The following is a 57,671-nucleotide window of genomic DNA, read 5'->3' on the forward strand; positions in this document are numbered from 1 at the left end:
GCGCTACGCCAAGGACAAGGTCATGGAGAGCTTCTACCGTCTCCCCGGCCCGCTGAAACAGGCCGCTCGCGCGGTGGGAAACGTGCTGGGCGGGGGTCATGTGCACGTACTGAATCGCGTGCGAAACTTCACTCGCCGCGCCTCGCTTCCGAACCCGGATCGCTTTTATACCGACGATTCCTTCGCTTCCGATTTCTACGAAGAACTCCTCACGCCCGAATTCCGTGCGCAGGTGCCACAGGATGCGTCTCTGGAATTCATGCGTGGCGTATTCTCCACGGGCCCTCGCACCGAACCGCTCCACCAGATCATGCGCCTGGACCTTCTGATGGCCATCGCCCAGAACGATCTGGTGAAAGTGCATCGCGCCTGCAAGTGGCATGGTGTATCGGTGCGGTTCCCTTACCTCGACCAGGATCTGGTGGATTATTGCGGACGCCTGGCATCCCATTACAAGGTTCGCGGCCTGAAGAAGCGTTACCTGTTCAAGCAGGCGATGGACGGAATACTTCCTGTCGAAATACTACGCAAGCGAAAACAGGGCTTTGGCCTGCCGATTGCGGTATGGATGAAGGAAGACCCCGCTTTGCAGGCTCGCGTGCGCGAAGTATTGCTGGATGCTCGCACTCTGGAGCGCGGCTGGATCAACCAGGAATTCGTCACCCGGTTGATCAACCTGCACATGGCCGGCGGCTGGGATTACTCCAACGCCCTCTGGCAGTTGCTGGTGCTTGAACTGTGGCTACGGAGATACATGGATGCCGCCTGATGCTCCGCCACTGCGAATACTGATGGTCATGGAGGCGGCCTACCCCGCGGATCGCGGTGGCGGCGCCGAGGCGCAGGTTCGGACGCTGACGCGTGGCTTGCGCGCGCGAGGGCACCGGGTGACGATCCTTGCCCCCTGCGTTCGCTGGGGAGCGCAGGAGAAGGTATCCCGCTACGAAGGTGCTGCGGTGTGTCGCCTACGCTTGCCAGGCCTGCCGCTGCTTGGCGGACCGGTACTGTGGCTTCGTACCACCGCCTTCCTGTATTCGCGGCGGAAGCGCTACGACGCTTGGCACGTGCATATCGCCCATCGCATGGCCGCGATCTGCGCGCTGATGGGACGTTGGCTCGACAAGCGTGTACTGACCAAGGTCTCGGGGTGGTGGGAGCTTGAAAAAGGCACGCTGGCGAAGCGTCCTGGACCCGTCAATGCGCTCGCCAGAACCGCATTGCGCAGAACGGAAACCTGGCAGGCCATCAGCCGACGCATCGCACTGACCCTGATAGAACGTGGAATCCCGGCCGAGCATATCGTGGCCTTGCCAAATGCAGTAGATACCTCGCGCTTTTCCTCCATCACCCGTGCGTCGGATGCCCCCCCGAGATTCGTGTTCATTGGCCGGCTTGTGCCTGAAAAAGGGCTGCAGATGCTATTGAGCGCATTCGCCGATATCGCTCCGACGCACCCGCAGGCCAGCCTGCTCGTGGTCGGCAGCGGAACGCTGGAGAACCACCTCAAACAGGAAGCACAACACCTCGGCATCTCGAATCAGGTGGAGTTTGCCGGACACCGCGACGATATCGAGAATGTGCTGGCTGATGGCAACATCGGCGTGCTGTGCTCTCGTATCGAGGGACTCTCCAACACTCTGCTGGAATCCATGGCATCCGGCTTGCCGATGATAGCCAGCCGTATCAGCGGCAATGAGGATTTCGTGCTGCCGGGCGAGAACGGCTGGCTATTCGACTCCGGCGACCGCACCGGGTTGGCCAAGTGTCTGGCCGATGCCGCAGCCACCGATCCAGCCACTCGCGCCGCGATGGGCGAAGCTGCGCGTGCCTCCGTGCAACGCCAAGCCGGCCTGGAGCAGGTACTCAACCGATTGGTGCAGCTGTATCGCGGCAAGCAGCCGCGTGCGATGCCTGCTTCCGTCAGCCAGCGGAGCGCCTGACATGTGCGGCATCGCCGGTCTGGTTGTCGCTCCTGGACAACCTGCGCCTGACCCGGCTCTGGGCTTGCGCATGAACTCCGTGATTCATCATCGCGGCCCCGACGACGGAGGCCTGCACCACGACGATCGCGCATTGCTTGGCATGCGCCGGCTTTCGATCATCGACGTTGGTGGTGGGCATCAGCCGATATACGCCGCAAACGGTCAAGTCTGCATCGTCTTCAATGGCGAAATCTACAATTACCGAGAACTCCGGGAAGGCCTTGAACGCGACGGCCATCAGTTCAGCACCCACAGCGATACCGAAGTGGTTCTGCAGGGGTTTCTTCGGGACGGCGTCGGCATCTTCGAACAACTTGATGGCATGTTCGGCGTTGCGATCTGGGACAAGCGTAGCCGGGAACTTATCCTGACCCGGGACCGCTTCGGCGAGAAACCGTTGTATTACGCCCATGACGAACGTCGCCTGCTGTTCGGATCCGAACTGAAATCGTTACTGCAATCGCCAGACTGTCCTCGCGATCTGGACAACGATGCTCTCCGTGCATACCTGACCTACGGCTACGTTCCCTGCCCGTACAGCGTGTTCTCGGGCGTCCGCAAGCTTCCACCTGCGCACTGGCTGCGCTACCGCGACGGCCGGATCGACCTGCACCGCTATTGGCAACCATCGTTGTCGCCGAAGACCGTGCTCGACGAAACCGAAGCCGCGATGGAGCTCGAACGATTGCTGGATCGGGCCGTCGCCAGCCGCCTCGTATCCGATGTTCCATTCGGCGCCTTTCTAAGCGGCGGACTGGATTCCAGCGCCGTAGTCGCGCTGATGGCGCGACACCTGGATCGCCCGGTCAAGACCTTCACCATCGGTTTTCGCGAAGCCGCCTACAACGAACTTGACGATGCCCGACGTGTAGCGAACCATCTCGGAACCGAACATCACGAACTCGTCGTAGAACCGGATGCAGTGGAGCTGCTGTATAAACTGGTGTGGCATTTCGACGAGCCGTTCGCGGACTCGTCGGCAGTACCGACATTCCTGGTTTCGCAGTTGGCGCGCCAGCACGTGAAAATGGTGCTCACCGGCGATGGCGGCGACGAAATGTTCGGCGGCTACGACCGCTACCTGCGGTTGTTGAAGCTGGAACGCCTTGGCGGTCTGCGCAGACCCGTCGCCACACTGCTCGAACTGGCCGGCCGCGTAGCTCCCAATCCGCATGGCGAACGCCTCCGTCGCGTCGGAGAACGGCTGCAGTTGCCATTCGAAGAGCGCTACCTCAGCGGCGTGGCGGTCATGCGCTCCGATATCGCCGGGCGGCTGCGGCCACAGGCCGGCGGGGGCAGCCATTTCTACCTGCCGGTGCTGGACGACCCTGACAGCATGCTTGGCGCATCCGACGAGCCGCTCGACCGCATGGTCGCCATCGACCTGCAGAGCTATCTGCCGGACGACATCCTGGTGAAGATGGACCGCATGTCGATGGCCGCTTCGCTTGAGGGTCGCTCGCCATTTCTGCAGCCGGACCTGGCGCAATTCGCACTCAGCTTGCCCGTGCAGTACCGTATCCGCGACGGCCGCGGCAAACACCTGCTGCGCGAAGTCGCCGGCAAGTGGCTGCCGCCTCGTACTCTCAGCAAGCCGAAGCAGGGCTTCGCCATACCGCTGGCAGACTGGTTCCGCGGACCTTTGCGCACATTGGCCGCCGACACCTTCGCCAGTAGAGCGTTCCGCGAGCGCGGACTGCTTCACCCGCAGGAAGCACAGACGCTGCTGCATGACCACCTGTACCACGACATCGATCGCGGAGAAGCCCTGTGGCAATCGTTGTGCCTGGAATTATGGGCGCAACGCTTTCTGGATGGCGTGGGGGGCGACTGACCATGTGGATGCGCCTGCTACTGGCAATGCCGCTGCTGTATATGCCCAACATGCTTCATCTTTCGGTGGAAACGGGCATCCCCGGCCTGAATCTGGCCAACATCATCTTCCTTGTCGTGGTGATAGCCCTGCTGGCAGGCGGAAAACGCTGCCAGCCACTGCAACCTACCGGGCCGATCACCTACGCGCTGGTATTGCTGTTCGTGACGCTGATCGTGGGATTCGTCATTGCACAGGCAACCATGCCTCTCGGCTTCATGGAAGATTTCACCTATCTGAAGAATCTCATCTTCTATCCCCTGCTGTACTTCGTGTACCGACGCTGCGGTCAGGACGTGAAGGGTACTCGCCAACTCATCATCTTCCTGATGGTGGTCGCAGCGGTGGCAGGTCTGGAAGCGGTTCGGGAAGGCCTGGATTACGGCTTCGGAAATTACAACGAATCAAGACGAGCATCCGGCCCGTTCGGCGTGGATTACAGCACGGCCAATCGTGCAGGCGTGTTCTACGCGATGTTTCTTCCGATGTTCATCGCCATGGCGTTGTTTTTCCGTAAGCAGAAGTTCTGGCGCATGGCGGCAATCGGCGGCTGCGCCATCATGGCCGTGGCGATCATGGCCACTTATTCCCGTCAGTCGTACCTGATCGCTCTGGTTGGACTGGCCTTGCTGTTGTTGCGTCGAAATCTCGTGCTCGCCGCGCTCATCGGCCTGCTGATGGTGCCCGCGATCAGCCTGTTGCCGGAAAGCGTCACTCAACGCGTGGCCGAGACTGAACAACAGGATGCAGTCGGTGAAGAGCAGCTGGATGTCAGCACCGCCAGCCGATTTGAAATCTGGGGTGGCGCAATCCAGATGTGGAAAGAGCATCCTGCAGGCGTCGGTCTCAATCGATTCAAGCAGTACATTGGAAATTATGTCCCGCGCTATGCCGGCTACGATGCCCACAGCATCTACTTCCTCATGCTTGGCGAATGCGGGCCATTGGGAGTATTCGCATTGTTCTATCTGCTTTGGCGACTATTGCGGATGGGCATGGGATTCGTCAGGTCAGTGCCTGCCAGCGATACCGAAGCCAAAGCGCTGTCACTTGGCTTCGTACTGGTGGTCATATCCACCGCCTTGGGTAATGTGTACGGCAGCCCGTTCTTCGAAGGCTCGGTCATGGCGAACTTCTGGGCCCTGTGCGGACTGATGGAGCACTACACAGGTCTCAAGCGACTTGGTGCCACGGCTACGAATCAGACTGGCACCACCAAGCACCTGTCCACGGCGGAAGCAATCGGCCAGCGCTTTCCACTTGCCGCGAAAATCGCTCCCGGCAGATATGGTCCCAGAGAAACCTGAGCCCCCTCACACCGAATGACGGGTGGAATCAATGTGGAAGATTCATTCCTCCTCATTTCCCGCTTTTCCGCCTGCAAACCTCACCCGGTAATAGAGCAACCCGACAATCTCGTGCAACGCCGATTCTGTCTTCCTGAGTCCCCCACTGCTCGGAATCAGATAGCTCAGTCGCCGGAAGGGAACGTAGTGCCAGTCGGCTCTAAGGGCACAAACTTCAAACCCGGCCTTGCGCATCGAAAACTCGGCACGAGGCATGTGCATCGCCGAGGTCACTAGTACCACGCGACGCGGCAACACAGGGCGCAGCGCTGCGACATTGAATGCGTTCTCCCAAGTGTCGCTGGACTCACCTTCTGTTGAGACCGCATCCGGATCGACGCCGAACCGAAGTGCGTAGTTGGCCAGCAACCGTCCCTCCGATGCCTCGCCCCCCCAACGACTGCCCCCAACGAAAACAAGCTTGCGTCCTGGCCGCTCTTGCCACCAAGCGATTGCCTTATCCGCGCGCCTGCGACTGGCAAGACTCAATACCGATATCTGATCGGAATCGTCCGGATAATGGTCGACACCTCCGGAAAGAACCACCGCAACACTCGGGGTTTCTCGCACGCAGAAGTCCGGTTTCGGAGGATACTCTTCCAGCCAGCCGACCAGCAGGTTCGCGAACATTGGGGTCATTGCCAAAAACGAGAATGTCGCCAAACCCACCGCCACGATTCGTACCCAGCGACACCACGCAGCTTGCGCAAACCAGACACTGGCCAAGCCGGCAAGAGCCGCGACAAGGAGCCAACTGAGCGGAGACAACAGGATCAATTCCGAACCCTCTCAATCACGCGTGTCACTACCCCATAGAGCGCACACATGATGATCATCAATCCTCTGGAGAGAGCATTAACGTGCCGAGCCGAATGGGGTCTGTTCAATCGGCACGAACTCATCTCAACCACGCCCCAATCTTTCAAGCAGCATCCGGCGAAGTCGCGCATCAAAAGCCAGTACAGGCATCACGTAGAGTACCAGCCATAGCCCGCCTGCCGCGAACAAACGCGCCCATGGCGAAACCAGGCCAAACAAGTCACTGCTCTCCGCCACCAATGCAAACAGCGCTGCTGCCGAGAATGACAACGCGAACGCACGCTTGTCGGGGCGATAGCGCAGATCCGCCGGACAAAACGCATAGAGGGAAAGGCCCAATACGGCAAAGCTGATCACGGCAGCCCAGGTGGCGCCCATGTACGAGTGCTGGGGAATCAGCCACAGATTGAGAATCACGTTCAACGTTGTTGCAGCCAGGGTCAGGTACAAGACCGTTGTTGATCGCTTGTGAAGGAGCAGGCCGTATCCGCCGATCTCCAGCAGCGGATACAGCGCATACATCGACCCGATCCAGGCGAATACCGGACCAGAACCAGCCTTGTCTGCGCCGCTGATCGCACGCACCGCCTCACTGCCGATGCATGCGATGGCTACCGCAATCCCGATTGCCGCATAGGTCATTGGAAACAGTACGCGTCGTTTGAGCTCGCGTACCGCGGCTGCGCCACCGTTCTCCCAACTTCGATTGGCGACCGGGATAAATGATTCGGACAGGGCTGTACTCATCAACAGACTGACCTGGAGCGCAAGCGAATAACCGATAGTGAATATGCCTACTGCAGCGAATTCTCCTGTCATACCCTTCAGCATCAGGCGTCCGATGGATATCAGAAGCACGGTGGCAACCTCGTTGACCACGAGCGGCATTCCATAACGCAGGGTAAGCCGCATCTGCGACCAGTCGAAAGTACGCGAGAACTCCAGATTTCGACGCACCCAATACACGTAATACGCGACAACCAATGCTGCAGACAGCATTTTCCCGCCATAAGCCGCCACTGCCGTACGCTCCAGCAGCAACACCGCGCCAACCATCGTCACCAGTTCCAGCCAGCGCCAGACTACCCGGGTAACCATCAATAACGCCGAATGCTCGCCTGCTCGTAACACCATCTGCACCAGGCTGACGAATACCTGCAGAGGCACCATCAACACCGCCATCCACAGCACCGGGGAGAACGAGGCGCCTCCGAACCAGTCAAGGCAGGCGAATACCGTTAGCCCGGCAGCCCATATTCCACAGGACACCAGCAACGGCAATAGAAAGAGATTGGTCGCGAAGCCGGACAACCCGCTGGCTTCGTCGTTATAGGGATAAAACCTCAGGATGGCGTGTTGTGCGCCCAGCTTGGCCACGCCGACCGCCAGCATCAACCAGGTTTCGTAGTAACCGAGGATTCCGTACTGGGTATTGTCCAGCAGGCGAGTGAGCAGAGGAAACGAAATCAGGCCCGCAAGCATCACCAATACGCTTGCAGTGGAGTAACGCAGGTAATGGGTGCCGACGCTGGTCTTTTTTGCGGGCAGCGGCGTAACGCCCGCAGCCGCCGGTTCGTCGGAAGGCGCGGTCATGACAAGAGTGCCGGCTCGCCCGTTCGGACCTGCTGAATTCCGTCCAGGCATCCATTGTAGTTAAGCATCCAGGAAGAACGCCGGTCGCGGGTGAAACCGGACATCAGGGCCTGTCAAGTGCTTTGGCAATGCGCTGTTTCAGGCAGGCCGCGAGTTCGGGCTGGTCAACGAAGTTGTGATGACGGCCGGGCAACTGACTTATCTCGATGTTTCCGCCGACCCAATTCCGCCATCCCAGCGACACATCTTCCTCCTCATTCTCAACTCGCGTACGGAACAACTGCATGTCCCCTGCGTATTTCTCCGGAACATAGGTGCTCAAAGCGTGATAGTTGGCTTTTTCGACACGATAGAGGCGTACGGCGAGCGGCAGCGCCGCGGATGGACGCCTGTTCCGTCGGTACCAGAATAGAGGCAGCTGCAACAACTGCAATACCCGCAAGCCAAGCCTATGCCAGAGCCCCATATACTGCGCTGCATCCATTCGCCAAAGTGACCGCCAGAAGTCACCCGGCGAACGATACGCCATGTAGTCCGGCCCGAACGTATCGAACATGGCCAACAGCACGACTTCACGTCCTTGTGCATGCAGCCGCCTCGCCGCTTCCAGCGCAAGAATGCCGCCCATGGAACCACCGCCAAGCAGGAACGGGCCAGCAGGATGGGCGCGCAAAAGGTATCCCACGTACAGGTCAGCCATCTCGGAAATGCTTTGCAGTGGCTGCTTCGCACCATCCAGTCCGGCTGACTGCAGTCCGTAGACTGGCTGATCGGCATCCAGTTCGTGCAGTAACGAGCAGTAGTTCATGACGTTGCCGCCCACGGCATGAAACAGGAACAGTGGCGGTTTCGCACCACCGGACTGGAGTGGGACCAGAATCTCTCCGTCTTCATTGCTCGCAGATCGCATTGCAGCGGACACTGCTTCGGCCAATGCCGCCACGCTGGGGTTCCCGATCAGTGTTGCCAACGGCAAATCGACGCCGTAACGCTGGTGCAGTTCAGTGAACATGCGTACGGCGAGAAGTGAATACCCTCCCAGCTCGAAAAAATCGTCCTCTACCCCGACTGGACCCGATTGCAATAGTCGCTGCCACAGTTCGCACAACTCTCGTTCCAGAGCATCCCGTGGCGCAATGCAAGTTCGTTGCGCTACCGCAACATTAGTGGAGGGAGCAGGAAGCGACTTTCGGTCGATCTTGCCATTGGGCGTCTTCGGAAGGTGGCTCATCACTTCCACGTACTGAGGGCGCATGTACGCCGGCAATTCTCGCCGCAAGCGCGCATGCAGGGCTTTAGACAGCCCTTCCTGTGGCGCATCACTGCCCACATACAACACCAGCACCTGATCTCCGCCCTGCAGCCGCCTGGCTACCGCAACGCATTCGAGTACGCCCTCTTCAGCTGTTGCTGCAGCTTCTATGTCCCCCGGCTCGATCCGGTAACCACGCAACTTGATCTGCTCATCGACTCGCCCGTGAAAAGAAAGCTGCCCCTCATGCAGGCGGCCAAGGTCTCCGGTGCGATACATCCGGCTGCCATCAGCAATAAACGGATCCGGAATGAAACGCTCTTCACTCAACTCTCTACTATGCAGATAGCCATCCGCCACACCGGCGCCACCTATCCATATCTCACCCAATGCGTGTGGTGGCGTTGGCCGGTGCATCGTATCGAGCACATACATTCGTGTACGCGCAATAGGCTGCCCCAATGGCACTGACGTAGCTTCTAGCTGCATGCGTTGAATGCTCGACCAGACGGTGGTTTCCGTGGGTCCATACATGTTCCAAAGTTCCCGACATTGCGTCAGCAACAGCTTGGCTAGCGGCAGTGGCAGGGCCTCTCCGCCGACCAGCAAACGCAATGGCGCAAGGACCTGGGTGCGTCCAGTTTCCTGCAGAAGCGCGATCAGCGATGGCGTCGTCTGGAACACGCTGCAGCCACTGCGTTCGATCAATCTGCACAAAGCTTCGGGATCACGATGCTCGTTGTCATCGGCAATGACCACGCGCCCCCCGCACAGCAACGGCAGGTAAAGCTCCAATGCGGCGATGTCGAACGACAACGTTGTGGCAGCACAGATTGCGTCGTCACTGGAGAACCCCGGAGCCTCCCGCATTGCACACAAAAAATTCACCAGATTTCGATGAAGTATTCGAACCCCCTTGGGTTCGCCGGTGGATCCCGAGGTATACAGCACATAGGCGAGGTCGTCCGGCCGCACTTCCGGAAGCTCGACACTCCCCGAGCCGGAAGCCTCAAGCATGTCTACACGCCACAGCTTTCGCCCCTTGCAGAGTGATTCCGGCAATTCAGTGCCTTCTGCGACGATAATGCGCGCAAGACCTGAATGCTCCGCCATGCGCTGCAGGCGCTGCTCGGGGAATGCGGGATCCAGTGGCACATAAGCAGCACCCGCACGCATAGCAGCAACCACCGCGACCAGCATGTCGATCGAGCGCGGCAATGCGATACCTATCAGTTCCCCATGCTTGACGCCACTCGCCAGCAAACCAGCAGCAAGCCGTCTGCTGCGCCGTTCCAATGTCGCATAATCGATCGAACCTCTACCACATTCGACGGCACGACGGCCTGCATGTCGATCAAACGCCGATTTCAACAATGCCGGAACCGATGCTGTATCGCCAAACTCCGGAATCGAGTCATTTATCAATGCATAATCATTAGCAGGCAGTCGTGAAGTGATGTCCAGCTTTTCCAGGGACTCGTTGCAGCCATCGACAATAATGCGCAACAACTCCATGTACATACTTGCCCAGTCACGCACGGTAGACTCATCGTACAGTTCACGCTGATACTGCACTTCCAGCAAGAGTGCTCCAGGCGTCTGTCGCCAATAAAAACCGAGCTCCCAAGCAGCAGCAATCCGCGGCATAACATTCAGTCCGCACTCCACCCCATCGAAGTGCAGCCTGTCCATTGCCGGAGCAAGGGTGACGATCGATTCCAGCAAAAGCATGCGGCCGGCTTCGCGCGGCAACTTGAGCGCATCGACGATGCGTCCGAGCGAGATATCCTGGTGTTCAGAGGCTTCCTTGAGTTTTTCATGCACGCGGTCGATTAGTGTCGACAAGGGCATGCCTGGGTCAACCTGCACGCGCAACGGCAAGGTGTTGTCGGTGTCGCCCACCACGCGCGCACCAGCACCTTGCGCTGCTCCCGCGAATGGGATTCCACAGACCAGATCCACTTGCCCGGTCAAGCGATGCAGGAGTGCGAAATATGCGCCTAGCAACACCGAAAAACGCGTCACCGTCAGACGCCGAGCCATATCGCGCAGCCCCTGCCACAAGTTCACATCGGCGTCGATGGAAAAACTGGAAGCAGCAAAGTCGATATGGGCAGTACGCGGTCGATCGGTCGGTAATCGCAATGGCTCTGGCAGCGTCTGGAACTGTTCCCGCCAATAGCGCAGGCAGCGCACGCCTTCCTCCCCACCACGACGCAAGCGTTCGTTCCGTGCGTATTCTTCCCAGGAATCGGCTGCAGGAATCTTCGCCTGCGCCTGTGGCGTTTTTGCGTTGTAGTACGCAGCCATTTCCTTCAAGACGATGCGCAGAGACCATCCATCCATCACCAAGTGGTGTGCTGCCATGAACAAGTAGTGCCGTGTGGCCGACAGTCGGCACAAGCAGGTACGCACCAATGGGGCTTGTCCGAGATCGAATGGCTGCCCCATCTGTTCGCGGCAAAACCCAAGATATTCCGCCATCGGATCGCCGGAGGTGGACAGATCCATGTGCCGAAGGCGAACACGACGCGCAGGCTCATGGACTTGCGCTTGCCCGTCTGCGGTGAATCTCACGGCCAGGGCCTGATGCCTGGCAACCACGGCATCGAAAGCCGCCTGCAACCGTGCAACATCCAGACATCCCTCGAACCTGAGTTCGAAAGCCTCACCAAACGCCAATGCTGCCTGTGCGCTATACCGGCTCCCCAGCCATTTTTCCGCCTGAGCATCCGTCAGCGGAAAGCCTTCTCCTGCCTCTTTCCCTTCGCGCCCCGGCACGTCCCTACCAGTGCCATTCCCCAACGGTCCTTCCCCCTGCTTTAGATGGTCTACGCCGACCCGTGTCGAGTATAGGTGGATCACCCCTCATCCGTCCTCCGAACAGTCCCGAATGGCATTCAATCCACCCCTGCCTGCCGCCTCCCAGACCCAGACCACGTGAAATTCTCTTCACATACCGTTCCCGCGACCATGGGCCACATTCACGCGCGACTGAAAACCGTGAACTCGAACTAAATCGGACCGGACCCAGCTAGCAAATCCGTGAGCCAATAGACAGCACCGCGCATAACGTCGTATAGACTCCGCAGCGGACACCTTCCCTAGTTTGAGTAGCTTGTTTCGTTCACCATACGGCCGACAGGAGCCGTTCTTATGATTTCAGTGCTCCCCCGAACCCTTCATCGCCTGAGCCTCCTGCTGGCCGCGTTGTGCCTGCTGGCACCCGTTGCGAACGCCGAATCCTTGGGCGTGTGCAGCTCTTTCTATAACTCCAGCTTCACCCTGACCGAAGGCAAGGTCAATCCGACCATGACTTCACTGGCAAAGCCCGCCAAGGGCACTGTGCTCAAAGAGCCGAATTTCAACACCTGCCTGGTCCGGGCCACCGATCATTCGTCGGAGGGGCTGGGAAGTTTCGCTCGTAACGATTATTCCCGCCGCCAAGCGTTCAATGCGAACAACACCTACTTCATCAGCTACACCCTCAACGGCTCGTGGCATCTCTACAACGCGGACACTCTGGCTCATATCCGCCAGCTGGGACCGTCTTCGGGACAGCGCCTGGCCGGCGATGCCGAGCCGCACTGGCATCCGACAAACCCCAATATCCTCTACTACCTTCCCACCAATGGCGGCACCAAGCTGTACCAACTGAATGTGCAAACCAATACGCCAAGCCTGGCGGCCGACTTCGCCGGCAAGTTGCCATCATGGGGAGCGAGCGCAGCGCACATCTGGACCAAATCGGAAGGCTCGCCATCGGCCGATGGTCGCTATTGGGGCTTTCAGGTCGAAGACAGCAATTTCAAACTACTGGGATTCATGGTCTGGGATCTCCAGGAGAACAAGCTGATAGGTTCGCGTCAACACACCAGCCGACCGGACCATTCGAGCATGTCCGCAGCAGGGCGTTGGTTCGTCACGTCTTCAGACAGTGAAGGCACGTGGGCATGGTCGCCAAATTTCTCCGTGAAGAAAAAACTTTTGCACAAGAGTGAGCACTCCGACTTGGCGCTGGGACCCAATGGTGAGGACTACTATGTCTCCATCGACTACCAGAGCTCGTCCGGAGATGTGTTCTTCGTCGATATCGACGCCTGTCCATCGGTACCAGCCAGCGCCACCAATGCCGATGTGTGCCCGCGAACCGTGTTATTTCCCACCTACATCAACGGTGCAGCTACCGCCATGCATTTTTCCGGTAAGGGCTTCAACAAGCCCGGCTGGTTGGTGTTAAGCACTTATGCCGCCTCCAATTCGCGCGATGGCAGTCGACCTTGGTACACGGACAAGGTTTATGCGATCGAATTGAAGAAAAATCCGCTTATATACACGCTGGCGTATACCCGTCGCGTTGGTGGCGGAACTTATTGGAGCGAGCCACATGCGACGGTGAGCCGTGACTTCACCCGCATCGCCTTCAACAGCAACTGGGGTGTCAGCGGCGACGATATCGACACCTATATCATTCATATCCCGAAATCAGCTCTGCCCAGCGGAACCACCACGGCCAGCCGAGTCGTGACAGGCGGAAACATGCCTACCCGCCAGTCGTCGTCCAGTGGTTACACGACGGGCGCGTCCTCCGTTTTGCAGCGCAACGCCAGCACCGCAGTCACTACGACAGAAGAGAGCGCGACAACAACCGATACGGAAATCGTCGCTGATACCGAAGCACTGCCTGCTCCTGCCGCCATCCGAGTCGGGAACCCACATGCCCAGCGTCTGGCCCGTGTCGCTGCAGCCGAAGCCCGTCGTCTTTTCTCTACCCTCCTGTCGTTACGCAATTCCTCATGGCTGAATCGTTGGCTGTACCGGGAAGAGGACGAACTGGACGAGCCAACTTACCGATAACTCATACAAGCACAAGAAACGCAACCCGCCTACGAGACACACAATAGGCCTGCCAGAGTCTGATCTAAACTTGATCGGATTCTGTCACGCGTATTCTCATGGCCATTGAAGGCGGCTGGCCATGTGCATCCAGCACCTCCTGATTGCCTGTTGCATTGTATGTGTGACACCCATCCAACTGTTCCGACCAATACGGGGCCAAGCGAGAAACTGCCCGTTCCACATAATGGTCCGGAGACAGCTCCAGCACTTCGTTGAACACTACTGCAGAACCATACTCGGGCGCGCAGCATTGTGCTGGCCGGAACAGGCAACCATCCCGGCGAAACAGCCGACCCGCCGGCCGCGCGTTGCGTACGTCTACCGAGACGGGATTGGCTGGATGCGGCAGGTACGGACCATGCAATGCATCGGCGACGAACAGAAAAAGCTCGTCCGAAGGGTTACCGCCACTCTCCGATACGTTGGCAAAGAGGTACCAGCGCCCATCGTGATACTCAAGCGTTGGATCCACGCAAACACGGCCATGAATCAGATCACTCTCGTGCACCCATCGGAGTGGAAAATCTTCGGCGCGGTACAGGCTCACCCGGTTGGCGTCGCAGGACTCCACCGTCATGTACCAGGCGTCCTGCCAACGGAATATCTGTGGATATGACAGATGAAAAGGCTCATCCAGCGCGACCCCAAGCTTGGTTGCGGTGCCGTCAGCGTCCAGTCGGATACAGACGATCACACCCCGCTTGCACGCATCCACATACTGCTCGACAAACAGCAATAGTTGCCCGGAATGCTCCATCAAAAATGGATCGGCCCAGTAGTCCGGCTGGGGCGCAAGCAGATAACGGCACGCCCCAAGACTTGGCGCCTTCAGGTCCATGGCCTCGCCGGGTTCTGGCAACAATACAAACCAAGGCTGATTCACGGCAATTCGTCTCGATCGCGACTGCAGTGCAAGCTTTGCGGCAATCAGAACTGCACGCATGCCTGCACCGAAACCGCAGTTCGATGCCGAAGGCCCCACTTGAAGGTTTGCCACCCTTCGAGCCGGTGTCTCCGGCAACTGGCGAAAGGCACGCAAAAGAAGAGAAGGAAGCTTGACCATAGCCAAATCGCGGTGCTGGTTGAAGGACACCGCGCGAGTGGCGCCCCAGCTTGTCGCGAGAACCTCCGGTACCGCATTGCCTTCGGATTCTGGCGAATTCAGCTCCAACACCAGTGGTGTGGCGATTTCACGTGCCAGTATCGGCGCCACCAATGCGGCGCCGGCATGGACAGGGTCCGTCAAATCACCATCCAGAACCCAGCAACCGTATTCAGTCGAGTCCGCCAGAATCCCGGCCCAGGCCCGTGGACCGTACAAGAGGACAAGATCGACCTGCATGGCTTCCAGTTGCGATCGGATCGCATGGGGATCCGCTGTCGGTTCCGGAAATGTCGAATCGACTCGACACTGCATCGGCAGTGACACCGGCGAGAGCGGCCCTTCCAGAGATCGACGACACAGACGCAAATATGTTCGTAACAGGGCCCGCTCTACCCACAGAAACAAGCGCAAATCCAGCGGCAAGCGTCTCGGTGAAGGATCCGCCGGAATATCCGCCACCAGCGCCTGCAAATCCACATCACCATGATCGCGGGCAAGCTCGAATAGCGTGGCAATCCAGCTTGGAACCTGCGATGGCCCGACTAACACGACACGCAGCGGATTGGCGCGGCGTTTCCGATATAGCGGCGTACGCTGCACAGTCGACTTCGCCGGCGTGGCTACGCTCATCACTGGCCGGCCTCGCATTTCCGGCTGGAGGTCGACGAACTCATCCTTCCGCTACCCAGCGACAGATCCGAGTCATCAACTGCTCGCGATGTGTAGCGGAGAAAAACATGTGGTCGACATGTGGCCAGAAGTCCGCTTCCAGTCCATCATTCCACCGAAACCTTCCAAAGGTATCATCCAGTTGCTTCGCATGAAGCAGGTAATACGAAATGCCCCCGGTGTACAGGGCAAGTATCCTCACCCCCCTGCTCAGCAACTCCTCCAATTGAGCAAGGAATTCAGGGTGTTCGGGCCAGTCACGAAAATCCTCCAGACCCGGAGCATTTTCATCCTTGGCGCGGAAAAATCTCAGCACCATGCCTGGCCATCGCAATGGAGACCGCGACAGCATCAGGCGCATTTGACCCATTCGGAACCAACGGCCCTGCACGGCCATCCCATCCAGCAGCAGTACGCCTTCCACGCGATTGTCGGCGATGGCAACACGCCAACCCTTATCCGCAGCACTGCAAATTCCGCCGACCACGAAGCGCTGAGCCCCTGTCGCATCATGTATGGCATCGAATGCCGCACGGACGGTCGATTCCCCGCTAACCTTCGCTCCTCCTGCCTGCGCATCCCCAATGTTCGGCATGTCAAAGCGGAATACGTCGAAACCGTTCTCCGCGAGGCGTCGTGCGAGATTCACGTGCATGCGGAATGGTCCGACTCGATGGATCAGGCCCGCATTCAACAGAACCACGGCCTTGCCCTTCGGTGATCCAGTCGCCCTCGTCAACAAGCCATACCCTCGTCCACCATCAAGCGAGATCACCTCATCCATGGCACACCCGCTGAACCTGCTCGGACAATAGGCTACGGATTGTTGGCTCGGCTGCACGAAAAGGGATCAATCCATCAAGATCGATTTCCGTTGTCCAAGCCGCCAAGGCCTCTGGCAACTGGTAATGTGCGTCGGCATGGATGCCCCTCCCTTCCCCACTCGCACTATCCACCACAACGGACGGAACGGAGATATCACTCGACAGCGTGCAGGCTGCCAATGCCTTGCGGAAATCAGGATTCAGGCGAAAGCCCATCAAGTCCTCGGGTTGTGCCGGCGCGGAGCCCCTCAGCAGTGGGTAACGGTTGTCTGAAGCCCGCTCGGAGCGGTCGCGCGCATCCAGCGACTGGACGTAGGCAGCCGCGTCATCCACCGGCTGCCATAACCAAATGGCGGATGCCCCCAACGCAGGCACTTCCCGACAAACGAGCAATGCCGACGCACGCACGCCCATCACGATCATGGGCACATCGCCGGAAACTTCCCTCAATTCGAGGGCAGCAAGCTGCAAGTCCCGCGTCACTTGATCAGGATGGAACTGCGAATCATCGCCCTCCGAGTCGCCGGTTCCGTAGTAGTCGAAGCGCAAGCAAGCCAAACCGTCATCTGCAAATCTAGAGGCGACTTGAGAAAAAAAACGATAGCTTCTTACATGCTCGTGCAGAAGTGGCGGACATATCAGTACAGCCGCGCGAGGAGCGACACGGGGGATATGACGTACCCCGAACAATCGCCGAGACTCGGGGCCGAAGTATCCAGGCTTCAGCGTCGACTCACTCATTGAAGGCAATTCCCAGTCGCAGAGAACATTTTCAGCAATGCGTGGAATTCGTTTCGCTTGCATGGCTTCAACCACTGCATAACCGAAACATTACCCATTCAAATCGCCCGTCTTTATCTCGACCATGTCCAGCATCCCCATGCAGAAGTCGTTCCCATCATCCCGAGCCTGACGCTACCCCACACATTACGACCACAGGCTTCACGCGCGCTCAACCACCTCACCTACCGCCAACCCAGCCATCGCTTCATCCGACTCCACAAATCGACCGTCGGAAATTGCTGCATGGGGGTATCAACCACAGATGCCGACTCTGGCAGATCGCTGGCTGCTTGCGCAAGAGTTTGCGTCGCCAACGACAGCAGACGCAAGCGTACGCCAGTCTCGCGCAACACACGATTGGACATCTGCACCGCCAGCATGGAGTGACCACCAAGCTCGAAGAAATTGTCCTCGGAACCGGCTTCGGTTCCCAGTATCTCACTCCAGACTTTAACCAGATAAGCTACTCGTGCATCCGCGTGGCTTGCAGTCGATACCGGACCTGATTCAACCATCCCACCAGGCAGGGGAAACGATTTGCGATCAATCTTTCCGTTTGGCAGCAGCGGAATCGCCGGCAACTGCACCAGATGCTGTGGAACCATATAGCCCGGCAACGCCTGCCGTAACGAAGCTGACAATCCGACTTCGTCAATCCGCTGGCCGGGCGCAGCCACGATGTAGGCCACCAGGCGCACGTCGCCGGGGCGATCCTCGCGCACAATGGCCAACGCACGCGATACCGACGGATCGGCCGTCAGCCTCGATTCGATCTCGCCCAGTTCGATTCGATAACCGCGTATCTTCACTTGATGGTCGAGCCGGCCGAGGTGTTCCAGCACACCGTCGCCACGCCAGCGTGCGCGATCGCCGGTGCGATACAGGCGGGCGTCGTCGGAGGCCGTGGACGAGAAGCGATCCGGCACGAATTTCTCGGCAGTCAGTTCCGGGCGCCCCAGATAACCTTGGGTGACGCCCTCACCACCGATGTAGAGTTCGCCCACTACGCCCGGCGCGCAAAGCTGCCCGCGCGGATCCACCACCCAGACAGTGGTGTTGGCGATAGGCTTACCGATGTGGATGTCCGGCGCGCCACCATCCTGCGCCACGACGCGCGAACAGGTCGACCACACCGTGGTCTCGGTCGGGCCGTACATGTTCCACAGTTGCGGGCAACGCGACAGCAGCTCCGCCGCCAGGTCCTGCGGCAACGACTCGCCGCCGCACAGCGCCTTGAACGACTTGGCGCCACGCCAGTCGGCTTCGAGCAGCAGCCGCCAGCTCGAGGGCGTGGCCTGCATGACGGTGATGCCGCGCTTCCGGATCAGGCCGGCCAGCGCCTGCCCGTCGAGCGCGTCCTCGCGCGAAGCTAGCACGACTTCGGCCCCCACCGAAAGCGGCAGGAACAGCTCCAGCACGGCGATGTCGAACGACGTGGTGGTCACCGCCAGCAGGCGGTCATCGGCTTGCAGGCCGGGCTCGCGCGCCATGCTGGCAAGGAAATTGACCACCGCGCCGTGCGGCACGCAGACGCCCTTGGGCTTGCCGGTGGAACCGGAGGTGTAGATGACGTAGGCAGTGCCGTCGGCAGCCCCGAGCGTGGCGTCGTGGATGGCCGGTATCGCGGGCGCCGATTCGATCGACGCGGCGTCGGCATCCAGCAACAGTACGCGCTCGCGCGACCATTGCAGCGGCTCGGCCAAGCTGCCTTCGCTGACAACCAGACGCAGGTTCGCGTCCTCGGCCATGAAGCGCAGGCGGTCCGGCGGATAGGCCGGATCCAGCGGCACGTAGGCCGCGCCGGCGCGCCAGACCGCGAGCATCGTCGCGACCAGGTCGACGTGGCGGTCCAGGCAGATTCCCACCAAATCGCCCGGCACGACGCCGTGCGCGGCCAGCGCATCGGCGATGCGGCAACTGCGCGCCTGCAACTGCGCGTAGTCCAGGACCTGTCCACCGCTGCGCAGGGCGGTGCGGCCGGGCGTGCGCAGCGCCTGCGCATGCAGCAGCGCGTGGGTAGTGCGCTCGGCCGGCAGCGCCATCGCGGTGGCGTTCCATTCGTCCAGCTTCGCGCGGTCTTGCGCGGACAAGATTTCGGCATCGCCGATGGCCTGCTCCGGTTGATCGGCGAGCGACGCGAGCAGTGTCGTGAAACGGTCGGCGATGGAGCGCGCGCCTTCGTCGGTGAGGATGTCGGCGTTGAAGCCCATCGCGCCGGACAGGCCGGCCGGGTGCTCCAGGAACCAGATGCCCAGGTCGTGGCTCATGCCCTTCTGGAACATCAACAGATGCTCGTGCTGCAGTTCGCCCCAGCGCAGGTTGCGCGCGCGCACGTCCTGAAACGAGAACAGCGCCTGGTAGATCGGCGAACGGCCGGGATCGCGCTGCACCTTCAGTTCGCGCACGAGGTGCTCAAACGGGACGTCGGGATACTCGAACGCCTCCACCACGCCGCCCTTGATTTCCTTCAGCAGTTCCAGGAACGGCATCGACGGATCCAGCCTGCAGCGCAGCGGCAGGACGTTCACGAAGAAGCCCATCACCTTCTCGAGGGCTTCGGTATGGCGGTTGCGGTACGGCAGGCCGACCACCAGATCGTCCTGCCCGCTCAAGCGGTGCAGCAGCACGTAGTAGGCGGCCAGCAGAGTCATGAACAAGGTGGCGCCGGCGCGTGTGCCCACCTGGCGCAACGCCTCGGTGGTCGTGGTGTCCACGTGCACCCAGTCGAGGCCGCCGTTGCCGGTGGACCTGGCCGGACGTGGCTTGTCCTCGGGCAGGTGCAGCGGTTCCAGGTCGCCGGCCAGGTGCCCGGTCCAGTGGCGGATCTGCTGTTGCAGCGCATCGCCTTCCAGGCGCTGCAGATGCCAGGCCGCGAAGTCCGCGTAGCTGGTTTCCAGTTCCGGCAGCGGCGAAGGCCGGCCGGCGGCGAACGCTTCGTACAGCGCCGACATCTCGACATACAACACGTCGAAGGACCACCCGTCCCAGATGACGTGGTGGGTCATGAAGTAGAGGACATGGTCGTCCTCGGCGAGCTTGTAGAACTTCGCGCGGAACAGTGGCGCCTGGTCCAGCGCGAACGGCCGCGCAGTCTGCGCTTCCAGGTCCTCCATCAGCGCGGCCATGCGCTCTGGTTCCGGCAGGTGCGACAGGTCGGTCGCCGGCAGCAATGGTGCGTCGACGTGGTCGAGTACCTTCTGCACCGCGGAATCACCGTCCGCCACCAGGATCGTGCGCAGCGAAGCCTGCCGCCGCACCATTTCCTGGAAGGCGCGCTCGAAGGCTTGCTCGTTCATCGGGCCGTGCAGGCGGTGCGCCGACGGCGTGTTGTAGGTGACAGTGCCGGGCTCCATCTGCTCGAACACCCACAGACGCTGCTGCATCAGCGTCATCGGCGCGGTGGACTGGTCGGCGCGGCGCGGCACCGCCAGCGCGGTGGACGCGCGCTCCTCCGGCCTGGCCACGAGCGCGCGCAGCGCACCGGACAGGCGGCGCGCGGTGGGTGCGTCGAACAGTTGCCGCAGCGGCACCGGCACGTCCAGATCGCGGCCCAGGCGCGCGCACAACTGCGCCGCCAGCAGCGAATGGCCGCCGGCCTCGAAAAAGCCGTCGTCCAAGCCCAGGCCGGGACGTCCCAGGATCTCTTCCATCGCCTTCAGTACGCGCGCTTCGAGTTCATCGTGCGGCGACTCGGCAACGCGGACGGTTTCGGTCAAGGCCGCCTCGAGCACCGGTTCAGGCGCCGGCAGCGCCTTGCGGTCGACCTTGCCATTCGGCAGCAGCGTGATCGCCGGCAGGCGGACAAAGTGCTGCGGCACCATGTAGTCCGGCAGGTTGAGCTTCAGGTGCGCGGCCAGCGCGGCATCGTCGGGCTCCTGACCCGGCACCTGCACCAGATAAGCCACCAGCCGCACATCGCCCGGCCGGTCCTCGCGCGCCATTGCCACGGCGCGCTGGATGGCCGGATGGGCCAGCAGCTGGCTTTCGATCTCGCCCAGTTCGATGCGGTAGCCTCGCACCTTGACCTGGAAATCCAGGCGGCCGAGATGTTCGAGATTGCCATCGCTGCGCCAGCGACCGCGATCGCCGGTCCGGTACAGCGTGGGCGCAGCGATCCCGGTACCGAAGCCGCGCTGCGGATCGGCGAAACGATCCGGCAGGAAACGGTCGGCCGTCAGTTCCGGTCGATCCAGATATCCCAGGGTCACGCCCTCGCCGCCGATGCAGATTTCGCCCGGCACCCCGCGCAGACAAGGCTGGGCGTTCTCGTCCAGTATCCACACTTGGGTATTGGCGATCGGCCGTCCGATGTGGATGTCCGGAGCAGCGCCCTGCCCCGCCCGCACCCGCATTGCCGTCGACCACACCGTAGTCTCGGTCGGTCCGTACAGATTCCACAGCTCCGCGCACAGGGGCAGCAACGCTTGCGCGAGATCCGGCGGCAGCGGCTCGCCTCCGCACATCGCCTTAAAGCCCGACCGGCCTTCCCAGCCCGCTTCCAGCAGCAGGCGCCAGCTGGCGGGGGTCGCCTGCATCGCAGTGGCGTCGGTCGCGCGCAGCAGCTCGGCCAGCGCGACGCCGTCGATCACGGTGTCCTTGCCGGCCAGGATCACCTCGGCGCCCACGCTCAATGGCAGCATCAGTTCCAGCACGGCAATGTCGAACGACAGCGTGGTCACCGCGACCAGTCGGTCTTCCTGCCCCAGGCCCGGTTCGGCCTGCATGGCGGTGATGAAATTGGAAACCGCACGATGCGGTACCTGCACACCCTTCGGGCGCCCGGTCGAACCGGAGGTATAGATCACGTAGGCCGGCGACTCGGGATCGGCCGCATCGGTGTCGCGCCCGGGCCGGGCATCCGCCGCAGCCGCCAGCTCATCGACCAGCGCGTCCAGCGCCAGTATCGGCCGACCGCGCAGGTCGAACTGCGCCGCATGCTTGCGCTGGGTCACCAGGGCGGCCAGCCCGGCATCGCCGGCCATGTAGGCCAAGCGTTCGGCCGGGAACTGCGGGTCCAGCGGCACGTAGCCCGCGCCCGCCTTCAGGATCCCCAGCAGGGCGGCCAGCATGTCCGCACCGCGATCGACCGCCAGCCCGACCAGCGTTCCCTTGCGCACGCCGTTCGCACGCAGCAGGTGGGCGATGCGGTTGGCGTGGAGCTCCAAGTCGCGATAGCTCAGCGACGCATCGTCTGCACATACCGCCGGGCGGTCCGGGGTGCGGTCGCATTGCCGTTCGAAAAGTTCGTGCATCCGGCACTGACGGTCGAAGGCAACCGCCGTCGGCTGCAACGCCGCCAGCTCGGCGAACGACTCCCGGCCGATCAGGTTCAGTTCCGACACCCGCGTTTCCGGCGCTTCGCATGCCGAGCGCAGCAACGCCTCGAATGCCGAGAGCCAGCAGCGCACGGTTTCCGCGTCAAACAGCGCCGTGTTGTACTGGGTTTCCAGTCGCAGCTTGCCATCCACCTGCACCGCATTGATCGACAGTTCGAAGTTCTCGCAGCTGCGGGCGTTGGTGGAGAAATCCAGCTTCAGCCCGGGAAAACCGCTCTTCTCCAACTCGAGCGCCTGGTCGATGTTGAACATCACGCTGACCAGCGGCAGCCGCGCCGGATCGCGTTCGACGCGCAGTTTCTTCAGCAGGGTGCCGAAGGTGTAGCGCTGGTGTTCGATGGCGTCCAGCAGGGTCGATTGCGCGCCATCGAGCACGCTGGCGAAACTGTCGCCGGACTGGAACCCGAACTTCAGCGGCAGCAGGTTGACGCAATGGCCGACCAGATGATCGTGCCCGTCCACCGACTGCCCGGCGGCGGGGATGCCCACCACCACTTCGTCCTGCCCCGCGATCCGCGACAGCAGGGTTGCGAATCCGCCCAGCAGGGTCGCGAACAGACTGGCGCCGCGGCGCGCGCCCAGTCGACGCACCGCCGCGACCAGGTCCGCATCCAGCAGGTAGTCTTCGCGACGCGATGCAAACGTGCGGCGCGCCGGCCGCGGCCGATCAGTCGGCAACTCCAGCACCGGCGTTTCGCCGGCGAAACGCGACAGCCAGTAACGCTCGTCGTCACGATACTGCGGTCCCGCCGGATGCAGGGCCTCGGCCAGCGCATAGTCCGAGAAACTGTCCGCCGGCGGCAGCATCGCCACCTCCCCGGCGGCTGCCGCATAGGCCGCGCCGAGCTCGCGCACGATCACCCACCACGACCAACCGTCGCAGACGATGTGGTGCGCATGCATCAGCAGCACGTGTTCCTGTGTCCCCAGCCGCAGCAATTCGGTGCGGAATAACCGTCCATGCAGCAGATCGAACGGCGTTTCCACCCCGGTGCGGCGGCGCTCCGCCCATTCCGCGGCGCGGGCCTCGTCGTCGAGCACGGACAGGTCGGCGAACGGCAGCGGCAGCGGCGCCGGCTGCAAGATACAGATCGTCTCGCCATCGGGACCGAAACAGGAGCGCAAGGCATCATGGCGCTGCACGACCGCCTGCAACGCGTCCTGCAGGCGCTGCGCATCCAGCTCGCCCCGCAAATGCAGCGAGACGGACTCGTTGTAGGCCAGCGACGCCTCCTGTCCGAGCTGCGTCGCCAGCCAGACCTCGCGCTGCGGCTCGGTGGTCGGAACCACTCGGGCCAGCAGTCCGTCGGCGAAAGGATCGTAATCGACGGAGCGGCGCTGCCGCTCTGTCACCGCACTATTCATGCCCCACCTTCGGCCTTCAGGTACTGCCCCGGCTGTTCCGGATCGGGAACATACCAGCCCGGATGGCCTTGCGGATCGCGACCCAGGCGCGCGCCTGGCACCACCGGACGGGAAGCATCCATCACCGTCCTGGCGTTGGCCGCGTGCCGCGGCAGGAAGCCGGCTTCCTGCAACTCCATGACCGACTGCTTGAATGCATCGATGATGGCGCGGAAATCAGCCTCGCTGTGCGCGGTGGTGAAGAAGCAGGGGAAGTTGTCCAGGATGTGAACGCCGCGGCTGCGCATCATCGCGAACAGCAGATCCTGCAACGGATGGTCCTCTTCGAAGTGGGTGCGCCACAGCGAAGCGAAGTGCTTGATCCGGACCGGTGCGCCGACCTCGGCGCAGAAGGCATTGATTTCGCCTGCCATCGCCGCGGTACGCTCGTTGAGCCGCTGCTGCATGGCTGCGCCGCTCTGCTTCATGTGCAGCAACGAGGCCCGGGCCGCCGCCAGCGTCAACGGATGGCGGACGAAGGTGCCGGCGAAATAGGTCACGCCCACGGTCGGAATGGAATCGTCGCCGTAATCCCAGGCGCCGCCGTCCAGCGCATCCATGAATTCGCGCTTGCCGGCCATCGCGCCGATCGGGAAACCGCCGCCGATCACCTTGCCGTAGGTGGCGATATCGGCGCGGATGCCAAACAGTGCCTGCGCTCCGCCGGGATGCGAACGGAAACCGGTGATGACCTCGTCGAAGATCAGCGCGGCGCCGGATTCGGCGGTGATCTTGCGCACCTCCTTCAGGAACTCGACCGGCTGGAAGTCCGGGCGCCGGCTCTGCACCGGCTCCACCAGCACCGCGGCCAGTTCGTGCGCACGCTCGCGGATCACCTGCAACGCTTCCGGCGTACCATAATCCAGCACCAGCACCTTCTCCGCGGTATTGCGCAGGATCCCCGGCGCCGCCGGCACCGCGCGCAACTTCTTGGTGCCGCGCACGATCACTTCGTCGTTGATACCGTGATAGGAACCTGAGAACACTGCGATGGTTTCACGTCCGGTCACCGTACGCGCGATGCGCATCGCGCCCAGCACCGCTTCCGAACCGGTATTGCACAGCGCCGCACGCTCGTGCCCGGTCAGCTCGCAGATCAGTTCGGACACCTCGCCCGCCAGCGGATGCATCGGGCCGATCTCGTAGCCGGCGTCGACTTGCTGCTTGACCGCATCGATGACGAAATCCGGCTGCCAGCCGAACAGGCTGGTACCGAAGCCGTTCAGCGCATCGACGTACTCGTGGCCGTCGATGTCCCACACGTGCGAACCCTTCGAGCGTTCGACCACGATCTGGTAGACGATCTCCTTGGTCAGCGGGCGGAACCCGGTCACCACCCGTGGATCGGCCATGTGGCCGCGATGCTGGCGGGTATAGGCCTTGGACTTCGGCGTCCGCGCCAGATAGCGCTGGATGAAGGCATCCAGGCGTTCGCGCTGATGCGCATCCAGCTCGATCCCGCCGGCACTGTCGATACGGGCGATGGCGCCAAACGCCTTCTTCACGTCGTAACGGGTATGCGCCAGCGCAGCTTCCTCGTCGCCTGAGGCGGGCGCCGCAGCGTTCGTCGCCGGCGGCGGGATGGTGGTGGCCTCCGGTTGCATCGGCACGGCCGCAGTCGCGGTCGTGGCGGGCACGGCAGTCGCAGCCTGCCCCCCGAGTAGAGCGAGCTGATGCGCCATCAACTGCATCTGCTGCTGGATCACGTCGCGGACAAGATCACCGGAAGCCGCCGCGCCTCCCGACTGCAATCCAGGCATGGCCACGGCCACGGCCACGGCCGGCGACGGCGAGACCGGAGCGGCCAATGACGATGCGACTGCAGGCACCGGGGACAGGACGGCCGCTGCCGCTTCGGCAGGCAGTTGCGCATCCAGGCTGGCGGCCAGCGACTGCAGGCTGGAGCATTCGCCCATCAGCTGGCGGAACGTGATCTTGACCGGGAAGGTCTTCTGCAGCTGCAGCGCGACTTGGGTCAGCATCAGGCTGTCCAGACCCAGTTCGATGAAGTTCGCGCCTTCGTCGGCCTCGGCCAGGTCGAAACCGGCCACATCCTCGAACACGTCCTTCAGCTGTGCGATCAGGCCCGGCATGCGGTCGGCGGCAGCAGTGGCAGGGGGTACGGACATCGACGACTCCGGAACAGGGGTGGAAACGGCAACGGGAAAAGGAATGATCTTGCCGACCGCAGCGGCTGGCTCTACCCAGTAACGCTTTCTGTCGAAAGGATAGGTCGGCAGGCGCAAACGCCGGCGACGGCTTCGGCGGTCAAAACCGGCCGGATCGGGACCGGTGCCATGGCACCAGAGCCTGCCGGCAGCTACCAGCAGACTGCCGGGCTCGTCGTCGCTGTTATCGGTCAACGACGCCACCACGACGGTACGGCTCTTCTGCACTGCCGGATGCTGGCGCGACAACGTCGACAGCGTGGTACGCGGACCCACTTCCAGCAGGCAGCGCGATGGCAACTCGTCCTGAAGCAGCTGCGACAGCGCGGCGGCGAAGCGAACCGGCTCGCGCAGGTGGCGCGCCCAGTACTCCGGCGAGACGGCCTGCTCCGGATCCAGCCAGTCGCCGCTGGCAGTCGAGATGATCGGCAACCGTGGCGCATGCCGGACGATGGCTTCCACCTCGGCGCGGAACGGTTCGACCACCGCATCCATCATCGAAGAATGGAAGGCGTGCGAAGTCTTCAGCGCGCGGCAGGCGATATCCTCGGCTTCCAGGCGTTTCTGGAATGCGGCGACGTCCTCGCGCGGGCCGGCCACCACACAGGCGCCGGGCGCGTTTTCGGCCGCCAACGACAGCGTGGAAGGCAACCGTGGCAACAGCGCATCCAGCGGCAGCCGCACCGACAGCATCGCGCCGGCCGGCTGCGCCTGCATCATGCGCCCGCGGGTGGCGACCAGCCGCATCGCGTCGGCCAGTTCGAACACCCCGGCCAGCGTCGCGGCGACGAATTCGCCGACGCTGTGGCCGATCATCGCCACCGGCTCGACGCCTTGCGCCATCCACCAGCGCGCCAGCGAGTATTCGATAGCGAAGATCGTCGGCTGCATCACTTCGGTCGGCAGCAACGCTTCGGCATCGTCGCCGAATGCCAGCGCCCGCAGGTCCATGCGGTCCTGCAAGGCGTCGGCGCAGGCATCGAAGGCCTCGCGGAACGCCGGTTCGCGCGCATACAGCTCGCGCCCCATGCCGGCGTACTGCGAGCCCTGGCCGGGGAACAGGAACACCACCTCGCCGGCATGCGCCGGGCGGCTGCGCGCCGCCATCGACGTGGTCTCGGCGCTGCGCAGGCTGGCGACGGCCTCCTCCGCCGTACTTGCCGTCACGGCGAGACGGTGCCCGAACGCTTTGCGGCCCGCGGCCAGCGTCCAGGCCACATCAGCCAGGTTGACCTCCGCATCCTGCTGCAGATGTGCAGCCAGCCGCTCGGCGGCCTGTTCCAGCGCCGCCGGCGTGCGCGCCGACAGCACCAGCAACTGCGGGCCGGAAGCGGGATCGGACGCCGGCAACTCCGGCGCCTGCTCCATCACCACATGAGCATTGGTGCCGCCAACCCCGAACGAACTGACCCCGGCCCGGCGCGGTTGTCTCGGTTCGGCGGGCCAGTCGTGCAACTCGGCGTTGACCACGAACGGCGAATGTTCGAAGTCGATGTGCGGATTCGGCTGCCGGTAATGCACCGTGGCCGGGATGCGTCCTTCGGCCAGGGCGAGTGCAGTCTTGATGGTACTGGCCGCACCGGCGGCCATCAGCATGTGGCCGACATTGCTCTTGACCGAACCCAGCCGACAGAACCCGCGGTCGGTAGTCTGCATGCGGAAGGCGCGGGTCAAGCCTTCCACTTCGATCGGATCGCCGACCGGGGTGGCGGTACCGTGGGTTTCCACGTAGCCGACGTCGCGCGGATCGATGCCGGCATCGGCATGCGCCATCGCGATCACCGCGGCCTGGCCATCGCTGCTGGGCGCGGTGAAACTGGCCTTGTTGCCGCCGTCGTTGTTCAGCGCGCGGCCGCGGATCAGTGCGAACACCGGGTTGCCGTCGGCCAGCGCGTCGGACAGTCGTTTCAGCAGCACGACGGCCGCACCGTCGCTGAACACCGTGCCCTTGGCGTCGGCGTCGAAGCTGCGGGTGTGCCCGTCCGGCGACAGCATGGCGCCTTCCTGGTACAGGTAACCGCTGCGCACCGGGTGGGTGATCGCAATGCCGCCGGCCAGGGCCATATCGCACTGGCCCGAGCGCAGGCTGTCGACCGCCTGGCAAATCGCCACCAGCGAGGTCGAGCAGGCGGTATGCACGCTGACCGCCGGGCCGGTCAGGTTGAGCTTGTGCGCCACCCGGGTGGCAATGTAGTCCTTCTCGTTGCCCAACATGACCTGGAACTCGCCGACACGTTCGACCAGATCCGGGTGCGCAGACACGTTGCGCTGGAAATAGCTGGCGTTGTACATGCCGGCGAACACGCCCACCGGCCCGTTATCGGCGGCATCGGGCACGTGGCCAGCGCGTTCGATGCATTCCCAGCACAGCTCCAGGAACACCCGCTGTTGCGGGTCCATCAGTTCGGCCTCGCGCGGGGAAATACCGAAAAAACCGGCATCGAACAGGTCGTAGCCGTCGAACACCCCACGCGCCGGCACGTAGTCCGGGTCATCGCGCAGACCGGCCGGCACGCTGGCGTCGAGTTCGCCGGGGCCGAAACGGGTGATCGAGTCGCGCCCTTCGCACAGGTTGCGCCAGAACGCCTCCACGTCGTCCGCGCCGGGGAAGCGGCCGGCCATCGCCACGATCGCGATCGGGTCGTCGTGGCCGTCGCCTGCGCGCCCGCGCGCCAGACGGCGCGCATCTGGTGCAGCGTCGGTATCCTCGCTCAAGGCGCGCGCCAACGCCGCTGGCGCCGGATCGCGGAACAGGGTCAGGGTGGACAGCCGGCCAATGCCTTCGCGGCGGATCTGCTCTAGCGCGCGCGCCGCCAGCAGCGAGGTGCCGCCGAGGTCGAAGAAATTGTCGTGGCGACCGATCTTCTCCAGGTCCAGCGTCTCGGCCAGGATTCGACACAGCGCCGCCTCGGTGTCGCTCTGCGGCGGCTCGTAGGCGCCCAGCCAGTCGGGGCGTTGGCGTCCCGGTGCCGGCAAGGCGCGTCGGTCCAGCTTGCCATTGGGCGACAGCGGCAACGATGCCATTTCCACATAAGCCACTGGTAGCATGTACTCGGGCAGCTGCGCGGACAGATGACTGCGCAAGGCATCCACCGATATCGACTCGGCGGGGTCACGTGGCGAATAGTAGGCCACCAGCCGCTTCAGCCCCGGACTATCCTCGCGCGCCAGCACGCCGGCCTCACGCACGCCGGGAACGGCCATCAATTGCGCTTCGATTTCGCCCAGCTCGATGCGGTAGCCGCGGATCTTGACCTGGAAATCCTGGCGACCCAGATACTCCAGCGTTCCGTCCGGCAGCCAGCGCCCGAGGTCGCCGGTGCGGTACATGCGCGCACGACCGCCCACGAACGGATCGGGCAGGAAGCGCTCGGCGCTTTGCTCGGGGCGCTTCAGGTAACCGCGTGCCAACACCGGGCCCGCCAGGTACAACTCACCGACCACGCCACGCGGCACGGGATTGCCCTGCCCATCCAGCACGTAGACGCGGGCATTGGCGATCGGCTTGCCGATCGTCGGCAGCCGCGGCCAGTCCTGCGGATTTTCTGTCAGGGTCAGCGCGGTGACCACATGGGTTTCGGTCGGTCCGTAATGATTGTGCAGACGGCAGCCCGGCAGCTGCTCGAAGAAGCGGACGATCTTCGGCTCGATCCGCAGCTGTTCGCCAGCGGTGATGATTTCCCGCAGCTCACACTGCAGGCTTTCGCCCCCCGCGCTTGCCGCCAGATGGCTCTCCATGCCTTCGGCCAGCATCTGCAGGGCGAAGTATGGCAGGAACAGGCGCTCGATGCGATGAGCCCGCACGAACTGGAACAGGTCGCTGCCACTGAGCCGGGTGTCCTGGTCGACCATGTGCAGCTCGCCGCCGGCAGCCAGGGTGGCGAAGGTCTCCTGGAAAGCCACGTCGAAGCCCAACGCGGCGAACTGCAGCGTGCGCAACGGCGCATCCGCGCCCGGTTCGCGCAACTGCCACTGGATCAGGTTGACCAGCGGCCCGTGCGGCATCGCCACGCCCTTGGGCTGGCCGGTGGAACCGGAGGTGTACAGCACGTAGGCCAGATGCTCCGCATCGGGCGCACACTCTTCCGACCCAAGGTCGTGCGAAGGCAGCCCCGCCCATTCCGGCGGCAGCGCGCACAGGTCGATCACCACCAGTTGCGCCGGCAGTTCGCCCAGCGCCTCGGCAGCCGGACGTTCCATCCCGGACATCGTCAGCAGCACGCGGGGCTCGCTGTCGGCCAGCGTGTAGGCCAGCCGATCGGCCGGATAGGTCGGATCCAGCGGCACGTAGGCGCCGCCGGCCTTGAGCACCGCCAGCATGCCCAACACCACCTCGATGCCGCGCTCGACGTAGATAGCCACCCGCTGGTCGGAGCCGACGCCATGCTGGTGCAAGCCGCGTGCCAGGCGATTGGCGCGCTCGTTCAGTTCGGCGTAGCTCAGCCGGCGCTCGCCGTGCACCACGGCAATCGCATCGGGCGTGCGCGCCGCCTGCGCTTCGAACAACCGGTGCACGCCAGCAACGGATTCGAAAGCCTGCTCGGTCGCGTTTCCGAATTCGATCGCTTCACGGCCGGCGGCGGCGTCGAGCATCGGAATCGCATCCAACCGGGTGCCGGCCTGTGCTGCGGCCATACCTTCGAACAGATGCTGCCAGCAACGCAGATAGCGTCGGACGGTATCCACATCGAACAGTGCGGCATCGTATTGCAACGTGGCTGCGAGTCCCTGCCCTTCCTGCCGCACATGCAGCAACATCTCCGCCTGGCGCAATGCATCCGCGCCCAAGACCACGTCGTCACCGCAGACAAAGGCTTGCCGGAACAGCGGCTGCGACGACGATACCGACGGGTGACGCAGCAGCGACTCCAGTTCGTCAAGCGACTGGGGGGCGTTGGCGAGCATCGCCTCGACCTGCGCCTGCACCCCGGCGATCACCGCCGGCACTTCCGTTGTCGCAGACAGTTCCAACCGCAACGGCAATGCATTCCGCGCGCCGGCATCGTCGACGCCTGCAGACCCGATCGTCGCGTCGGTGCCCAGCAGCAGCTCGTCGCGACCGGACAAGCGGGACAACAGCAACGCCCACGCCGTCAGCAGGACCGTTTGCGGCGCGCAACCGGCATTGCCGGCCATCTCGAAAACGGCTGCGGCAACCGGATCATCCAGCCGGAATTCGAGGCTTTCCATTCGCGCGGTCGCAACGCCACGCGGACGATCAGCCGGCACTTCAAGTACGCCGGCCGCGGCCTGAGCGATGGCCGCCCTGTAGTCTTCCGGATTCGACAGTCCCGAGTTCACGCTATCCCCCAAAGCGGACCAATCCTGATCCATCGTCTCTCACATTTGATCTAACGCATTTGCGAACTCCCCGAGGACAATCCGGGCACGGGCTGCAAAACCTCGTGTGGGCGGCTAGGATGGCCCCCGTGGGCTGAGCCCCCTACGATTTCCAGCATCTCTATGCCCAGCCTGGCATCCACCCCGACAGCAGCCCGGAGAAATTCAGTCTGGCGCATGCGGATCGCAGAGTTGCACCCGAATCGCATCGGCACAACCGTAAGTAAGGGCTCGATCATGCCAATTCCCAAGTTGAATACGCTGTATCGGGAAGCCCTGCGATTCCATCAGCTTCACGGACGGCTGCCCGGCGCCTGCCCCACCCGGGCTGGTGCCATGGCACTTGCTGAAACCGCCCGCCGGCACGGAATGGCGCGATGCCGCAATGTCCCGTCCGCACTCCGGCTTGCGTTATCGGTGCATTCGAACCTGGTCCGTGGATGAATAGCGACTTTTCCCTTCTGTATTCCCAGCTTGATCTGGAGCCGGGCTGCAGTCTTGGCGAATTGAGCCGCGCCTACCGCAAGCGCGTGGCAGAACTGCATCCCGACCGGCAATGGGAACAGGAGCAGGAGACGTCCGAGCAACTGGCGACCCTTATCTCGCTGTACAAGCAGGCCATTCAGTTCCACGCCGCCCACGGCCGTCTGCCGGGCAGCCGATCCACCCCGATACCGGTCCGCCTGGCACACACCGTCCCCTTGGACGGAACGCATTCCCCCGACCCGGATCAAGGGACATCTCCGCCGCCCAAGGCCGATGATCGGAAATCCTCTCGCAAGGGCGAGCACTGGCTGCTGATCCTGTCGCTGGGCCTGGTTTGCTGGCTGATGCTCCGTTCGTACTGGACCCCCGTTGGCGATACTCCGGATGCGCGACAAACTCCCCCGACGCACTCCGGCGAAAGCGCCACGCCGGGTTACCTGCATGCAGGCATGGACATGGACAGCGTACTCGCCATACAAGGGCCGCCGACCATGCGCAACGAGACACTGTGGGAATACGGCCCTTCCTGGCTACGCTTCGAGGAAGGCAAACTTGTGGACTGGTACAGCTCGCCGCTGTATCGCCTGAAGATACGCGAACACTCTCCCCGCACCGACTGATACTTCCTAGCGCGCGCCGCGGCCGAACAGCACGATCTCGACGGTCTGCAGCAGGATCATCAGATCGAATACCAGACCGTGGTTCTTGACATAGAACAGGTCGAATTTCAGCTTTTCTTCGGCATCGCGTACCGAGGCGCCATACGGATAGCGCAATTGCGCCCAGCCGGTCAGTCCCGGCTTCACGCTGTGGCGGACGCTGTAGTAGCGGATCTCGTTATTGAGCAGGTCGACGAAATGCGGGCGCTCGGGTCGCGGGCCGACGAAGCTCATGTCGCCACGCAGCACGGCGAACAGCTGCGGCAATTCGTCCAGCCGCGTCTTGCGCATGAAGCGGCCGAAACGGGTGCTGCGATCGTCGTTCTTGCTGGCCCATTGGGCTACGCCGTTCTTTTCCGCGTCCACGCGCATGCTGCGGAACTTGGTCAGGGTGAATTCGCGACCGCGCTCGCCGACCCGTGTCTGCCGGTACAAAATCGGGAAGCCGGAATCGAGCAGAACGCCCAGCGCGGTCAGCAGCATCAGCGGCCAGGCCAGCAGCAGCAGCACGCTGGCGGCAAGCAGGTCGAAGAACCGCTTGCTCAGGCGGCGTGGTGTCGAGTAGTCGAAACCGCCGGAAAATACCAACCAGGAGGGGTCGACGACGTTCAGCTGCACCATTCCGGCTTCGCGTTCGAAGAAGGTGGACAGATCGACAACCGAGACGCCCTGCTGCACGCAAGCCAGAATCTGCTCCATCGGCAACGCGCCACGGCGCTCGTCGGGAGCCACCACGATCTCGTCCACCTCCAGACGATCGACCAGATTGACCAGGTCACCATTCTTGCCCGCGCTTACCAGCAGATCTTCGCGCACAAGTACCGGCTGCCCTTCCAGCGGCAGGAAACCCAGAATCGTGAACGAATGCCGGTCGGAGCGGCGGCGCAGGCGACTGTTGATGTTGTCGGCACTGCGACCTGCACCAATTACCAGAACCCGTTGCTTGAATACCTCGACATGGAATACCTGCTGCAGCAACAGACGCAGCACGATCACGCCCAACAAGGCCAACGCTAGGGAAATGGCCAGCACCCCGCGACCGATATAGGTCTGCGGCACCAGGTAATACAGCACCAGCACGGCGATGGCGCCCATCGCGAAGGACAGCACCAACCGGAGCAGGAAATCCATCGTGTTGTGGCGGACATGGACCTGGTACAGGCCGAAGGCCGCCATCGCGCCGGTGATGAATACCGCTACCAGCATGCCTCGAAGCAGGGCATATTCCATGAAGACCTGGTAGGAATCCTCATCGCGCATGAAGCGCAGCCACGAGGCCGCCAGCACCGAGGTGACGATGATCACCATCTCCAGCAACCACAGCAGTCGCGTGGCTCGCGATTTGCGGCTTTGCATGGCAAATCTCATGCCGGCCACCCTGAAACCGTCATCGGCAGCACGCCAGTATGCGCTTGTCGAATCGATCCGCGCTGCACGCAACCGCATGCCTCGATGCATCCCGGCATATGCGAATGAAATCTTGCCATTTCCCCCTGCTCCATCATGCGCCGCGGAACCATGCGAACATCCTGGACATCCGGTATCGCCCCAATGAACGCGGAATCCGATATCGGCCGGACAGAACGAAGACCGACGGTGGGAGTGAGTTGCCGATTGATTGGTGATAAATGTTCACATTAATACCCTGCAGAGCCCGGCTTCACCGTTAGCCCGGGAGCATGGGAACCATGCGAACTGTCGCCGCAACAGGTGCCGCCACTGCTCCCAGCCATCCTTCGCCAAGATCGAGCATTTCGATGCAGGCACAGCCGGCTGCATCAGGCATTAGCGACAAAGGCATCCCAGCCGGAGCCGGGAAACTGTCCATCTCGCGGGCCAAGCCGATTCCGGCAGCCTTCAGCAAGGCTTCCTTGCGCACCCACAACTCGAGCAGGGCGCGATTCCGCACAGCAGCATCCAGACCTGTCATGGTCTTCCACTCGTCCGGATGGCAAACCCGCTCGCCGATATCGGCAATTGCCGCGCAGCGGCTGAGCGGCTCGATGTCGCCGCCAACGGGGCCCATGGTGGACACGCACGCCAGAGCACGTCCGTCCGCATGACTGAGACTGACATGAACCTCACCCGAGCCGACACGCGGGCAACGATTCTCGTCGCGCCAGACCGGCACCTCCTCCGGCCGCATGCCAAGCACTCGTCCGGCACTCCACCTGAGCAGTGCATACGCCAGCAATGTGGTGCCGGCATCGCTGGCGATACGCTTGCGACGGATGCGCTCGGCTTCGGAATCGTCCAGCCACGCCCATGCCTGCTCCAGCACGGACTGCCAATCAGCAAGATCCGCATACGTCAGCAGAACGCCATCGTGCACCGCGGCCACCGCGTCGACATCCCCCAGCGCAAGATCGAACCGTCGTTGCAAGCTCATGCCCAAGGCTTCGTCTCTTGCATCCGTGAAGCGTCGTCTGTGCGCATACGCCGGAAAACGACGAAGCCGGCGACCTGAGGCCACCGGCTTCGTGATTCACAACTGGCGCGCCCGGAGAGATTCGAACTCCCGACCGCCTGGTTCGTAGCCAGGTACTCTATCCAGCTGAGCTACGGGCGCGTAAAAAAGAAGCGGAATTTTGCCCGATTCGCGCCCCTTCCGTCAATCCATCGCGACGGACAAGGGAACAGGAACGGGGATGGCGGAGTGAGAGGGATTCGAACCCTCGATAGAGCTTTTGACCCTATACTCCCTTAGCAGGGGAGCCCCTTCGGCCTCTCGGGCATCACTCCGGATGAACTCGGTGCCGCGCGCAGGCGACAGGCCGGAAAGGATACCGGTTGGGCCCGTTTCCGGCAAATGAAGGATGGAGCGGCTTCAGCTGGAGGATTCGGTTTCCGCCTGATCGACGGCCGGACTGGTCTCGCCGCGCTGGATGCGCTGGTAGATTTCCTCGCGATGCACGGCCACATCCTTGGGCGCGGTAATGCCGATCCGCACCTGATTGCCTTTCACCCCCAGCACGGTGACCGTGACCGAATCGCCGATCATCAGGGTTTCGCCGACACGGCGGGTCAAAATGAGCATCGCTCGCTATCTCCATGGACCGGCGACAATGGCCGGGGCGCCTACCTCGGCCGGACCGGGTAACGCTTCTCAATCTTAAGTATTAATGCTTTCCGGAATGGTAACGGCGCTTCCGCGCCCCCGCAAGCCGGTAGGCGCAGCAAAAAGTGACCGCAGCCGTGGCGCGATCAGCCCAGACGTTCCTCGACCCAGCCACGGACCCCGCGGAGGGCAAACGCAAGGGCGGGCCCGTCCTCGCCACCACCCTGGGCCAAGTCCGGGCGACCGCCGCCCTTGCCCCCGATCTGACCGGCGACATGGGACAACAGTTCCCCGGCCTTGACCTTGCCGGTTGGGCTGCCGTTCACGCCGGCGACCAGGGCTACCTTGCCTTCGCCGGCCCCGGCCAGCACGATCACCGCGTCGCCGAGCTGCTGCTTGAGCCGGTCCACCGCTTCGCGCAGGGCCTTGGCCTCCATGCCTTCCAGCCGGGCGGCCAGGATCTTGACCCCGCCAACCTCCTCGGCCGAGGCCGCCAGATCGCCAGTCGCGGCCGAAGCCGCCTTGGCGCGCAGGCCTTCCAGCTCGCGTTCCAGCTTCTTCTGCCGCTCGACCCACTGCCGCGCCTTGTCGACCACGTCGGCGGCATTGCCGCCCAGCAGGGCGGCCGCTTCGGCCAGCCGGGCCTCTTCGGCAGTCACCAGGTCCAGCGCGCCCTGCCCGGTCACCGCCTCGATCCGGCGCACGCCGGCGGAGACGCCGCCTTCGCTGACGATCTTGAACAGGCCGATATCGCCGGTGCGCGACACATGGGTACCGCCGCACAGCTCGGTCGAGACCGGGCCAAAACGCAGGACTCGCACCCGTTCGCCGTATTTCTCGCCGAACAGCGCCATGGCGCCGAAATCCAGCGCCTCCTGCATGCCCATGTGGCGGATTTCTCCCTCGTGGTTGGCGCGGACTTCCTCGTTGACCCGGCGCTCGATCCGCGCCAGTTCGTCGTGGCTGAGCGGCTGGAAGTGGGAGAAGTCGAAGCGCAGCCGGTCCGGCGCCACCAACGAGCCCTTCTGCTGCACGTGGGTACCCAGCACCTCGCGCAGGACCGCGTGCAGCAGATGGGTCGCCGAATGGTTGAGGATGACCGCGCTGCGGCGGGTACTGTCGATACGACCACCGATCAGGTCACCGACCGCCAAGCTGCCCTGCAGCAGCCGGCCGACATGACCGTGAAACTGGCCGGCCAGCTTGTGGGTGTCGGCGACCTCGAACTCGGCGCCCGGTGCCTGCAGGCGGCCGGTATCGCCGACCTGGCCGCCGGATTCGGCGTAGAACGGGGTGCAGTCCAGCAGCGCCACCGCCTCGTCGCCGGCGCCGATCGAATCGACCGGGCGACCGTCCTTCAGCAGAGCCACCACCTTCAGGTCGGCGGCTTCGGCCTGCTCGTAGCCGAGGAACTGGGTCGGCTGCAGCTGGGCGACTAGCTCGGCCGGCAGGCCAGCGCCGGAACCGAACTTGCCGGCCGCGCGTGCGGTTTCGCGCTGGCGCTCCATCGCCGCCTCGAAGCCATCCATATCCACTGCCAGCCCGCGCTCGCGGGCAATGTCGGCGGTCAGGTCGGCCGGGAAGCCGTAGGTGTCGTACAGGCGGAAAATGTCCTGCCCCGGAATCGTGCCCTCGGCGCGGGCGGCGACCTCGTCGAATATCTTCATGCCCGAGTCCAGCGTCTCGGCGAAACGCTCCTCCTCTGCCTTCAACGCACGCTCGACCAGCTCGCGCGCGGCCGGCAACTCCGGGTAGGCCTCGCCCATCAGCTTGCACAGGGTGCCGACCAGTTTGTGGAAGAACGGCTCGCGCACGCCCAGCATCCAGCCGTGGCGCAGGGCGCGGCGGATGATCCGACGCAGCACGTAGCCGCGACCCTCGTTGGACGGCAGCACGCCATCGACGATCAGGAACGAGCAGGCACGGATGTGGTCGGCGATCACCCGCAGCGACTTGTTCTCAAGATCGGCGGTCGCCGTCAGTTCGGCCACCTTGCCGATCAGGTGCTGAAACAGGTCGATCTCGTAATTGCTGTGCACGTGCTGCAGCACCGCGACCAGGCGCTCCAGACCCATGCCGGTGTCCACGCACGGCGCCGGCAACGGCAGCAGGTTGCCGTCGGTCTGACGGTCGAACTGCATGAACACCAGGTTCCAGATCTCGATGAAGCGATCGCCGTCCTCGTCCGGCGAACCGGGCGGGCCGCCGGGAATGTCCGGGCCGTGGTCGTAGAAGATTTCGGTGCATGGGCCGCAGGGCCCGGTGTCGGCCATCTGCCAGAAATTGTCCGAGGCGTACGGTGCGCCTTTGTTGTCGCCGATGCGGACGATGCGCTCGGCCGGCACCCCGATCATGTCGTGCCACAAAGAATACGCCTCGTCGTCGGTGTGGTAGACCGTCACCAGCAGGCGCTCGGCCGGCAGCTTCCAGACCCCGGTCAGCAGCTCCCAGGCCCAGGCGATGGCTTCCTTCTTGAAGTAGTCGCCAAACGACCAGTTGCCCAGCATCTCGAAGAAAGTGTGGTGGCGGGCGGTGTAGCCGACCGAATCCAGATCGTTGTGCTTGCCGCCGGCGCGCAGGCAGCGCTGCACGTCGGCGCAGCGCACGTAGCTGCGCTTCTCGGCGCCGAGGAACACGTCCTTGAACTGGACCATGCCCGAATTGGTGAACAGCAGGGTCGGGTCGTTGCCCGGCACCAGCGGTGCCGACGGCACGATGGTGTGCGCCTTGCCGCGGAAGAACTCGAGGAAGTCGCTGCGGACCTGGGTGGTGGTGAACTTGGAGGGCTGGTGGCTGTTCATCTGGCTGGCTGGGGCGGACGGTCGAAGCGGCCGGCCGCCGTCCCGGGGACGCGGCCGCCGCGGCGGGCTTGCAACCCGGAAACGGCTGTTCAGATTAGCAAACTCGCCGTCCTTCTGCCCTCCGGCATACCTGTAATGGCCGAAGCAGATCGAGCAACGCAGCCATTTCCGCGCAGACGGAAACCCAGTGGCGTCAATTCATTGAATGCAATGGGATTGGATTCCCGCCTGCGCGGGAATGACGAGTCGGGGCGTCAATCGTCGCCGTCGAGTGCAGCTCGCGCTTGGCCGCTGTCGAAACCGCGGCGATACAGCAGGTCCAATGCCTTGCGTCGGCGGGCGGGATCGTCCGGCCCGCCTTCGCCGAAGCGACGACGGATCAGGTCGCGCGCGACCTGTTTCCAGTCGCCGTCGAACCCGTCCATCGCCACGGCAATCGCCTCGCCCGACAGCCCATGCGTACCCAACTCGGCTCGGATGTACATCGGCCCATAGCCGCTGGCGGCACGGCTGCGCACCAGCGATTCGGCGAAACGCGCATCGTCCTGCCAGCCCTCCCCGGCCAACCGCTCGATCGCGGCCTTGGCCTCGTCGGCCTCCACCCCGCGTGCGGCCAGCTTGCGCGCCAACTCCTTGCGCGAATGCTCGCGGCGTACCAGCAGACCCAGCGCACGCTGGGTCGGCGTCGGTTGCGGCCGTGACTTGCGGGCGGGATTGCGGCTCATCGCTTGCCCCGTAGCGGCTTGGCCTCGGAAGGCGTCTTCTTTGCCGTGGCCTTGCCAGCCTTGGGTTTCTTCGGCTTCGGCGCCGGCAGTTCGGCAGCCGTGGCCTCGACCAGTCGTTGCAGCAGCTCGCCATCGTCAAGGAACTCGTCCAGCAGCAGGTACATCTTGGCGCCGGGATACGGCGGCCCTTCGGTCACCCGCGGCAGCAACGAACGACCGGCCGTGGTCGGTTTGAGGAACAGGCTGTTGTCGCAGGCGAAGGCGACGACCTTGCCGTCCAGGTACAGGGCGTACTCGCCGAACATGCGCTTGTATGTCAGCCGTTCGCCCAGCCCGGTCTGCTCATGCACGTAATCGACGAAATCGCGGTCGGTCGCCATGCGCCCTACTCGCCCTGTGGCAGGGTGTAGGAGAACTCGTAGAAGTGCTTGCCGCTTTCGATGATGATCCTGAAGTCGCCGGCGATGCCGGTCAGTCCGCCGTCGCCGGAGTCGGGGACGACTTTCACCGACAGGCTTTGCGCACCGCGATCCATGACCCCGGTGTGGTACAGGGCAAACGAACCGGAGCGACCTTCCAGGGTACCGGTGACACGCTCGACGGCAACGTACACGGCCGAGCCCTTCTCCCCGCCCATCGCGGTCAGCATCTGTCCCTGGGTGGTAGCCACCAGATCGCCGATGATTCGCTTGTCGATGCTCATGCGACCCAGACGCGCCGCCTCGTCCACGCCTTCGAATTCCAGCGGCTGCAACGATACGGTGAATTCGCCTTTGGCGAGCTTGGACATTGGCGCCTCCGTGAGCATTACAGCGGGTTACAGATCGAGTAACCGTAGGGCGGGCTCAAGCCCGTCATGATTTCAGTCAGGAGCCTACACCGCGTGCCTGAGCACGCCCTACTACATCCGGATACCGCAGCCTGCATAGGTTGGGGTGAGCTTGCGAACCCCAACGTCCACCTGCATGACTCATGAACACCCACCTGCATGACTCATGGTTGTTGGGGTTCACTCCGTTCACCCCAACCTATGCTCTGCTTGAATGCATCATTAAACGTCACACCGATCCTTCCATACGTACATAGCCTCCGACAATAAAATGCCAGTCAGTGCCTCATGGTTGGCAATTGCGCGCTCCAGCATCTCAAGGCAATCGGAGCGAAGATCAAATTCAAGCGGCTCATCACCGGCGTAGTGCTTTAGCTCGTTTCTCGTACTGTTAAGCAGGTCGCCGATGGTCTTTTCAAGATTGGCGTCGGTCTCACCCTCTTCTCTTGAAACAGCCACTATGAGGTTGCTCAACTGATCGAAGGACGGTTGTTGCCCAAGCTTGCAAAGGCGCTTACCCAAAATTTCCTCCGCAGCACCCGCCAGGGTAAGCGAGGATAGATAGTCTTTCTCGCGCAAAAGCTTGATGGCGGCGATCAGCTGATGCTCAGCAATTTGCTCTGCCGAGATTTTCGTAAAACTCACCGTGACACCCAACTATCTATTGAATGACAAACCCTCCCCGTTCCGGGGAAGGGCTTGCCGTCAACTTCGAGCTGGATGCCGCGATCAGTCATCCGACGCTTCGTCGTCACCTTCGTCCCGACTGGCTTCGGCTGGCTGGAAGCGAGCGCGCAGTTCGGCTTCCAGCTTCTTCGCCACTTCCGGATTCTCGCGCAGGTAGTTGCGTGCGTTGTCCTTGCCCTGGCCAATGCGCTCGTCGCCGTAGCTGTACCAGGCGCCCGCCTTGTCGACCAGCTTGGCGTCCACGCCCATGTCGATCAGTTCGCCCTCGCGGCTGATGCCCTCGCCGTACAGGATTTCGGTGATGATCTGCTTGAACGGCGGCGCCATCTTGTTCTTGACCACCTTGATCTTGGTCTGGTTGCCGATGATCTCGTCGCCCTTCTTGATCGCACCGATGCGGCGAATGTCCAGCCGCACCGAGGCATAGAACTTCAGCGCGTTGCCGCCGGTGGTGGTCTCCGGGCTCTGGCCCGGCATCATCACCCCGATCTTCATGCGCAGCTGGTTGATGAACACCACGGTGGTGTTGGAACGCTTGATGTTGCCGGTCAGCTTGCGCAGCGCCTGGCTCATCAACCGCGCCTGCAGGCCCGGCAGCTGGTCGCCCATCTCGCCCTCGATTTCGGCCTTGGGCGTCAGCGCCGCCACCGAGTCGATGACCACTATGTCCACCGAGCCCGAACGCACCAGCATGTCGGCGATTTCCAGCGCCTGCTCGCCGGTATCCGGCTGGCTGAGCAGCAGGTCGTCCACGTTGACGCCCAGCTTGGCCGCGTAGATCGGGTCCAGCGCATGCTCGGCGTCTATGAAGGCCGCGGTGCCGCCCTGCTTCTGGCATTGGGCGATAGCCTGCAGCGTCAACGTGGTCTTGCCGGAAGACTCCGGTCCGTAGATTTCCACCACCCGGCCGCGTGGCAGGCCGCCAATACCCAAGGCGATGTCCAGCATCAGTGAGCCGGTCGGAATGATCTCAACCGGCTCCACCACCCGGTCACCCATGCGCATCACCGAGCCCTTGCCGAACTGGCGCTCGATCTGGGTCAGGGCTGCGGCCAGGGCGCGCTTCTTGTTCTCGTCCATCGTGGTGTCCTCTGTCTGAATGGGAAAGTCTGGAATGGATTCAGGCTAGCGGCCGCCCATCGCAGGGGCTGAGACATGCCGGCCTGTCGGCAAAAATAGGTGCGGAGAAGCGCCACGGACATCGGCCGATGCCGGGGCGGCGTGTCGGAGAAAGCCGCAGCCGCCTGTCTCTTGTCCGATCACCGGTTGGGCCTCACCAGGCCGCAATACAGGCCTTCGATGGCGAAGTTCTGGTCGGGCAGCACCTCGATGGGGGAATAGTCCGGGTTGCGCGGCAGCAGACGAATGCGGTCCTTGCCGATCTTCAGCAACTTGACAGTGATCTCGTCGTCGATCCGCGCCACCACGATCTGGCCGTTGCGGGCGTCGCGGGTACGGTGCACGCCGATCAGGTCACCGTCGAAGATACCTTCGTCGCGCATCGAGTCGCCGCTGACCTTGAGCAGGTAATCCGGCGAGGGCGAGAAGAACACCCGGTCCAGCACCACGTAGTCGTGGTGATCGGCATCGGCCCCGATCGGCGCACCGGCAGCCACACGCCCCAGCACCGGCAGGCGCAGGGCGTCGTCGTTGGCGGCGGCCAGTTCCAGCTCCCGCTGCGGCGCCTGCGGGGCGTGCAGCAGGCGGATGCCGCGCGCGCGGCCGGGAATCTTCTCGATGGCCCCGGCCGCTTCCAATGCGTCCAGGTGGTACTGCGCGGCGCGCACGCCCTTGAAGCCGAAGGCCTTGGCGATCTCGGTCTGCGACGGCGGCATGCCCTCGGCCTCGATCCGCTCGGCGATCATGGCCAGGATGGCCTGCTGAGTGTCGGTCAGGTTCATGATTAGTAGTAATACTACTAACGGCGAACAGGCGCAACCCCTTCTCTCTTCAAAGCTACTTCCGGCCGCTGCGCCAGATCGACCACAGGATCCAGAATCCGCCGAGGACCGCGCCGGAGAAGCCCAGTACTGCCATCGCGGTGACCCAGCGGCTGGAAAAGCCGCCGGCGCTGTTGATGACGATGGACGAGCCGATGATCAGCGCCGCAGTGACGATACCCATGGTCAGGCGGTTGCTGGCGCGGTCGATCTGGTCGCCGAACGCCTTCAGGCTGCTGACCTGTATCTGCATCTGCAGCTTGCCGCGCCGGGCCGAGCGCAGCAGCTGGTGCACGTCGCGCGGCAGGTCGTGCAGCAGGTCGACCAGCCCGCTCAAGGTGCGCTTGCCACGCCGCACCAGCACCTGCGGCGAATAGCGCTGCAGCATCGCCCGCCGCAGGAACGGCCGCGCCTCGGCGGCCATGTCGAAGTCCGGGTCGAGCTGGCGTCCCATGCCCTCCAGGGTCAGGAAGGCCTTGATCATCAGCGCCAGGTCGGCCGGCAGCACCAGTCCGTTGTCACGCAGGATCACGGTCACGTCGGTGAGCATGTTACCCATCCGCAGTTGCTTCAGCGGCACCCCGCGATACTGGTCGACGAAGGCGTCGACGTCTTCCTGCAGGCGCGCCTCGTCGACATCGCCCTGTCCCTCGGTCCAGCCCAGCAGCACATCGGCCACCGATTCGGCATCGTGGTCGACCAGTCCGTGCAGCAGGCGCACGATCTGGAAGCGGCGCGGCTCGGACACACGCCCGACCATGCCGAAGTCGATCACGCCGATGCGGCCGTCGAGCATGTAGAAGATGTTGCCGGGGTGCGGATCGGCATGGAAATAGCCGTCTTCCAGCACCATCTTCATCACTATCGCTGCGCCGGTGCGCGCCAGCTGGCAACGGTCCAGCCCGGCCGCATCAACCGCCGCCAGGTCGCGACCGGGAATGCCGTCCAGGCACTCCTGCACGTTCAGCCGCTCGCTGGTCCATTCCCAGTAGACGCGCGGGATGACGATTTCGTCGTGGCCGGCGAAGTTGGCGGCGATGCGTTCGGCATTGCGGCATTCGGCGGCGAAGTCCAGTTCCCGGCGCAGCGACTGCGCGAACTGGCGCACCATCATCCGCGGCTGGTAGCGGCGCAGCTCCTGCACCTGTTCCTCGGCGATCGCGGCCAGGTGACCGAGCAGGCGCAGGTCGGCTTCGACCACCTCGCGGATGCCGGGCCGGCGCACCTTCAGTATCACCGCGCTGCCGTCGGCCAGCCAGGCGCGATGCGCCTGCGCCAGCGAGGCCGCGGCGACCGGTCGCTGCTCGACGCTGACGAAGATCTCGTCCGGCTCGGCGCCGAGGTCTTCGCTCAGTTGCGGCAGGATCTCCTCGTACGGCAGCGCCGGTACCGCGCTCTGCAGCCGGCTCAGTTCCTCGATCCAGCGCGGCGGCAACAGGTCGACGCGGGTGGCCAGCACCTGGCCGAGCTTGACGAAGGACGGGCCAAGGTCCTGCAGCGCGCAGCGCACCCGCGACGGCACGTCCATCGCCAGCAGCTCGCCGTTGGTCTGCCAGTGCAGCAGCTTGCCGGCGCGTTCCAGCGCACCGGCCATGCCCAGCCGGCGGACCATGTCGCCGAAACCGTAGCGGATCAGCACGCCGGCAATTTCCTGCAGGCGGCCAAGGTCGCGAACCGTACCCAGCTTCTCCCACATCAGGTACCGACTCCATCATGGCGCACGCGCATGGCCGTGCTCACGACAACAGTTCTCCCAGCCCCTCGAGCGCGGCGACCACGGTCTGTCGGCGCACCGCGTCACGGTCGCCTTCGAAATGGAACACCTCGGCCCTGGCATAGCCGCCACGACGTTTCCACGCCACCCAGACCGTGCCGACCGGCTTGTCCGGCGCGCCGCCGCCGGGACCGGCGATGCCGGTCACCGCCACCGCGATGCTGCCGCCCGAATTGGCCAGCGCACCGGCGACCATTTCGATCGCCGTTTCGCGGCTGACCGCACCATGCGCTTCCAGCGTCTGCGGACGCACGCCCAGCAGCGCCTGCTTGGCCTCGTAGCTGTACGCGGCCATGCCGCAGTCGAACCACTCCGACGAGCCAGCCACGTCGGTCACGCACTTGGCGATCCAGCCGCCGGTGCAGCTTTCGGCGGTGACCAGCATCAGGCGTTCGGCCCGCAAGCGTTCGCCGAGGGATCGCGCCAGTTCGCGCAGGGCTTCGTCGCCGGGAATCGTGGGGGACATGTCGAAAATGCATTGCGGCCGGGGATACGTCCGCAGTTGTAACCCAATTCGCCGCGGTTGTCGTCCCGCCCCAAAGCGAAGCCCGCGCACCCTTGCGGATACGCGGGCTTCCGGAATTGCCGGACTCAGTAACGCAAACGCAAGGTCATGCCGTACATGCGCGGCGCGCCAAGGAAGGCGTCGTAGGTATTGAACGGATTACCCGGCACCGGCGAGACGTTCTGCAGCGGACCGTCGAAGCCGACCTGCACGTACTCGGTATCGGTCAGGTTCTGCGCCCACAGCTCGACCATCCAGCGCCCGCTGCTGGAACCGAAACCGACCCTCGCATTGACGATGGTGTAGGCATCCTGATCCTTCTCCACGTCCAGGTCGGAGCCGGTGTTGTAGTCGCCCATGTACTTGGCGCCGATGTTGAAGCGGCCGATCAGGGTGTCGGAGAAATCCCATTCGTAGGTGACCGCCAGCGAACCGGACCATTCCGGCGCGAACGGCATGGTTGCCCCCGGCAGCTTGTACAGCGCGCCGGTCGGCTCGACGAAGTCGCCGCCCGGGATGCTGTCGCCGAACGTGCTGTCGGTGTACATCAGGCCGCCCTGCAGCATCAGCCCGGGCACCGCGCGCGGCTGCCACAGGATCTCGCTGTCCAGGCCCTGCGACACCACTTCCGGAATCGAGCGCACGACGAAGCTGGTGCCCAGGAAGCTGTTGAGCTGGAAGTCCTCGTACTTCTGGTAGAACAGCGTGGCGTTCAGCAGCAAGGTGCCGTCGGCCCAGGTGGTCTTGGCGCCCAGCTCGTAGCTGTCGACGAACTCGCCGGGGAACGAGGTGTCGTTGACCGGCACGATGCCGGTGCCGCCGCTGGACAGGCCGTCGGACGACTGCACCCGATCCAGGTTGAAGCCGCCGCCCTTGTAGCCGCGCGCCGCCGAGACGTAGGTCATCACCTTCTCGTTCCAGCGGTAGGCCGCCTTCAGCGTGCCGGACCACTCCTTGTCCTCGCTCTCCTGATGGGTGACGCGACCGTTGTGCAGCGGATTCGCCCACGGCAGGCAACCGTAACCGATGACCTGCGGAATGACCTGCGGCAGCGCCGCTGCCGGCACGCCCCGTGCCAGCAGCGCGGCGGAGATGCCGGCCTGTCCGTTCGGCCCGAGCATCGCCGAGCAGCCCGGACTGCCGTTCGGGTTGCTGTACGCCGAGTCCAGCGTCTTCTCGTCGCGGGTGTAACGCAGGCCCAGGGTCAGGTCCAGCGCATCGGTGGCATGCCAGGTGTTGTTGGTGAACAGCGCCGTGCTCTTGGCATTCTGCTTGTATTGATCGTCCGCGCCCAGGCCGGCGAATACCGTGCCGAACGGCAGGCCGGTGGCTTCCGACAGGAACAACGGCGCGGTCGGCGAAGCCGCCAATGCCGGATTGACCAGCGACAGCAAGGCGACCGACAGGTAAGGCTCGTAATGCGCGCCGATCCGGTAGGTCTCGGTCCGATCCAGATCCTCGTCCGAATAGAACAGGCCGACCATCCAGTCGATGCGGTCGGTGGAACCGGTCAGGCGGAACTCCTGGCTGAAAGTGTCAAAGCCGGTGAAGGACTCGTCCTCCTCCGGGCTGCGGTACAGGATGTCGGCCGTGCTGAAGTCGTAATCCAGGCCGTTGACCGACTGCCATTCGCGTTGCGCAGTGATCGAGGTCAGCGTCGCCCCGCCCATCCACGGCAAGGTCCAGTTGACCTCGGCCGATACGCCCTTGTCCTCGATCGACTGGCTCGTGGGGCGGTTGCTGTAGGCCACGTGGTCGAACGGATCGTCGCCCGGCGCCGCCACCGCCTGTCCGCCGACCAGCGCATTGAGAATGGCGGCCGTGCCACCGACCGTGGTCTGCACCGCGGTACAGCAGTTCTCGTCGCGGCTGGTGAAATCGCCGGAGAGCAGGATCTCGAGGTCCTCGTTCGGTTCGATCAGCAGCTTGCCGCGCAGGGTATGGTAGTTCTGATCGTAGTCGTCGGTCTCGCTGCGCGGACCGCTGCCGGTCTCGACGTCCATCCAGCCGTCGCGCTTGCGCTTGGCTGCGTACACGCTGAAAGCGGCGCTGTCGTTGAACGCATCGTTGTAGCTGCCGGCCAAGCCCACCGCACCGTAGTTGCCGACCGTCACCTCGCCTTCGGCGCTCTGGGTGAAACTGGGCCGCCGGGTGACCACGTTGATGACGCCGGCGGAAGTGTTCTTGCCGAACACGGTGCCCTGCGGCCCCTTCAGCACCTCGACCCGCTCGAGCTGGCCGAGGTCGCCGAAGCCGACGCTGTTGCGCGGACGGTATACGCCATCGATGACCACGCCGACCGACGATTCCAGACCGACGTTGTCGCCGACCGTGCCGATGCCGCGGATGCGCGCGGTGGTGATGGCTTCGTTCTGGGTACTGGTGACGGTCAGGCCCGGCACCAGGATCTGCATGTCCTTGATGTCGCGCACGCCGGTGTCCTGCAGCAATTGCTCGGGCAGCGTGGTGACCGAAATCGGCACGTCCTGGATGGCTTCCTCGCGCTTCTGCGCGGTGACGGTCATGGTCGCCAGCGTCGTGGCCTCCTTGTCGCCGTCGGACTGTGCGGCCGCATCATCCTGCGCCCAGGCCTGCGGCGTCGCGCAAAGGGCCGCGATGACGGCCAGCGAAAGCAGCCTGGGCTGCGGCTTGGAATGGACCATGGTTCTCCCCTCCCCGGGAATGTCGTAGTCGTTCGTTCGTGTTGTCTGTCTTGCTTGTGTGCGTTGTCGCGTCCTGCCTGTCCTGCTCCCGAATAACTTGAACGTGATGCCTAAAACTTCAAGCGAAGCTAGCATCTTCTTGAATCCGCTTCATTTTGCAGCGCATCCATACGCCATCCCGCTGCCGGGAACGGAGATTCACGCTGACCAGTGCCGCCACTGCCCCTTCCCGCCGAAGACAATCCGGCGTCCGCGGCGAGTCCGGCATCGGTCATGTCGTCGTCATGGCCTGCGCCGGCCAATGCCGGTTCGACAGTCAATGTCGCGATTTCATACAATCGAATCGCACCGACGGGGGAAGGTTTTTCCTTCGCTATTCAACGAATCAAGCACCTGCCATCTGCGCGGCGTTGTTCCAGCCGGCACCGGCGCCTTGCAGACCCACCGCCCATGTCCAAAGCCAAGAGTGGCCCTCAGGAACATACGCCACTGATGAAGCAGTACTTCGCCGCCAAGGCGGACTACCCGGACCTGCTGCTGTTCTTCCGGATGGGCGACTTCTACGAGCTGTTCTATGACGACGCGCGCAAGGCGGCGCGGCTGCTGGACATCACCCTGACCCAGCGCGGCAGTTCGGCCGGACAGCCGATCCCGATGGCCGGGGTGCCGGTGCATGCCTACGAGGGCTATCTGGCGCGACTGGTGGCGCTGGGCGAATCGGTGGCGATCTGCGAGCAGATCGGCGACCCGGCGCTGGCCAAGGGCCTGGTCGAACGCAAGGTGGTGCGCATCGTCACTCCCGGCACCGTCACCGACGAAGCGCTGCTGAACGAGCGCCGCGACACCCTGCTACTGGCCGTCGCCCGCAGCAAGTCCGGTTACGGCCTGGCCTGGGCCGACCTGGCCGGCGGCCGTTTCCTGGTCAACGAGGTCGAAGGCGACGATGCGCTGGAGGCCGAACTGGCGCGGCTGGAACCGGCCGAGTTGCTGCTGCCGGATGAAGAAGGCTGGCCGGCGTTCCTGACGCAGCGCAGCGGCATCCGCCGGCGCGCGCCGTGGCTGTTCGATGCCGACAGCGGTCGCCGCCAGCTGCTGCAATTCTTCGGCCTGCATGATCTGACCGGCTTCGGCATCGAGGACAAGCCGCTGGCCACCGCGGCCGCCGGCGCCCTGCTCGGCTACGTCGAGGAAACCCAGAAGCAGCGGCTGCCGCACCTGACCGCGATCGCGGTGGAATCGGCCGCCGATGCCATCGCGATGAACGCGGCCACCCGCCGCCATCTGGAACTGGACACCCGCATCGACGGCGACAGCCGGCATACCCTGCTCGGCGTGCTGGACGCCACCATCACCCCGATGGGCGGCCGCCTGCTGCGGCGCTGGCTGCACCGCCCGTTGCGCGACCGCGAGGTACTCGGCCAGCGCCAGCAGGCAGTGGCCACGCTGATCGACAGCGGCGCCGAGCACGCTCTGCGCGACCGCTTCCGCGCGCTGGGCGACATGGAGCGCATCCTGACCCGGGTCGCCCTGCGTTCGGCGCGCCCGCGCGACCTGTCCACCCTGCGCGATGGTCTGGCCCTGCTGCCGGACGTGGCCGCAATCCTCGAACCGCTGGATTCGCCGCGCCTGCGCGCACTGGCGGCGGAACTGGGTTCGCACGGCGATACCGCCGCCCTGCTGGCCGCTGTGGTGGAAGCGCAGCCACCGCTGAAACTGGCCGATGGCGGCGTCATCGCCGCCGGCTTCGACGCCGAACTGGACGAACTGCGCCTGCTCAGCAGCAATGCCGACCAGTTCCTGATCGACCTGGAAGCCCGCGAGCGCGAGGCCAGCGGCATCGCCACGCTGAAGGTCGGCTACAACCGCGTGCACGGCTACTACATCGAGATCAGCAAGGGCCAGGCCGACAAGGCGCCGGTGCATTACACCCGACGCCAGACCCTGACCAATGCCGAGCGCTACATCACCGAGGAACTGAAATCCTTCGAGGACAAGGTGCTGTCGGCGCGCGAACGCGCGCTGGCCCGCGAGAAGCTGCTGTACGAACAACTGCTGGACGCGCTGAACCGGCAACTGGAGCCGCTGAAGCGCTGCGCCGGCGCGCTGAGCGAACTGGACGTGCTGGCCGCCTTCGCCGAACGCGCGCAGGCGCTGGACTGGAACCGACCGCAGCTTTCGGACGAACCGGGATTGCGGATCGAACGCGGTCGCCATCCGGTGGTCGAGGCGGTCCGCGAGGAGCCGTTCGAGCCCAACGACCTGGACCTGCATCCGGATCGCCGCATGCTGGTCGTCACCGGTCCCAACATGGGCGGCAAGAGCACCTACATGCGGCAGAACGCGCTGATCGTGCTGCTGGCCCACATCGGCAGCTTCGTCCCGGCCAGCCGCGCGGTGATCGGTCCGATCGACCGCATCCTAACCCGGATCGGCGCCGGCGACGACCTCGCCCGCGGCCAGTCCACCTTCATGGTCGAAATGGCCGAGACCAGCTACATCCTGCACCACGCCAGCGAACACTCGCTGGTGCTGATGGACGAGATCGGTCGCGGCACCTCCACCTACGACGGCCTGGCACTGGCCGATGCGGTCGCCCGCCACCTGGCCCGGGTCAATCGCTGCTACACGCTGTTCGCCACCCACTACTTCGAACTGACCGCGCTGGCCGGCGACGGCGAGGACAGCGGCATCGCCAACGTGCACCTCGACGCCGTCGAGCACGTCGACAGCCAGGGCAACGACGCCCTGGTGTTCATGCATGCGGTCAAGGAAGGCGCCGCCGACCGCAGTTTCGGTTTGCAGGTGGCGGCGCTGGCCGGCCTGCCGAAAACCACCCTGCAACAGGCGCGACGGCGGCTGGCCGAACTGGAACAGCGTGGCCGCGAGAGCCACGCTGCGCAGATGGCGCCGCAGGCGCTGGACGTGCCACAGCAGTTCGGCCTGTTCGCCGCAGCACCCTCGGCCGCGCAGGAAGCACTGGCCGCGCTGGAGCCGGACGAACTGACCCCGAAGCAGGCACTGGAAGCGCTGTACCGGCTGAAAGCGCTGCTGTAGGCGACGGCGGGAAATGCCTTCCCATACCGCACCGGGCAGCGATCGCATCGACGGCGAGCAGGACGTCGCCGTCATCGGCGCCGGCGCGGCCGGGCTGATGTGCGCGATCACCGCCGGCGCGCGCGGGCGCCGCGTGCGCGTGCTCGACCACGCCAACAAGGTCGGCAAGAAGATCCTGATGTCCGGCGGCGGCCGCTGCAATTTCACCAATACCGGCACCGGGCCGGCGAATTTCCTGTCCGCCAACCCGCATTTCTGCAAGTCGGCGCTGGCCCGCTACACCCCGGCGGACTTCATCGCCCTGGTCGAGCGTCACCACATCAACTACCACGAGAAGGAACTCGGCCAGCTGTTCTGCGATGAATCCTCGAAGCAGATCGTGCGCATGCTGCTGGACGAATGCGCGGTCGTCGGCGCCGACGTACATACGCAGTGCACGGTGAACGGCATCGAGCGCATCGGCGACCATCATTTCCGCCTGGACACCACGCTGGGCGTTGTCGAGTGCGAATCGCTGGTGATTGCCAGCGGCGGATTGTCGATTCCCAGCCTGGGCGCCAGCGGTTTCGGCTACGACATCGCGCGCCGCTTCGGCCACACGGTGCTGCCAACCCGTGCCGGCCTGGTGCCGCTGACCCTGAGCGGCAAGCATCAGGAACGCCTGCAGGACCTGTCCGGGGTGTCGTTCGAGGTCGAAGCGCGCTGCAACGGCGCCGCCTTCCGCAACCAGTTGCTGATTACCCATCGCGGCATCAGCGGGCCGGCGATCCTGCAGATTTCCTCGTACTGGCAACCCGGCGACGACCTGCTCCTGGATCTGCTGCCCGACGAAGATGCGTTCGGCTGGCTGCAGGCGCAACAACAACGCCGGCCGGACGCGGAACTGAAGACCGCGCTGGCCGAGGTACTGCCGAAACGTTTCGCCCAGCGCTTGTGCGAGGTCTGGCTGCCGAACCGGCCGCTGAAGCAGTACACCCCGGCGCAACTGCGCGAAGTGGCCGCCGTGCTGTCCGCATGGCCGCTGGTCGCCAGCGGCACCGAAGGCTACCGCACCGCGGAAGTCACCTTGGGCGGGGTGGATACGCGCGAGATTTCTTCCAGCACGATGATGTCGCGCAAAGTGCCGGGGCTGTTCTTCGTCGGCGAAGTGCTCGACGTCACCGGCTGGCTGGGCGGATACAACTTCCAGTGGGCCTGGGCGTCCGGCCATGCCGCCGGCAGTGTGGCCTGACGCCGGCTTTCGATCATCATTTCACGGAATGCTGCAGTGCGAGAGATTGGCTGCGGCATGCTTTTGCGTGCATTCGATAGGCGATGCGTATCCGTGGCATTCGAAATATCGAATATCCCTGCCGTCGACCCGCGCCTATAGTCGTCGCCACGGTGCCGGCATGCAGACAGCGCATTCCTCGCGGAATCCCACGCTTCGGCGATGCGGAAGTGCCTGCCCGCACATCCAATCGACGAACGGAGGGAGACAGCGATGAACAACAGCCAGAACACATCCGGAAAATGCCCGGTCATGCACGGCGGCAACACCCATGCCGGCGCTTCGGTGATGGAGTGGTGGCCGAACGCCCTGAACCTGGACATCCTGCATCAGCACGACCGCAAGACCGATCCGCTGGGCGAGGGCTTCGACTATCGCGAAGCATTGAAAGCACTCGACGTCGATGCGCTGAAAAAGGACCTGCATGCGCTGATGAACGACAGCCAGGACTGGTGGCCGGCCGACTGGGGCCACTATGGCGGTCTGTTCATCCGCATGGCCTGGCACGCGGCCGGTTCGTACCGGATCGCCGATGGCCGTGGTGGCGCCGGCACCGGTAACCAGCGCTTCGCGCCGCTGAACTCGTGGCCGGACAACGTCAGCCTGGACAAGGCGCGTCGGCTGCTGTGGCCGATCAAGAAGAAGTACGGCAACGCGGTCAGCTGGGCCGACCTGATCATCCTGGCCGGCACCATCGCCTACGAGTCGATGGGCTTGAAGACCTTCGGCTTCGCCTTCGGCCGCGAGGACATCTGGCATCCGGAGAAAGACACCTACTGGGGCGCCGAGAAGGAATGGCTGGCGCCCAGCGACGAACGCTACAGCGACGTCGATCAGCCGGAAACCATGGAGAACCCGCTGGCCGCGGTGCAGATGGGCCTGATCTACGTCAATCCCGAAGGCGTCAACGGCCATCCCGACCCGCTGAAGACCGCCGCCCAGGTGCGCGAGACCTTCCGACGCATGGCGATGAACGACGAGGAGACCGTGGCCCTGACCGCCGGCGGCCACACCGTCGGCAAGACCCACGGCAACGGCGACGCCGCCGCGCTCGGCCCCGACCCGGAAGCGGCCGACGTGGAAATGCAGGGCCTGGGCTGGGCCAACCCCAACCAGCACGGCAAGGCGGCCAATGCCGTCACCTCCGGCCTGGAAGGTGCCTGGACCACCCATCCGACCACGTTCGACATGGGCTTCTTCGACATGCTGTTCGGCCACGAGTGGGAACTGCGCAAGTCGCCGGCCGGTGCCCAGCAGTGGGAGCCGGTGGACATCAAGGACGCCGACAAGCCGCTCGACGCCAGCGACCCCTCGGTTCGCCACAACCCGATGATGACCGACGCCGACATGGCGATGAAGATGGACCCGACCTACCGCGCGATCTGCGAGAAGTTCATCGCCGACCCGGACTACTTCAAGGACAGCTTCGCCCGCGCCTGGTTCAAGCTGACCCATCGCGACATGGGTCCGAAGGCCCGCTACATCGGCCCGGACGTACCTGCCGAAGACCTGGTCTGGCAGGACCCGGTGCCGGCCGGCAGCACCGGCTACGACGTCGCCGCGCTGAAGGCGAAGATCGCCGCCAGCGGCCTCGGCATCGGCGAGATGGTCGCCACCGCCTGGGACAGCGCACGCACCTACCGCGGCTCGGACATGCGCGGCGGCGCCAACGGCGCGCGCATCCGCCTGGCCCCGCAGAAGGACTGGGAAGGCAACGAACCGGCCCGGCTGGCGAAAGTGCTGGCGGTGCTGGAACCGCTGGCGCAGGCCGCCGGCGCCTCGCTGGCCGACACCATCGTGCTGGCCGGCACTGTCGGCGTCGAACAGGCGATCAAGGCCGCCGGCTTCGATGTGGCGGTGCCGTTCGCGCCCGGCCGCGGCGACGCCAGCCAGGCGCAAACCGACGCCGAATCCTTCGAACCGCTGGAACCGCTGGCCGACGGCTATCGCAACTGGCTGAAGAAGGACTACGTGGTCACCCCCGAGGAGCTGATGCTCGACCGCACCCAGTTGCTGGGCCTGACCGCGCCGGAAATGACCGTACTGGTCGGCGGTCTGCGCATGCTCGGCACCAACCATGGTGGCACGAAGCACGGCGTGTTCACCGACCGCGCAGGCGCGCTGACCACCGACTTCTTCGTCAACCTGACCGACATGGGCAATACCTGGGTCAAGGCCGGCGACCACTACGAGATCCGCGACCGCAAGACTGGTGCGGTGAAGTGGACCGCCAGCCGCGTCGACCTGGTGTTCGGATCGAACTCGGTGCTGCGTGCCTATGCCGAGGTCTACGCCCAGGACGACAACAAGGAGAAGTTCGTCCGCGACTTCGTCGCTGCCTGGACCAAGGTGATGAACGCCGACCGCTTCGATCTGGCCTGAGACCCGTCGATGGGTTGGCCGGCGGGCGGACCGATCACCGGTCCGCCCGCCGCCGTCTCACGTTAGTCGCGGTTTTCCAAAATCCGAACCTTCCCGCGGTAGGATGGCGCCAGGCCGGCACCCGGCCTGGACATCCCATTCCATCGCCCAGGAGGGCAACCCGACATGAGTCAATCCTCGCTCGCCGAAGAGCTTTTCACCCAGTTGCAGGGTGCCCCGCTGCAGCAGCTGTCGCAGCAACTCGGCGCCGGCCAGATGCAGACCTCGAGCGCCATTGGCGCGGCCCTGCCGCTGCTGCTCGGTGCGCTGGGCAAGAACGCCGCGCAGCCCTCCGGAGCCGAGGCCCTGCTCGGTGCGCTGCAGAAGGACCACAACACCGGCATGGATCTGGGCGGCCTGCTCGGCGCCGTGCTCGGCAGCGGCGCGCCGTCCCGACAGACCAATGGCGAAGCCATCCTCGGCCACGTGCTGGGCGGTCGCCAAGGCACGGCCGCAGCCAGCCTCGGCGAAGCCACCGGCCTGGGCAGCGACAAGGCCGGCCAGCTGATGAAGCTGCTGGCGCCGATCGTGATGTCGTTCCTGGCCCAGCGCTTCCTGTCCGGCAACAGCGGCAACGCCAGCGCCGGCGACCTCGGCAGCCTGCTCGGCCAGGAGCGCCAGGTCGCGCAGCAGCAGGGCGGCCTGGGCGGCGGCCTGCTGGGCGCGGTGCTGGATCAGGACGGTGACGGCCAGCTTGGCCTCGGCGATCTGCTCAAGCTGGGCGGCCTGTTCGGCAAGCGCTGAGCGCCGCCGGTTCAGGCACAAAAAAAGCGCCGGGCATTGCCCGGCGCTTTTTCGTTCGCGTTGCCGCGAAACCTTACAGCGGCTGCACCTGGTCGGCTTGCATGCCTTTCTGGCCCTGCACGGCGACGAAGGTGACCTGCTGGCCTTCCTGCAACGACTTGAAGCCGTTGCCCACGATGGAACGGTAGTGGACGAACAGGTCGGGGCCTTCGCTCTGGGTGATGAAACCAAAACCCTTGGCGTCGTTGAACCACTTGACGGTGCCGGTCTGACGGTCGGACATCTGATGTAACTCCTGAAACGGATGAAAAAAATCACGGCCTGGACCTTCCGGACCGAGACTGGGTTTGCAGGCGCAGGTAACGCGGTGAGATGTAGCCGATCGTCGGATCTACTGCATCGGGTCACGATTCACTGTGGCCCAGGCAAGCACAGTGCCGCGCACGATACGCAGGTTCGGGCAAAAAAGCGAGCCCGTTCAGGAAACGGCCGCCGGCTCGGCCAGCGGCCGCAGGGCCGGGTCCAGCGCCACCCGCTGGTCGAACACGAAACAGCGGCCGTCGTAGCCCTGCCCGCCGACCCGCTCGAAATACCCCAGGATGCCCCCGTCCAGCTGCAGCACATTGTCCATGCCGGACTGGCGCATCCACAGCGCCGCCTTCTCGCAGCGGATGCCGCCGGTGCAGAAACTGACCACGGTGGCCACGGCCAGCGCCTCGCGGTGCGGCTCCAGCGCCTGCGGCAGGTCGGTGAACTTGGCGATCGGCAGGGTCAGCGCGCCTTCGAAGGTGCCGTAGGCCACCTCCTGCGCATTGCGGGTATCCAGCATCACCAGCGGCCGGCCATCGTCGTCATGCCCCTGCCGCAGCCAGCCTGCCAGGGTTTCCGGCGCCACCGCCGGCGCCCGCTGCCGCAGCGGGTCGGCCTGCGGGCGGTCGAAGCGGATGATCTCCGGCTTGAGCTTGACCTTGAGCCGGGCGAACGGGCACGCCTGGCTCCAGCTGCGCTTGACCTGCAGGGCGGCGAAGCGCGGATCGGTGGTCAGCCGCTGCAGGAGTCCGTCCACCGCCGCCTCGTCACCGGCCAGGAACAGGTTGATCCCCTCGCCCGCCACCAGCACCGTGCCGCGCAATTCCAGCGCCTCGGCCGCTTCGCGCAACTGCGCGGCCAGCGCCGACGGGTCGTCGATGCGGACGAAATGGTAGGCGGCGATGTTCAATATCATCCGCGCATTCTACCGGCGCCGACGCCCGGCGGCCGCTTCAGCGCAGCAGCAGGTACGGCAGGGCCAGGGTCAGGCCCAGTATCGCCAGCATCGCCGCCAGCATGCCCAGCACGTAGCCTGGACGCGCCCGCAGCAGGCCGAGGAAGGTTTCCGCACGCCCTTCCCTCAACGCCTGTTCGCGCTCGGCTTTCGCCGTTCGGCTGCGCGCGGCCTGGTAGTCGCGCATCAGCTCACGCGCCTGCGGCAGTTTCGCTTCGTCGGAAATCCAGATGCCGCCGGCCGTGATCCCCCACATGCCGGGCCGGGTTTCGTAGAAGGCGATGCCGTGTTCGTCGAGCCAGGCGCGCACCTCGTCGGCCTCGTCGTCGGGAACGTTGCGCAGGTTGAGCAGCAATCGGGACATCGTCGGCAGCATAGCCGATCGACCGTCCGCACCAGCCGCCGGCCATAATGCATGGATGCATACCGCCTGCCGCATTCGATGAAACCCGCCCGCGTCGCCGTGGTCGGCGCCGGCCCGGCCGGGCTGATGGCCGCCGAAACGATCCGTGCCGCCGGCCATGCGGTCGACCTGTACGAGGCCAAGGGTTCGGGCGGACGCAAGTTCCTGATCGCCGGCAAGGGCGGGTTGAACCTGACCCATTCGGAACCGCTGGACGCCTTCGTCTCCCGCTACCGCGAACGCGCCGACGCCGTCGGCGACTGGTTGCGCGAGTTCGGCCCCGACGCCCTGCGCGACTGGGCGCGCAGTCTGGGCGTGGAAACCTTCGTCGGCAGTTCCGGACGCGTGTTCCCCGCCGACCTGAAAGCCGCGCCGCTGTTGCGCGGCTGGATCCGCCGCTTGCGCGAACAGGGCGTGCGCTTCCACGTTCATCATCGCTGGCAGGGCTGGGACGACGCCGGCCGCCTGCATTTCGACACCCCGGAGGGCGACCTCCGCGTCGATGCCGACGCCACGGTGCTGGCGCTGGGCGGCGGCAGTTGGCCGCAACTCGGCTCGGACGGCACCTGGCCATCGCTGCTGCAGGCACATGGGGTGGAGGTGGCGCCACTGCGGCCGTCCAACTGCGGTTTCGACATCGGCTGGAGCGAACACTTCGCCCAGCGCCATGCCGGCGCACCGCTGAAACCGGTGGTGGCGCACTGGCAGGACGAGCACGGCCAACCGCACACCCTGCAAGGCGAATGCGTGCTGACCGCGACCGGCATCGAAGGCAGCCTGATCTACGCGCTGTCGGCGCCGTTGCGCGAGCAGATAGAACGCGATGGCCATGCGCGGCTGGAACTGGACCTGGCACCGGGACGAACGCAGCAACGACTGCACGCCGACTTGCAACGCCCGGCCAACGGTCGCAGCTTCAGCGAACGCCTGCGCCGTCAGGCCGGCCTGGGCGGCGCCCGTGCCGCCCTGCTGCGCGAATGCACGGATCAAGCGCA

Annotated in this window: 35 protein-coding genes and 2 tRNA genes (2 of these 37 only partly in view); 11 read left to right on the top strand and 26 right to left on the bottom strand. The window is 64.1% G+C overall.

The features are described from left to right. The 4 genes in view from CSC70_RS10235 to CSC70_RS10250 are tightly spaced (at most 28 nt apart) and all read left to right on the top strand, a layout consistent with a single transcriptional unit that may run on beyond the window. Positions 1 to 769, top strand: partial view of an asparagine synthetase B family protein gene (locus CSC70_RS10235; RefSeq protein ID WP_162456530.1) — the end only. It extends 1,016 nt beyond the left edge of the window; only the last 769 of its 1,785 coding nucleotides appear in the window; its start codon lies beyond the left edge, outside the window; the stop codon is at positions 767 to 769. Positions 770 to 797: 28 nt separating this feature from the next. After that, complete coding sequence (locus CSC70_RS10240; protein WP_162456531.1) at positions 798 to 1,940, top strand: glycosyltransferase family 4 protein; 1,143 nt, start codon at positions 798 to 800, stop codon at positions 1,938 to 1,940. A gap of 1 nt (position 1,941) precedes the next feature. Next, positions 1,942 to 3,816 carry an asparagine synthase (glutamine-hydrolyzing) gene (gene asnB, locus CSC70_RS10245; RefSeq protein ID WP_162456532.1) on the top strand — a complete coding sequence of 625 codons (1,875 nt, stop codon included), beginning with the start codon at positions 1,942 to 1,944 and terminating at the stop codon, positions 3,814 to 3,816. A 2-nt stretch (positions 3,817 to 3,818) separates the two neighbouring features. Then, the gene (locus tag CSC70_RS10250; RefSeq protein ID WP_211369466.1) at positions 3,819 to 5,162 is read left to right on the top strand and encodes an O-antigen ligase family protein; all 1,344 of its coding nucleotides are present in this window, start codon (positions 3,819 to 3,821) and stop codon (positions 5,160 to 5,162) included. A gap of 42 nt (positions 5,163 to 5,204) precedes the next feature. On the opposite strand, the gene CSC70_RS10255 is transcribed toward CSC70_RS10250, so the two are convergent. The 3 genes from CSC70_RS10255 to CSC70_RS10265 all read right to left on the bottom strand — a co-directional run bounded on the left by CSC70_RS10255 (position 5,205) and on the right by CSC70_RS10265 (position 11,646). Next, the gene (locus tag CSC70_RS10255) at positions 5,205 to 5,978 is read right to left on the bottom strand and encodes a YdcF family protein (protein WP_162456534.1); all 774 of its coding nucleotides are present in this window, start codon (positions 5,976 to 5,978) and stop codon (positions 5,205 to 5,207) included. 126 nt (positions 5,979 to 6,104) lie between these two features. Continuing rightward, the gene (locus CSC70_RS10260; RefSeq protein WP_162456535.1) at positions 6,105 to 7,613 is read right to left on the bottom strand and encodes a lipopolysaccharide biosynthesis protein; all 1,509 of its coding nucleotides are present in this window, start codon (positions 7,611 to 7,613) and stop codon (positions 6,105 to 6,107) included. Positions 7,614 to 7,716: 103 nt separating this feature from the next. Then, positions 7,717 to 11,646 (bottom strand): non-ribosomal peptide synthetase, encoded by a 3,930-nt coding sequence (locus tag CSC70_RS10265; RefSeq protein ID WP_162456536.1) that lies wholly within the window; start codon positions 11,644 to 11,646, stop codon positions 7,717 to 7,719. Between the two features lie 375 nt (positions 11,647 to 12,021). On the opposite strand from CSC70_RS10265, the gene CSC70_RS10270 reads away from it, so the two are divergent. Continuing rightward, the gene (locus tag CSC70_RS10270; RefSeq protein WP_162456537.1) at positions 12,022 to 13,722 is read left to right on the top strand and encodes a hypothetical protein; all 1,701 of its coding nucleotides are present in this window, start codon (positions 12,022 to 12,024) and stop codon (positions 13,720 to 13,722) included. 64 nt (positions 13,723 to 13,786) lie between these two features. Here the strand turns inward: CSC70_RS10270 and CSC70_RS10275 are convergent, their stop codons facing one another. The 5 genes from CSC70_RS10275 to CSC70_RS10295 form a co-directional block, all read right to left on the bottom strand. Next, the gene (locus tag CSC70_RS10275) at positions 13,787 to 15,499 is read right to left on the bottom strand and encodes a glucosamine inositolphosphorylceramide transferase family protein (RefSeq protein WP_162456538.1); all 1,713 of its coding nucleotides are present in this window, start codon (positions 15,497 to 15,499) and stop codon (positions 13,787 to 13,789) included. Positions 15,500 to 15,539: 40 nt separating this feature from the next. Then, positions 15,540 to 16,322, bottom strand: a complete 783-nt coding sequence (locus CSC70_RS10280; protein ID WP_162456539.1) for an alpha/beta fold hydrolase — start codon at positions 16,320 to 16,322, stop codon at positions 15,540 to 15,542. Next, positions 16,315 to 17,166, bottom strand: coding sequence for an alpha/beta hydrolase family protein (locus CSC70_RS10285; RefSeq protein WP_162456540.1), 852 nt, complete (start codon positions 17,164 to 17,166; stop codon positions 16,315 to 16,317). Before CSC70_RS10285 ends, CSC70_RS10280 begins: the two co-directional genes overlap by 8 nt. Before the next feature lie 161 nt (positions 17,167 to 17,327). Beyond that, entirely contained in the window at positions 17,328 to 23,846 is a 6,519-nt protein-coding gene (locus CSC70_RS10290) for a non-ribosomal peptide synthetase (RefSeq protein WP_211369467.1), read from the bottom strand. Beyond that, entirely contained in the window at positions 23,843 to 31,387 is a 7,545-nt protein-coding gene (locus CSC70_RS10295) for a non-ribosomal peptide synthetase/type I polyketide synthase (RefSeq protein ID WP_246189387.1), read from the bottom strand. Before CSC70_RS10295 ends, CSC70_RS10290 begins: the two co-directional genes overlap by 4 nt. A 446-nt stretch (positions 31,388 to 31,833) precedes the next feature. Between CSC70_RS10295 and CSC70_RS10300 the strand changes: the two genes are divergently transcribed. After that, positions 31,834 to 32,499 (top strand): J domain-containing protein, encoded by a 666-nt coding sequence (locus tag CSC70_RS10300; RefSeq protein WP_211369468.1) that lies wholly within the window; start codon positions 31,834 to 31,836, stop codon positions 32,497 to 32,499. A gap of 6 nt (positions 32,500 to 32,505) precedes the next feature. On the opposite strand, the gene CSC70_RS10305 is transcribed toward CSC70_RS10300, so the two are convergent. The 15 genes from CSC70_RS10305 to CSC70_RS10375 all read right to left on the bottom strand — a co-directional run bounded on the left by CSC70_RS10305 (position 32,506) and on the right by CSC70_RS10375 (position 47,520). Beyond that, a complete protein-coding gene (locus tag CSC70_RS10305; protein WP_246189388.1) occupies positions 32,506 to 33,894 on the bottom strand; it encodes a TIGR03013 family XrtA/PEP-CTERM system glycosyltransferase in 1,389 nt (462 codons plus the stop codon). Positions 33,895 to 34,204: 310 nt separating this feature from the next. Further along, on the bottom strand, positions 34,205 to 34,927 hold the full coding sequence (locus CSC70_RS10310) for a 4'-phosphopantetheinyl transferase family protein (RefSeq protein WP_162456545.1): 723 nt from the start codon (positions 34,925 to 34,927) through the stop codon (positions 34,205 to 34,207). A gap of 103 nt (positions 34,928 to 35,030) precedes the next feature. Continuing rightward, positions 35,031 to 35,107, bottom strand: a tRNA-Arg gene (locus CSC70_RS10315). An 80-nt stretch (positions 35,108 to 35,187) separates the two neighbouring features. Beyond that, a tRNA-Ser gene (locus CSC70_RS10320) sits at positions 35,188 to 35,280 on the bottom strand. Between the two features lie 85 nt (positions 35,281 to 35,365). Further along, the gene (gene csrA, locus CSC70_RS10325) at positions 35,366 to 35,575 is read right to left on the bottom strand and encodes a carbon storage regulator CsrA (RefSeq protein WP_162456546.1); all 210 of its coding nucleotides are present in this window, start codon (positions 35,573 to 35,575) and stop codon (positions 35,366 to 35,368) included. 167 nt (positions 35,576 to 35,742) lie between these two features. Continuing rightward, entirely contained in the window at positions 35,743 to 38,397 is a 2,655-nt protein-coding gene (gene alaS / locus CSC70_RS10330) for an alanine--tRNA ligase (RefSeq protein WP_162456547.1), read from the bottom strand. A gap of 254 nt (positions 38,398 to 38,651) precedes the next feature. After that, positions 38,652 to 39,122 (bottom strand): recombination regulator RecX, encoded by a 471-nt coding sequence (gene recX / locus CSC70_RS10335; protein WP_162456548.1) that lies wholly within the window; start codon positions 39,120 to 39,122, stop codon positions 38,652 to 38,654. Next, positions 39,119 to 39,502, bottom strand: a complete 384-nt coding sequence (locus CSC70_RS10340) for a TfoX/Sxy family protein (RefSeq protein ID WP_162456549.1) — start codon at positions 39,500 to 39,502, stop codon at positions 39,119 to 39,121. Before CSC70_RS10340 ends, recX begins: the two co-directional genes overlap by 4 nt. A gap of 5 nt (positions 39,503 to 39,507) precedes the next feature. Next, complete coding sequence (locus CSC70_RS10345; protein ID WP_162456550.1) at positions 39,508 to 39,912, bottom strand: DUF3224 domain-containing protein; 405 nt, start codon at positions 39,910 to 39,912, stop codon at positions 39,508 to 39,510. A gap of 261 nt (positions 39,913 to 40,173) precedes the next feature. After that, a complete protein-coding gene (locus tag CSC70_RS10350; protein WP_162456551.1) occupies positions 40,174 to 40,596 on the bottom strand; it encodes a hypothetical protein in 423 nt (140 codons plus the stop codon). Positions 40,597 to 40,680: 84 nt separating this feature from the next. Next, positions 40,681 to 41,718: a recombinase RecA gene (recA, locus tag CSC70_RS10355; RefSeq protein WP_162456552.1), complete on the bottom strand. Its 1,038-nt coding sequence runs from the start codon at positions 41,716 to 41,718 to the stop codon at positions 40,681 to 40,683. Positions 41,719 to 41,897: 179 nt separating this feature from the next. Beyond that, on the bottom strand, positions 41,898 to 42,539 hold the full coding sequence (gene lexA / locus CSC70_RS10360) for a transcriptional repressor LexA (RefSeq protein ID WP_162456553.1): 642 nt from the start codon (positions 42,537 to 42,539) through the stop codon (positions 41,898 to 41,900). Between the two features lie 55 nt (positions 42,540 to 42,594). After that, positions 42,595 to 44,274, bottom strand: coding sequence for an ABC1 kinase family protein (locus CSC70_RS10365; protein ID WP_162456554.1), 1,680 nt, complete (start codon positions 44,272 to 44,274; stop codon positions 42,595 to 42,597). A 40-nt stretch (positions 44,275 to 44,314) separates the two neighbouring features. Then, positions 44,315 to 44,818, bottom strand: coding sequence for a CinA family protein (locus tag CSC70_RS10370; RefSeq protein ID WP_162456555.1), 504 nt, complete (start codon positions 44,816 to 44,818; stop codon positions 44,315 to 44,317). Positions 44,819 to 44,943: 125 nt separating this feature from the next. Next, a complete protein-coding gene (locus CSC70_RS10375) occupies positions 44,944 to 47,520 on the bottom strand; it encodes a TonB-dependent receptor (protein ID WP_162456556.1) in 2,577 nt (858 codons plus the stop codon). Positions 47,521 to 47,970: 450 nt separating this feature from the next. Here CSC70_RS10375 and mutS point away from each other — a divergent pair, with 450 nt between their 5' ends. From mutS to CSC70_RS10395, 4 genes are all read left to right on the top strand, one after another. Beyond that, entirely contained in the window at positions 47,971 to 50,574 is a 2,604-nt protein-coding gene (gene mutS / locus CSC70_RS10380; protein ID WP_211369469.1) for a DNA mismatch repair protein MutS, read from the top strand. Between the two features lie 13 nt (positions 50,575 to 50,587). Then, positions 50,588 to 51,805 (top strand): BaiN/RdsA family NAD(P)/FAD-dependent oxidoreductase, encoded by a 1,218-nt coding sequence (locus CSC70_RS10385; protein WP_162456557.1) that lies wholly within the window; start codon positions 50,588 to 50,590, stop codon positions 51,803 to 51,805. Positions 51,806 to 52,057: 252 nt separating this feature from the next. Beyond that, the gene (gene katG, locus CSC70_RS10390) at positions 52,058 to 54,226 is read left to right on the top strand and encodes a catalase/peroxidase HPI (RefSeq protein WP_162456558.1); all 2,169 of its coding nucleotides are present in this window, start codon (positions 52,058 to 52,060) and stop codon (positions 54,224 to 54,226) included. Positions 54,227 to 54,391: 165 nt separating this feature from the next. Beyond that, positions 54,392 to 55,009 carry a DUF937 domain-containing protein gene (locus CSC70_RS10395; protein ID WP_162456559.1) on the top strand — a complete coding sequence of 206 codons (618 nt, stop codon included), beginning with the start codon at positions 54,392 to 54,394 and terminating at the stop codon, positions 55,007 to 55,009. A 73-nt stretch (positions 55,010 to 55,082) separates the two neighbouring features. Here the strand turns inward: CSC70_RS10395 and CSC70_RS10400 are convergent, their stop codons facing one another. The 3 genes from CSC70_RS10400 to CSC70_RS10410 form a co-directional block, all read right to left on the bottom strand. Next, on the bottom strand, positions 55,083 to 55,292 hold the full coding sequence (locus CSC70_RS10400; RefSeq protein WP_162456560.1) for a cold-shock protein: 210 nt from the start codon (positions 55,290 to 55,292) through the stop codon (positions 55,083 to 55,085). 195 nt (positions 55,293 to 55,487) lie between these two features. After that, positions 55,488 to 56,234, bottom strand: coding sequence for a sulfurtransferase (locus tag CSC70_RS10405; protein WP_162456561.1), 747 nt, complete (start codon positions 56,232 to 56,234; stop codon positions 55,488 to 55,490). Between the two features lie 37 nt (positions 56,235 to 56,271). Then, positions 56,272 to 56,637 (bottom strand): DUF6164 family protein, encoded by a 366-nt coding sequence (locus CSC70_RS10410; protein ID WP_162456562.1) that lies wholly within the window; start codon positions 56,635 to 56,637, stop codon positions 56,272 to 56,274. Between the two features lie 78 nt (positions 56,638 to 56,715). Between CSC70_RS10410 and CSC70_RS10415 the strand changes: the two genes are divergently transcribed. Beyond that, on the top strand, positions 56,716 to 57,671 hold the 5' portion of the coding sequence (locus tag CSC70_RS10415; RefSeq protein ID WP_162456594.1) for a TIGR03862 family flavoprotein. It continues 274 nt past the right edge of the window; the window shows 956 of its 1,230 coding nt (coding positions 1–956); the start codon lies at positions 56,716 to 56,718; its stop codon lies off the right edge, out of view.

The sequence above is a fragment of the Pseudoxanthomonas kalamensis DSM 18571 genome, from assembly GCF_010211745.1.
Classification (GTDB): Bacteria; Pseudomonadota; Gammaproteobacteria; order Xanthomonadales; family Xanthomonadaceae; genus Pseudoxanthomonas_A; species Pseudoxanthomonas_A kalamensis.

Coding starts and splice junctions, on each gene's coding strand:
- CSC70_RS10240 (WP_162456531.1), top strand. CDS start 798: ATGGAGGCGGCCTACCCCGCGGATCGCGGTGGCGGCGCCGAGGCGCAG.
- asnB (WP_162456532.1), top strand. CDS start 1,942: ATGTGCGGCATCGCCGGTCTGGTTGTCGCTCCTGGACAACCTGCGCCT.
- CSC70_RS10250 (WP_211369466.1), top strand. CDS start 3,819: ATGTGGATGCGCCTGCTACTGGCAATGCCGCTGCTGTATATGCCCAAC.
- CSC70_RS10260 (WP_162456535.1), bottom strand. CDS start 7,613: ATGACCGCGCCTTCCGACGAACCGGCGGCTGCGGGCGTTACGCCGCTG.
- CSC70_RS10270 (WP_162456537.1), top strand. CDS start 12,022: ATGATTTCAGTGCTCCCCCGAACCCTTCATCGCCTGAGCCTCCTGCTG.
- CSC70_RS10275 (WP_162456538.1), bottom strand. CDS start 15,499: ATGAGCGTAGCCACGCCGGCGAAGTCGACTGTGCAGCGTACGCCGCTA.
- CSC70_RS10280 (WP_162456539.1), bottom strand. CDS start 16,322: ATGGATGAGGTGATCTCGCTTGATGGTGGACGAGGGTATGGCTTGTTG.
- CSC70_RS10285 (WP_162456540.1), bottom strand. CDS start 17,166: ATGCAAGCGAAACGAATTCCACGCATTGCTGAAAATGTTCTCTGCGAC.
- CSC70_RS10290 (WP_211369467.1), bottom strand. CDS start 23,846: ATGAATAGTGCGGTGACAGAGCGGCAGCGCCGCTCCGTCGATTACGAT.
- CSC70_RS10295 (WP_246189387.1), bottom strand. CDS start 31,387: ATGGATCAGGATTGGTCCGCTTTGGGGGATAGCGTGAACTCGGGACTG.
- CSC70_RS10300 (WP_211369468.1), top strand. CDS start 31,834: ATGAATAGCGACTTTTCCCTTCTGTATTCCCAGCTTGATCTGGAGCCG.
- CSC70_RS10305 (WP_246189388.1), bottom strand. CDS start 33,894: ATGCAAAGCCGCAAATCGCGAGCCACGCGACTGCTGTGGTTGCTGGAG.
- CSC70_RS10310 (WP_162456545.1), bottom strand. CDS start 34,927: ATGAGCTTGCAACGACGGTTCGATCTTGCGCTGGGGGATGTCGACGCG.
- csrA (WP_162456546.1), bottom strand. CDS start 35,575: ATGCTCATTTTGACCCGCCGTGTCGGCGAAACCCTGATGATCGGCGAT.
- alaS (WP_162456547.1), bottom strand. CDS start 38,397: ATGAACAGCCACCAGCCCTCCAAGTTCACCACCACCCAGGTCCGCAGC.
- recX (WP_162456548.1), bottom strand. CDS start 39,122: ATGAGCCGCAATCCCGCCCGCAAGTCACGGCCGCAACCGACGCCGACC.
- CSC70_RS10340 (WP_162456549.1), bottom strand. CDS start 39,502: ATGGCGACCGACCGCGATTTCGTCGATTACGTGCATGAGCAGACCGGG.
- CSC70_RS10345 (WP_162456550.1), bottom strand. CDS start 39,912: ATGTCCAAGCTCGCCAAAGGCGAATTCACCGTATCGTTGCAGCCGCTG.
- recA (WP_162456552.1), bottom strand. CDS start 41,718: ATGGACGAGAACAAGAAGCGCGCCCTGGCCGCAGCCCTGACCCAGATC.
- lexA (WP_162456553.1), bottom strand. CDS start 42,539: ATGAACCTGACCGACACTCAGCAGGCCATCCTGGCCATGATCGCCGAG.
- CSC70_RS10365 (WP_162456554.1), bottom strand. CDS start 44,274: ATGTGGGAGAAGCTGGGTACGGTTCGCGACCTTGGCCGCCTGCAGGAA.
- CSC70_RS10370 (WP_162456555.1), bottom strand. CDS start 44,818: ATGTCCCCCACGATTCCCGGCGACGAAGCCCTGCGCGAACTGGCGCGA.
- CSC70_RS10375 (WP_162456556.1), bottom strand. CDS start 47,520: ATGGTCCATTCCAAGCCGCAGCCCAGGCTGCTTTCGCTGGCCGTCATC.
- mutS (WP_211369469.1), top strand. CDS start 47,971: ATGTCCAAAGCCAAGAGTGGCCCTCAGGAACATACGCCACTGATGAAG.
- CSC70_RS10385 (WP_162456557.1), top strand. CDS start 50,588: ATGCCTTCCCATACCGCACCGGGCAGCGATCGCATCGACGGCGAGCAG.
- katG (WP_162456558.1), top strand. CDS start 52,058: ATGAACAACAGCCAGAACACATCCGGAAAATGCCCGGTCATGCACGGC.
- CSC70_RS10395 (WP_162456559.1), top strand. CDS start 54,392: ATGAGTCAATCCTCGCTCGCCGAAGAGCTTTTCACCCAGTTGCAGGGT.
- CSC70_RS10400 (WP_162456560.1), bottom strand. CDS start 55,292: ATGTCCGACCGTCAGACCGGCACCGTCAAGTGGTTCAACGACGCCAAG.
- CSC70_RS10405 (WP_162456561.1), bottom strand. CDS start 56,234: ATGATATTGAACATCGCCGCCTACCATTTCGTCCGCATCGACGACCCG.
- CSC70_RS10410 (WP_162456562.1), bottom strand. CDS start 56,637: ATGTCCCGATTGCTGCTCAACCTGCGCAACGTTCCCGACGACGAGGCC.